Origin of the sequence: Pseudomonas pudica, assembly GCF_015680405.1 — a bacterium.
In the GTDB taxonomy this organism is placed as follows: Bacteria; Pseudomonadota; Gammaproteobacteria; order Pseudomonadales; family Pseudomonadaceae; genus Aquipseudomonas; species Aquipseudomonas pudica.
In genome coordinates, this window is the sequence record NZ_JADLJS010000020.1 from 1 (window position 1) to 55,088 (window position 55,088).

Below are 55,088 nucleotides of genomic sequence, written 5' to 3' on the forward strand. Positions count from 1 at the left end.
GGCACGGGCTTCGCCCGTGTTCGCGGGCAAGCCCGCTCCCACAGGGATCACGCCAGCTTTTAGAAATTGAGCAAGACAGTTGCTCCCACAGGGATCGCAGGGGATTCCAGACCTGTGCAGTACCTGTGGGAGCCGGCTTGCCGGCGATGAGGCCGGACCTGCAAACACAATATCCAGAGCACCAACCGCTCTGGCTCGCTTCCTGCAGTACCCATCACCATCGGCCCGGAACCCGTCCGGCCACCAAGAAAAACAACAGGTGAATCTATGCCAAGCGATCATTCCGCCGGCTCGCCGGCAGGCTCTTCCGTAGACTTCGAAAAAGTCGGCTCGGACTATTTCCAGCAACGTGAACTGAAAAAAGGTGCCGCCGGCTGGGTCCTGCTGGTCGGCCTGGGCGTGGCCTACGTCATCTCCGGCGACTATGCCGGCTGGAACTTCGGCCTGGCCCAGGGCGGCTGGGGCGGCATGTTCCTCGCCACCCTGCTGATGGCCACCATGTACCTGTGCATGTGCTTCTCGTTGGCCGAGTTGTCGTCGATGATCCCCACCGCAGGCGGCGGCTACGGCTTTGCCCGCAGCGCCTTCGGCCCCTGGGGCGGTTTCCTCACCGGGACGGCGATCCTCATCGAGTACGCCATCGCCCCCGCCGCCATCGCGGTATTCATCGGCGCCTACTGCCAGTCACTGTTCGGCATCGGCGGCTGGATGATCTACCTGGCGTTCTACATCGTGTTCATCGGCATCCACATCTTTGGCGTGGGTGAGGCGTTGAAGCTGATGTTCATCATCACCGCCATCGCCGCCATCGCCCTGGCCGTGTTCCTGGTGAGCATGGTGCCCCATTTTGATGCAGCCAACCTGTTCGACATCGCCAAAACGGACGCCGTGGGCGCCAGCAGTTTCCTGCCGTTCGGCTATGTCGGCGTGTGGGCGGCCATTCCCTATGCCATCTGGTTCTTCCTCGCCGTGGAGGGCGTGCCGCTGGCTGCCGAAGAAACCAAGAACCCCAAGCGTGACCTGCCACGCGGCCTCATCGGCGCCATGCTGGTGCTGCTGGCCTTCGCCCTGCTGATCCTGGTGGTCGGCCCCGGCGGCGCAGGCTCCGAAGCACTGAAAGCGTCCGGCAACCCACTGGTGGAAGCCTTGTCCAAAGCCTACGGCGGTAGCACCTGGATGGGCGGCTTCGTCAACCTGGTCGGCCTGGCCGGGCTGATCGCCAGCTTCTTCTCGATCATCTACGCCTACTCCCGGCAGATCTTCGCCCTGTCCCGCGCCGGCTACCTGCCGCGCAAGCTGTCGGAAACCAACAAGAGCAAAGCCCCGGTATTGGCCTTGGTCATTCCCGGGATCATCGGCTTTGCCCTGTCGCTGACCGGCCAGGGTGACCTGCTGATCCTGGTGGCGGTGTTCGGCGCTACCCTGTCGTACGTGCTGATGATGGCCGCGCACATCACCCTGCGCATCCGCCGGCCGAAGATGGAGCGCCCATACCGCACCCCCGGTGGCATCTTCACCTCGGGCCTGGCACTGGTACTGGCCTGCATCGCCGTGGTCGCCGGTTTCCTGGTCGACCCACGGGTGGTGATTGGCGCCGCAGTGATCTATGCGGTATTAATTGCCTACTTTGCTTTCTACAGCCGCCACCACCTGGTAGCGGGTACACCGGAAGAGGAATTCGCCGCGATCCAGAAGGCCGAAGAGGCCTTGCACTGATCGCCGCCACCCGCCGCGGGGCAACCCGCGGCTCTGGAGAGTCTGTATGGCAAGTTTCGTACACACGGTCGGCCACCTGGTCTACCGCTTCGACAGCCTCAAGGAAGTGATGGCCAAGGCCAGCCCCGCCCGCTCGGGGGACTACCTGGCGGGCGTGGCAGCCGGCAACGACGGCGAACGGGTCGCCGCGCAGATGGCCCTGGCCAATATCCCGCTGACGCATTTCCTCAACGAAGCGCTGATCCCTTACGAAGATGATGAAGTCACGCGCCTGATCATCGACACCCATGATGCACAGGCCTTCGCCCCGGTCAGCCACCTGACCGTGGGTGGCCTGCGCGACTGGCTGCTGAGCGAAGAGGCAACCGAGGACAGCCTGCGCAGCCTGGCACCCGGGCTGACGCCGGAAATGGCCGCCGCGGTGTCGAAGATCATGCGCGTGCAGGACCTGGTGCTGGTGGCACAGAAGATCCGCGTGGTCACCCGCTTCCGCGGCACCATGGGCCTGCGCGGGCGCCTGTCGACCCGCCTGCAGCCCAACCACCCGACCGACGAGCCGGCCGGCATCGCCGCCAGCATCCTCGACGGCCTGCTGTACGGCAACGGCGACGCCATGATCGGCATCAACCCGGCCACCGACAGCATCGCCTCGATCTGCGCCCTGCTGGAAATGCTCGACGCCATCATCCAGCGCTACGACATCCCCACCCAGGCCTGCGTGCTCACCCATGTCACCACCTCGATCGAGGCGATCAACCGTGGCGTACCACTGGACCTGGTGTTCCAGTCCATCGCCGGCACCGAGGCGGCCAACGCCGGGTTCGGCATCAACCTGAACGTACTGCAGGAAGGCTACGAAGCAGGCCTTTCGCTAAAACGCGGCACCCTCGGGCAGAACCTGATGTACTTCGAAACCGGCCAGGGGAGCGCGCTGTCGGCCAATGCCCACCACGGTGTCGACCAGCAGACCTGTGAAACCCGCGCCTATGCCGTGGCCCGCCACTTCAAGCCGTTCCTGGTCAACACCGTGGTCGGTTTCATCGGCCCGGAATACCTGTACAACGGCAAGCAGATCATCCGCGCCGGCCTCGAAGACCACTTCTGCGGCAAGCTGCTGGGCGTGCCGATGGGTTGCGATATCTGCTACACCAACCACGCCGAAGCCGACCAGGACGACATGGACACCCTGCTGACCCTGCTGGGCGTGGCCGGGATCAACTTCATCATGGGCATCCCCGGCTCTGACGACATCATGCTCAACTACCAGACCACCTCGTTCCACGACGCGCTGTACGCGCGCCAGACCCTGGGCCTTAAGCCCGGGCCGGAATTCGAGGCATGGCTGGCCCGCACCGGCATCTTCACCCAGGCCGATGGCCGGGTGCGCTTTGGTGACAACCTGCCGCCGGCCTTCCGCCAGGCCTTGGCACAGCTTGCATAGGGATGACCATGGACCACCGCACGCCTACCCCCGACAACCCTTGGCTGGCCCTGCGCAACCTGACCCCGGCACGCATCGCCCTGGGCCGCACCGGCACCAGCCTGCCGACCGGGGCGCAGCTGGACTTCCAGTTCGCCCACGCCCAGGCTCGCGATGCCGTGCACCTGGCCTTCGACCATGCCGGCCTGGCTACCCAGCTGAGTGACCGCGGGCGCGAAAGCCTGGTGCTGCACAGCGCCGCCAGCGACCGCAACCAGTACCTGCAACGCCCGGACCTGGGGCGACGGCTGAACGAAGATTCGGTTGCCGCGCTGCGCCAGCACGCCCAGGCCAACCCCGGCGGGGTCGACCTGGCCATCGTCGTCGCTGACGGCCTCTCGGCACTGGCCGTGCACCGCCACACCTTGCCGTTCCTTGCGCGCTTCGAGGAACAGGCCGCCGCCGACGGCTGGACCAGCGCCCCGGTGGTGCTGGTGCAGCAGGGCCGCGTGGCAGTGGCCGACGAGGTAGGTGAACTGCTGGGCGCACGAATGACGGTGATGCTGATCGGCGAACGCCCGGGGCTCAGTTCACCCGACAGCCTTGGCCTGTACTTCACCTATGCACCGAAGGTCGGCCTGACCGATGCCTACCGCAACTGCATTTCCAACATCCGCCTGGAGGGCCTGAGTTATGGCATGGCGGCGCACCGCTTGCTGTACCTGATGCGCGAAGCGTGCCGGCGCCAGCTTTCCGGGGTGAATCTGAAGGACGAAGCCGAGGTCCATAGCCTGGAGAGCGAACACAGCACCAGCCAGAAAGGTAACTTCCTGCTCGGAAAAGGGTAAAAAACACGTCATGGAAGGCGGATTGCACTTGCACCGCGCATTGGGCAGCATGCCCTTGAAGACTGATGGCAATCCGCTGTTTCCCCTAACGGACTCTGAGGGCCGCACATGCGCATCATCAAGGCAACCCTGGAACACCTCGATCTGCTTACGCCGATGTTCGTCAAATACCGTGAGTTCTATGGGCAGCTACCCTACCCCGACAGCTCGCGCAGCTTCCTGGAAAAACGCCTGAAGCGGGATGAATCGGTGATCTACCTGGCGCTACCCGATGATGATGACGGCAAACTGCTGGGTTTCTGCCAGCTGTACCCAAGCTATTCATCGCTGTCGTTGAAGCGGGTATGGATTCTCAACGATATCTATGTGGCCGAGGATTCACGGCGCATGCTGGTGGCCGACCACCTGATGCGCGAGGCCAAGAAAATGGCCAAGGAAACCAACGCCGTGCGCATGCGGGTGTCGACCAGTGCGGACAATGAGGTAGCGCACAAGACTTACGAATCCATCGGGTTTCGTGAGGATAACGAGTTCAAGAGCTACATCCTGCCGATCAGCCAGGATTGACCTGCACCGGCCTCTTCGCGGGCTCGCCCGCTCCCACAGGTACAGCACAGCCTTAGCAAGCAGTGATATCCCTGTGGGAGCGGGCATGCCCGCGAAAGGGCCAGTACAGGAATACCCCCTGCCGTAACCCCCCGCTACAAACTCCCCGGGCATGATCCTGACTTAGCCGTATAATGGCCCACCTGTCATGTGTGAAAATTTACCCATTCCCAGGTAACCGAGCCTACGCCCAAGAACACAGGTGCTGTACATGGATTTCAACCCGCTGGACCTTATCCTGCATCTCGATGCCTACCTCGATCTGCTGGTCACCAACTACGGTCCCTGGATCTACGCCATCCTCTTCACCGTGATCTTCTGTGAAACCGGGCTGGTGGTCATGCCCTTCCTGCCCGGCGATTCGCTGCTGTTCATTGCCGGTGCCGTGGCCGCCGGTGGCGGCATGGACCCGTTGCTGCTGGCCGGCCTGCTGATGGCAGCCGCGATCCTCGGCGACAGCACCAACTACGTGATCGGCCGCACGGCCGGCGAACGGTTGTTCAACAACCCAAACTCGAAGATCTTCCGCCGCGACTACCTGCAGCGTACCCACGACTTCTATGAACGCCACGGCGGCAAGACCGTGACCATGGCGCGCTTCCTGCCCATTCTGCGTACCTTTGCGCCCTTCGTCGCCGGCATCGCCCACATGCACTACCCGCGCTTCCTCGGCTTCAGCATCGCCGGTTCGCTGCTGTGGGTCGGCGGCCTGGTGACCCTGGGTTACTTCTTCGGCAACGTGCCATTCATCAAGCAGCACCTGTCGCTGATGGTGGTGGGCATCATCATCCTGTCGCTGGTGCCGATGATCCTCGGCCTGCTGCGTGGCCGCCTGGGCCGCGCGGCCAAGGCGCACTGAAACCTGCCGATGTGGTCGTTCAGCGCCTGGCGGCGCAAGCGCACCTTGGCGCGCTACCCCATCACCGCCCAGCAATGGCAAGCCGTGCGCGAGCGCCTGCCGATGCTGGACGGCATCACGGACGAAGAAGATCGCTGGCTGCGTGAAGCCTGCATCTTGTTCCTGCTCGACAAGCATCTCACCTGCCTGCCCGGCGTCGAGCCGGACGACGAGCAACGCTTGTTACTGGCCGCTCAGGCACAGCTGCCGCTGCTGCACCTGGGCGAGCTGAACTGGTACCAGGGTTTCCACGAAATCATCCTCTACCCCGACGACTTCAAGAGCCCTCAGCGCCACCGCGATGCCAGTGGCGTGGAGCACGTATGGGACGGCGAGCACAGCGGCGAGGCGTGGCAGCAGGGCCCGATCATCCTCGCCTGGAACGGCGTGCTGGCCAGCGGTGGCTGGGAGGCCTACAACCTGGTCATCCATGAACTGGCGCACAAGCTCGACATGCTCAATGGCGATGCCAACGGCCTGCCGCCGCTGCACAGCGGCATGCCCGTAGATGAATGGGCATCCGCCATGCAACAGGCCTATGACGACCTCAACCGCCAACTGGACGCCAACCCCGACGCCGAAACCGCCATCGACCCGTATGCCGCAGAGAACCCCGCAGAGTTCTTTGCCGTCACCAGCGAGTACTTCTTTAGTGCCCCCGACCTGCTGCAACAGGCTTATCCACAGGTCTACCGCCAGTTGTCGCTGTTCTACCGCCAGGACCCGCTGGCGCGCCTGCGCCAGCTGCAGGCCGAACACCCGGAATACCGCGAAAGCCACGCCTGACGGGGCCGCACATCAGGCCAGGCGTGGCATGCCCATGCAGAATGTGCCTATAATCGCCGCCACTTTTTTGGTCAAACACGGGGGCACTGCCCAATGAGCTACAGCAAGATTCCGGCGGGCAAAGACCTGCCGAACGACATCTACGTCGCCATCGAGATCCCGGCCAACCACGCGCCGATCAAATACGAGATCGACAAGGACAGCGATACCCTGTTCGTCGACCGTTTCATGGCTACCCCGATGTTCTACCCAGCCAACTACGGCTTCATTCCGAACACGCTGGCCGATGACGGTGATCCGTTGGACGTGCTGGTCGTTACCCCTTACCCGGTAGCCCCAGGTTCGGTTATCCGCGCCCGTCCGGTCGGCGTGCTGAACATGACCGACGACGGCGGCGGCGACGCCAAGGTCATCGCTGTTCCTCACGACAAGCTGTCGCAGCTGTACGTCGACGTGAAGGAATACACCGACCTGCCAGCCCTGCTGATCCAGCAGATCGAGCACTTCTTTGCCAACTACAAAGATCTCGAGAAGGGCAAGTGGGTCAAGATCGAAGGCTGGGAAGGCGCTGACGCCGCCCGTGCTGCGATCACCAAATCGGTTGCTGCCTACAAGGGCTGATGCCGGTTGCATGAAGAACCCCGCCCAGGCGGGGTTTTTTTTGCCTGATGGATGGCTGGTCGCCCTGGCACTGGATGACTTGCCTGCGCAGAAGCAACTGCCTTGCTCAAATTCTAATTGCTGGCGCGATCCCTGTGGGAGCGGGCGTGCCCGCGAACACCGGCGCAGCCGGTGCCAGCCACCGCGTTGGCCTCTTCGCGGGCACGCCCGCTCCCACAGGAACCGTGCACTTGCTTGGGACAGTAAAAAATCCTACGCAGTCCTACTCCAACGCCCTACAAACAGGCGCCTTTCACACAAGCCTCATCAACATCCGGTTCATATCCTTGCTGGCACCCCGCCGCTACACTCGCCGCCATGAACACATCTGGCGACCGACTCAAAGCCCTCCTCCACGAATGTGGCCTGACCCCTTCCGATTTCGCCGCCCAGCGCAGCGTCACCCCCCAGCACGTCAACAACTGGCTCAAGCGCGGCGTGCCCCTGGCCCGGCTGGACGAAATGGCCGACCTGTTCTGCGTGCATCGTCGCTGGTTGCGCACGGGCGAAGGCCCCAAACACCACAACCCGATCCTGCGCAGCTGCCCGCCAGGGCCGGCGCCCGCCAACCCGCACACGCCGCTGTCGGCGCAAGGCGGCCGGGCGCTGAAGGTGCCTTTTTACGAACTGAACAACGGCCTGCTGTCGCCCGTGGCGGGCAAGCACCTGTGCCTGCCCGCAAAAGCCGTGAAAGGATTGGGAGTGCATGCCGACAACGCCATCTGCCTGGCCATGCCCGCCAGCAACATGACCCCGCTGATTCCGCTGCAGGCTACCCTGGCCATCGACCTGGGCATGACTCGGGTGGTCGAAGGCGAAACCTATGCCCTGCTGCACAACGGCGTGCTCAGGGTTAACAACCTCAGCCTCGGCCAGCACGGCACGCTGTACCTGCACAGCCATGATCGACGCAACTATGCGGTCGAACGCTACACTACCGTTCAGCGCCAGACTCAAAGGCTGGAGATTTTGGGCTGGGTGTTCCACTGGTCGCATTTCCGCCAGCAACGGCCCGACTGAAACAACCTGTGCCATTTTTTGCTGGGCATCCTGCGCGCGCCCTTGTATGCTACGCCGCACATTCAGCCCCGACCGGCGCGAGCCGCGGTCCAGAGGGCTCGGCGATATCCCACACGGGCATCTGCCATTTCTTTCAGGCCCTTGATGGCCACACAGTTAAGGCGATTGCGGCTTACCATAAATTAGTCGGAAGCGTCCCCGAGAAGCCGGCCACAAGCCGGCTTTTTAATGCCCGCCATTCTCATCCTCTGAAACTTTCTGCAGCCTTCCCATGGCCGGGGAATCGGCGCTACGAGAGCGAAAAAAATCTCATTCGCCATTTATCTGACACATCGATAACGCTCATCCGAAAATCGTCGGATAAATGGCGTTTTGCATGGAGCTTTCACCCTCCTGTTCTAGGCTCAAGCCATATGGGAGGAGGTGTAGTCCATGCGCAAATTATTGATTGGCTCGTCGATCCTGGCTTGTCTCGTGGTGTTGGGTGGCTGGTTGAGTCGTCCGCAGCCGGTGCAGGTCAGGCTGCTGGAAGTTGAGCGGGGGCCGGTTGAGACGGTGGTGGCCAACACGCGCGCGGGTACGCTGAAGTCCTGTCGACGCTCGCACCTGTCTTTCAATGTCGGCGGCCAGGTTGCCGAGCTGCTGGTCAGTGAGGGCCAGCGGGTCCAGCCGGGTCAGGTGCTCATGCGCCTTCGGCAGGACGAGCAACAGGCCAGGCTGCAGGAGGCCGAGGCGCGGCTGGAAGCCCAGCGCAATAACCGCGAACAGCGCTGCCAGCAAGCGCTGCTGGACCGACGCGACCTTGATCGCCTGGGCCAATTGGCCGACCGCAAGTTGATTGCCGCCGATCGCCTCGATCAGGCCGCGACCAAGGCCAACCTGGCGAAGCTGATGTGCAGCGCCAGTTCCGTGCTGATCCGCGAGGCCGACGCCAGCCTGCAGCTGCAGCGTTCACTGCTCGAACAGACAACCCTGCGCGCACCATTTGCCGGCATCGTTGCAGAAATCAACGGCGAACTCGGCGAGTTCGTCACCCCCTCGCCGCCAGGTATTCCCACGCCGCCGGCAGTCGACCTGATCGACGACAGCTGCCTGTATGTCGAGGCACCGATCGATGAGGTGGACGCTGCACGGGTTCACCCCGGCACCGCCGTGCGGATCAGCCTGGACGCCTTCCGTGGGCAGCACTTCACCGGCCGCGTCAGCCGCATCGCGCCCTACGTGCGCGAACTGGAGAAGCAGGCGCGCACCGTCGATGTCGAGGTGCGCTTCGACCAGCCGCCGGCAGACCTGGCCCTGCTCACCGGCTATAGCGCCGATGTCGAGATACTCCTGGAGCAGCATGCGGGTGCCTTGCGCATCCCCACCGAGACACTGCTGGAGGGGCAGCGTGTGCTGCGATATGACCCGAGCGCCCGGGTGTTGCGCGAGGTGCAGGTACAAACCGGGTTGAGCAACTGGCGCTGGACGGAGGTGCTTGCAGGGCTGGACGAAGACGCACGCATAGTCGCCAGCCACGAGCAGGAAGGCCTCAAGGATACTGTGGCTGTGATCCCGGTGGATGCCGCGGAGACCGAGAAATGATCCGCTTGCGCGGCGGCAGCCGCAGCTTCCAACTGGGCGAGCAGCAGGTGATGGGGCTGGATGGCCTGGACCTGGACATCGCCGCCGGTGACTACATGGCGGTGATGGGCCCGTCGGGCTCGGGCAAGTCGACCTTGCTGAACATCCTCGGCCTGCTCGATGCGCCGAGCGCAGGCGAATACTGGCTGCAGGGCGAGGCCACGGCGGCGCTGAGCGAGGCGCGCCGCGCCCAGTTGCGCAGCCGACTGATAGGTTTCGTGTTCCAGTCCTACCACTTGATCGCAAGGCTGACAGTGCTGGAGAACATCGAGCTGCCGATGGTCCTCGCCGGCATCGGTGCCGCACAACGGCGCAAGCGCAGCAGCCAATTGGTGGCACGCCTGGGGCTGGGCGAGCGCATCGCCCACCGCCCGGCCGAACTGTCCGGTGGCCAACGCCAGCGCGTGGCGATCGCCCGGGCGATGGTCATGCAACCGGCGCTGCTGTTGGCCGACGAGCCCACCGGCAATCTCGATAGCCAGGCTGGCGCCGAGGTCTTCAGCCTGCTGGAGGAACTCAACGGCGAGGGCCTGACCCTGATAGTGGTGACCCATGATGCCAACCTGGGCGCCCGCGCACAGCGCCAGCTGCACATGCGTGACGGGCGGATCCACAGTACTGCGCCGCAGCGGGCGCTGGCCTGATGCGCGCTGCCGATGCCCTGGGCTTCTGGCTAGGAGCCTTGCGCGGGCATCGCTCGCGCAGCTTGATGCTGCTGCTGGCCATCGCTATCGGGGTGGTTGCGGTCAATCTTCTCACAGGTCTTGGTGCGGGAGCGCGGGCCTTCGTCCTGAATGAGTTCTCGCTGCTCGGGCGCGACATCCTCATCGTTTTCCCGGGGCGCAAGGAGACCACCGGGCGAATGCCGCCACTCACCGGCCTGACGCCACACGAGTTGACCTTGCAGGATGTCCAGGCCATCACCCGGTTGCCGGGCATCCGCCGGGTCGCGCCGCAGCAGGCCGGGCAGATGGAGGTGATAGTCGGCAACCGCAATCGTGAAGTGCTGACGCTGGGCACCACCCGGGACTTCTTCGCCATTCGCCAACTGACGGTCGTACAAGGCCAGCCCCTGCCAACGCTGGACCCTGAGCAGGCCGAGGCCGTCTGCGTGATCGGCGGCAAACTCCGGCGCGAGCTGTTCGGGGCTCGCCCGGCCTTGGGTGAATGGTTGCGCGCTGGCGACCGGCGCTTCCGGGTGGTCGGCATTCTCGGTGAGCGGGGCGAATCGCTGGGGATGGATTTCGCCGAGATGTTGATCATCCCGGTAGCCAGTGCCCAGGCCTTGTTCAATAGCGAGGGGTTGTCGCGGGTGTTTGTCGAGGTCCATGGTCCGAGCTTTCTCGAACGTGGCAAGCAGCTGATACTCGCCGCGCTAAAGGAGCGCCACGAGGGTGAGGAAGACGTCACCCTGGTCAGCCAGGACAGCCTGCTCAGCGCCTTCGACCAGATACTCGCGGTGCTGACCCTGGCGGTGGCCGGGATTGCCGCGATCAGCCTATTGGTGGCAGGCATCCTGATCATGAACGTGACCTGGATTGCGGTCAGCCAGCGCAGCGCCGAGATCGGCCTGCTCAAAGCCATAGGCGTGACGGCGGCGCAGCTGCGCCTGCTGTTCCTCGGCGAAGCGGCGCTGCTGGCCCTGACGGGGGCGCTGGCGGGGCTGCTACTGGCCGAAACCTTGCTCTGGCTGGGGCGCCTGGCATTCGATCTGCCGCTGCATGCATCCTGGTGGGCACGGGCTGGCGCAGTACTGCTGGCACTCGGCACGACGCTGCTGTTCGCCTGGCTGCCGGCCGCTCGGGCCTCGGCGCTGGAGCCGGTGGCGGCGCTACGCCCGCCGGGAGCGCACTGATGCGCTGGCAAGATGGTTTCCGGCTGACCAGCTCGGCGCTGACCTGCCGCCCGCTGCGCAGCCTGCTGACCCTGCTCGGGGTAGCGATCGGCATAGCCGCCGTGGCGCTGCTCACTGCCATAGGCGAAGGCGTGCGCGGCTACGTGCTGGAGAACTTCTCGCAATTTGGTACGCGGATCATCACCGTGCGCCCCGGCAAGACCCAGACCAGCGGCCTCGGCGGCCTGCTCGGCAGCGTGCGGCCACTGACCATCAGTGACACCGACGCCCTGCGGCGCTTGCCGCATGTCGAGGCGGCGGTGCCGATCATTCAGGGCAGCGGGAATATCCAGTTCGGCCAACTGAGCCGGCGCAGCGACATTCTCGGTGGCGGCCATCAGATGGCGCGGGCCTGGCGCATGCAACTGAGCCTGGGCGAGTTCCTGCCGCCGGCGCGTCACGGCCGTTCGCCGCCCTATGTGGTGCTCGGCCATCAGCTGCGTACTGAACTGTTCGGGGCTCGCAACCCGCTGGGTGAGCTGATCCGTGTCGGCGGCGTGCGTTTCCGGGTGATCGGCGTGATGGCGGAGAAAGGCCAGTTGCTCGGCTTCAACCTCGACGATATCGCCTACATCCCGGTGGATTGGGCGGAAAGCCTGTTCAACCGCACCGGTGTGGTCAAAGCCCATGTGGTGTTTGGCGCAGGTACCACTTCACGGGCATTGAGCCGGCAGATTCGCGAGGTGCTCGGCGAACGACACGGTGCGGAGGACTTCAGCCTGACCACCCAGGACGACATGCTGCGCAGCTTCAATCGCGTTCTTGGCACACTGAGCCTGGCCATTGGTGCCTTGGGGGGCATTTCGCTGCTGGTAGGCGCCGTCGGCATTCTCACCATCATGACGACCACTGTGGGCGAGCGCACGGCAGAAATCGGCCTGTTGCGGGCGATTGGCGCCAGTCCGCGGCAGGTACTTGGGTTGTTTCTCGCTGAAGCGACGCTGCTGTCCCTGGCCGGTGGCGTGCTTGGCCTACTGTTGATGGGCCTGCTGCTGGGGCTATTGCACCTGGCCATGCCGAGCCTGCCTTTGGCGCTGCAACCGCTGTTTCTGCTGCTGGCGCTGCTGCTGGCGGCGGTGCTCGGCATTCTCGCCGGCCTGGCCCCGGCCGTGCGGGCGGCCCGCTTGCATCCGGTGGCGGCGCTGCGCATCGAGTAGCGGCCAGGCCAAAGAATCCCCTGATGGGGCTGCAAGGCGGCCACAGATTCTGCATGCCATGCGCTTCATCAGTCATACCCACCACAAGCTGACAGAAAAGTAATCTGAAGCTCAGCCAGCTGACAGCGCAGGTCCGCTAGCGTTAAGGAAGATTGTGGGGCTTCTCGACCCACGGCTGGGGCGTTCAACCGCCTGAATACCAGCAACTTTTCGACTGACTGGACGCAACGGCATGCAAAGCAAAACCACCAGACGCTCCTTCGTCAAAGGCCTGGCCGCTACCGGACTGCTTGGCGGGCTGGGCATGTGGCGCGCGCCGGTCTGGGCCGTGACCAGCCCCGGCCACCCGACTGTGCTGAGCGGCACCGACTTCGACCTCTACATTGGTGAGCTGCCGGTCAACATTACCGGCACTGCGCGTACAGCGATGGCCATCAACGGCTCCATCCCTGGGCCGATCCTGCGCTGGCGCGAAGGCGATACCGTCACGCTACGTGTGCGCAACCGCTTGCAGCAGGACACCTCCATCCACTGGCACGGCATCATCCTGCCGGCGAACATGGACGGCGTGCCGGGCCTGAGCTTCCATGGCATCGCCCCCGACGGCATGTATGAGTACAAGTTCAAGGTCCAGCAAAACGGCACCTACTGGTACCACAGCCACTCCGGTTTCCAGGAGCAGGTCGGGGTTTATGGCGCCTTGGTCATCGATGCGAAGGAGCCTGAGCCATTCACCTATGACCGAGACTACGTGGTCATGCTCAGCGACTGGACGGACGAAGACCCTGCACGGGTGCTGTCCAAGCTCAAGAAGCAGTCCGACTATTACAACTACCACAAGCGCACGGTGGGTGATTTCGTAAACGATGTGAGCGAGATGGGCTGGTCCGCCGCGGTAGCCGACCGCAAGATGTGGGCCGAGATGAAAATGAGCCCCACCGATCTCGCTGATGTCAGCGGCTACACCTACACCTACCTGATGAACGGCCAGGCCCCGGACGGTAACTGGACGGGCGTGTTCAAGCCGGGCGAGAAAATCCGCCTGCGCTTCATCAACGGCTCGGCCATGACGTATTTCGATGTACGAATTCCCGGCCTGAAGATGACCGTTGTCGCGGCGGATGGGCAACATGTCAAACCCGTTGCGGTCGACGAGTTCCGCATCGCCGTTGCCGAAACCTACGATGTCATCGTCGAGCCCGAAAGCGAGCAGGCTTACACCATCTTCGCCCAAGCCATGGACCGTACCGGGTATTCCAGGGGCACCCTCGCTGTTCGCGAAGGCTTGCACGCCCATGTCCCAGCTGTCGATCCACGGCCGATCATTTCCATGAGCGATATGGGCATGGACCATGGCGGCATGAACCACGACAGCATGGCCGGCATGGATCACGGCGACATGGCTGGCATGGACCACGGCAGCATGGCCGGCATGGACCATGGCGACATGGCTGACACCAGCGCGCCCATGCAGAGCCACCCAGAGTCCGAGACCAACAACCCCCTGGTCGACATGCAAACGATGACCCCGACGCCAAAACTGGGCGATCCGGGCATCGGCCTGCGTGACAACGGCCGCCGTGTGCTGACCTATGCCGACCTGCGCAGCACTTTCCCGGACCCGGACGGCCGCGCGCCTGGTCGCACAATCGAGCTGCACCTCACCGGCCACATGGAAAAGTTCGCCTGGTCCTTCGACGGCATCAAGTTCTCCGATGCCGAGCCACTACGCCTCAAGTATGGCGAGCGCCTGCGCATCACCCTGGTCAACGACACCATGATGACCCATCCCATCCACCTGCATGGCATGTGGAGCGACCTGGAGGATGAGAACGGCAACTTCATGGTGCGCAAACATACGATCGACATGCCGCCTGGCTCAAAACGAAGCTATCGCGTCACGGCAGATGCCCTGGGGCGTTGGGCCTATCACTGTCACCTGCTGTTCCACATGGAAATGGGCATGTTCCGCGAAGTCCGTGTGGACGAATGAACTGGAGAATCGAGATGAGCAAACCAACCAAACGAAGCGCGTTTTTCCTTTCTGCCGTGATGGCCGGCCTGTTTGCCGTGTATGCCCCGCCGTCGTGGTCCGGCGACAACCAGCAACCTGCAGATGGCGCAAAAGCTAAGGGTGCTCAAGGCATGGACCATGGTTCGATGAAGGGCATGGATCATGGCGCCATGAAGGGCATGGACCACGGCTCGATGAAGGGTATGGACCATGACGCCATGAAAGGAATGGACCATGGTTCGATGCAAGGCATGGACCACGGCAAGATGATGGAATCGCATAGTGGCGATAAAGCTGAGGCAGGGAAAGATGCTCAATAGCCTGGCACGACCATCGCTGCTGGCATTGACCGTTTCGCTCGGTGTGCTGGGTGCTGCGCCCAGCTTCGCCGCTGAAGAAATGGACCATTCGACGATGGACCACGGCAAGATGGATCATGGCAGCATGCAGGGCATGGACCATGGCGCCATGGATCATGGAGCTATGAACCATGGAACTATGAACCATGGAGCGATGGACCATTCGAAAATGAACCACGGCTCGGCGGATACGCCAACAACCAGCCGTACCCCGATCCCGGTGCTGACAGATGCCGACCGCCAGGCAGCCTTCCCCCCATTGGGTGGGCATCAGGTGCACGACAGTGCGATCAACAGCTTTTTCCTGCTGGACCAGCTCGAGTATCAGGATGCCGATGAAGGTAGCACGCTGGCCTGGGATGCTTCTGGCTGGGTAGGCGGCGATATCAACCGGCTGTGGATCCGCTCCGAAGGTGAACGCACCAACGGTGTCACCGAGGATGCCGAATTGCAGCTGCTGTACGGCCGCTCGATCAGCCCATGGTGGGATGTGGTTGCCGGGGTGCGCCAGGATTTCAAGCCTGAATCCCCCCAGACCTGGGCGGCGTTCGGTATCCAGGGCATGGCGCTTTACGACTTCGAAGCCGAAGCCACCGCGTTCATTGGCGAGAACGGCCAGACTGCCGCGCGCCTGGAAGGCGACTACGACATTCAGCTGACAAACCGCCTGATCCTGCAGCCGACCGCTGAAGCCAATTTCTATGGCAAGAACGACCCTGGGCGCGGTGTGGGTTCGGGCCTGGCAAATACCGAAGTCGGGCTGCGCCTGCGCTATGAAATCGTCCGCCAGTTCGCCCCCTACATCGGCATTACCTGGAACCGTTCCTACGGCAAAACCGCCGATTTCATCCGCGACGAGGGTGGTGATGTGGATGAAGCGCGTTTCGTGGCCGGTATCCGCATGTGGTTTTGAGAACCAGACATGAAAAGAACAATAACAACGCTTGTTGCAGCAGGCGCGGTGGCCAGCGTGGCCGTGCTGGGTGCTGCGTACTCCGGTCTGGTCAACGTCGGAGCCGATGATCCCCATTTCCCCGCCGTGAATGCCTTTCTGGCCATGGCACGGGAGCGCTCGATCGCAGTGCGGGCCAGGGACATCGAGGTGCCAGACCTCAAAGATGAAGCGCTGATCCGTACCGGCGCCGGTAACTACAATGCCATGTGCATCGGTTGCCACCTCGCCCCTGGCGTCGAGAAGACCGAGCTCAGCCAGGCGCTGTATCCATCGCCCCCCAACCTGGCCAAAAGCGGGATTGGTGGCGACCCCGCTGCGGCGTTCTGGATCATCAAGCACGGCATCAAGGCCTCCGGCATGCCGGCCTGGGGCAAGAGCATGGGCGATGAATACATCTGGGGCATCGTCGCCTTCCTGGACCAGCTACCCCAGTTGAACGCCCAGCAGTACAAAACGATGGTCGCGGCCAGTGGCGGCCACCAGCATGGTGGCGGCGAGAGTGAAATGCACAACCATGAAGGCCAGCACCGCGGCAACGTGCCTGGCCACCATGGTGAGCAGGCCTCGGGCGCAGCCCAGCATGATGAGGGGCATTCAAAGGCGCATACTCATCGCGATGGCAAGGCGCACATCCACAAGAACTGAAGGCAAGCACTCACTGCTTCATGCCCAACTCAGCATCATCCATCAGCGCCTTGGCCATCGCACTCAGGTAGTGCGCAGCCCAGATCATCATCGGCTTCTCATCCATCAGGCCGGTGATGGTCAGTTCGCGGACATAGCCCATCAACTCTGAGGACTGTTCGCGGGCGTCTCTGCACGGGATGCCGGGCTCGATGCGGAACAGTGGGTGGGTGCCGTTTTCGCCCTGGTAGAAGGTGGTTTTGCCGACGGTGAATTGGGTGTCTTCTGTGGTCATTGTTGAATCCCCTGAAAATTCTCGACTGCCTGGACAGGCCCTTTCGCGGGTGAACCCGCTCCCACAGGTGCTGTGCAAGTCTTGAAGGCTGTGGTGACCGTGTGGGAGCGGGTTTACCCGCGAAAGGGCCGGCCCAGGCGACACATCAATCAAGCCTCAGTGCAAAGTCCTGGGCCCAGTGGGCATCTGCACCTGAATCAATGCCGATTCCAGCAAAGCCCGCAGCGTCTCCAGTTCATGCATCGACGTCATCATCAAAACCGACGCCGGCGACTTGGGCTGCAGCTGCATGGCCTGATGCACAACGGTCGCAGCGCACAGCGCGTAGTCCGTGGCCTGGGCCAGGGTGTCTTCAAGGGAATGAATATCGTGGGGTGGATCGGGGACAATCTTAAGCATGGTGACACTCTCTATAGGTTGGCTAGAGCTGCCACTCATGACTTGCAGTGTGATGGGTGGCAGCCACGTACGGGTCTGCAAGACCGGCAGAGAGCAAAATCCGGCAGGTTCGAAAACCTCCCGTACGCAGCCACCATTAAGCGCGCGCAATGGCATGCCATTGGCATCGGTGATCGGCATTTTGCTCTGGACAGGCTTGCAGGCCCGGTCGCTTATTTGGCAACGACTGGGCCACACTAGGCCGCCAGGAGCACCACCGCAATGGCTCAAGGGCGCTAGGAAGCTATTTCAGAAATGGCCTACGCGCAACGGGAAAAATCTGATTATCAGAAGTCATACCGCGCCCCAACCATCATGCTCCGCGACGGCCCGTAGAAGTTGAACGTCGAGGTTGACCCCACCCGCGACAGGTAGTCTCGGTCGAACAGGTTGTTGATATTGAAGGTGGCCGTCAGCTTCGAAGTAACCGGATACGACAGCATTGCATCCACAGTCGCATAGCCTGGCGCGTCGATGCGCACACCGCCGTTCTCGGAATAGAAGTTGCTCATCGCCGAAATACCGCCACCAATGGCCAGGCCGTTCAGCGGCCCTTGGCTGATGGTGTACTTGCTCCACAGCGATGCCTGGTTGCGCGGCATGACGAAGAAGGTGGTTTCGGCATCGCCCTTGAGGGTTTCGGTTTCCATCCATGTGTAGCCGGCCAGCACTTCCCAGTTCGGCGTCAGCTTGCCGCTCACTTCCACTTCGGCGCCTTTCACACGGGTCTTGCCGGATGCAACAGAGTCAGTGGTAGCCACGCCGTCGGCGTCATACACGGTGGTCGCGCGGTTCTTGTCGGTCAGGCGGAACACCGAGAAGCGAGTATTCAGGTCGCCGCCGAAGTAGCTGCTCTTGAGGCCGAACTCGTACTGCTCGCCCTCACGCGGCTTGAGCACCCGGCCATTGCTGTCGGTGTCGGACTGCGGCTTGAACACCTGCGAATAGCTAGCGTACAGCGCGTGGTTCTCGTTCAGGTCGTAGACCAGGCCGCCATACGGGGTGAAGTGGCCATCCACGCGTTTGCTGTCGTTGGTGGTGGCGCCGCTGCTGAGGGTGGTGGTGTAGAAGTCACCGCGATACCAGCTGAAGCGGCCGCCGGCGATCAGCGCCAGCCGCTCGACCGGGCGGAAGGTGACCTTGGAGTACAGGCCGTATTCCTCTTCCTGCATACCGGTCTCGGTGCTGTAGTTGGGCGATGGCTTGGCGAACTGCTTCGGCGAGTATGTGTTGACGTTGATGGCGCCCAGGTTGGTAGTGCCGTTGAGGTACTCGGTGTCGTAGTTCTTGTAGTCGCTGCCGACCACGAATTCGCTGACCTGGCCGAAGGTTTCGAACGGCTGGCTGTAGCTGGCGTCCAGCGAGTAGGTGTCCTGGGTGAAATCGCGGGCGCTGGCGCGCTCGGAGTTGGCGCCAGTGGTGGCGTTGGTCGCGGTGAAGGCGTACAGGTAATTGGTGTCCCGGTGCGAGCCACGGGCAGCCACACGGCCATAGCCGCCGTTATCGAAGCGGTGGGTCAGCTCGGCGACCAGGTCGGTGGTCTTGCCGTCGAAGTAATTCCAGTCAGCACCCAGGAACTTCGAATGGCTGAAGTCGGGTACTTCGCCGGACAGCGTTGCCGGATAGCCGTTGTGCGGTGTGATGTTCTTCACTTCATGAATCAGGCCGAACGACAGGGTGGTGGCGTCGTCCAGGTCGACGTCCAGCGCACCGTAGTAGCTGTTGCTGGTGTTGGCGTTATAGTCGACTTCGCCATTGGTGTCGTCACGCGAGGCGATGAAGCGCCCGCGCACGCGGCCGGCATCATCCAGCGGCCCGCTCAGGTCGATTTCTTCGTGGTTGGTGTCCCAGGTGCCATAGCTGCCTTCGACGTGCCCCTGGAACTCGGCGGTCGGGCGCTTGCGCACCATGTTGACGATGCCGCCCAGTTCGCTGGTACTGCTGAACAACCCGGCCGGGCCACGCATGATCTCGATACGGTCGAATGCCGCCAGCGACGGTACTGTACCGAAGATGCTGGCCATGGGTGCCGGCAGGCCGTCGATATTGAACTCGCTGTACTCGTAGCCACGGGCATAGATAGACGATCGGCCACTATCGTTGGTCAGGGTTCGCAGCCCGGCGGTGTACTTGGCCAGGTCATCGAGGTGCACGAACTGGCGGTCCTTGACGTAGTCCTGGGTGTAGACGGTGATCGATTGCGGGATGTCCTTGAGCGCTGCGGGGGTCTTGGTACCCACGGTGGCGGCGTCCACGCTGTAGCCGCCGGTTTCTTCCGACGGCAGCATGTCGTACAGGCGGTTGCCTTCGATGGTCAACGCCGGCAGGTCAAGCGCGCTGTCATCGGCAGACGCCTGGGTCGCTACCGATTCGGCCAGTGCCGACAACGAAAACGGCGCAAGCAACCCCAGCACCAGCCAGCCCCGAACCCGTCGCGAGTCCCCCAAACTTTTGAAACTGCTCATGACACACCTTTCCCCAAATGGTAGTAATTCGCAAACGAAACAAGTTGCTTTTTGCGAACGATACCGAAGGGAAATCGGGGGTGCAGCAGGATTAACCTTCTTAACACATCCAGGCGTTGCCCTCGCCCTGCCGGCAATGGGATGATTTGTAACTGATACGAATTCTCATTCAAGGCTCGCCGTGCCCACCTCACTCCTCCTAGCCGAAGACGACGCACGCCTGCGTCAGGACCTGGAACGCCATTTCCTCAACCGGCGTTTCCGGGTGCACGCATGCGCCACCGGCGGCCAGGCCCTGGTTGCCATACAGCAATCACGGTTTGAGCTGGTGCTGCTGGACATCATGCTGCCGGGCGTCGATGGCCTCAGCCTGCTCGACGAGTTGCGCCGGCAGCAGGCGGTGCCGGTCATGCTGATGTCGGCGCTGGGGGCCGAGCAGGATCGCATCAGTGGCTTTACCCGGGGCGCGGACGATTACCTGCCCAAGCCCTTCAGCCTGGCCGAGCTGGACGCCCGAGTCGATGCATTGCTGCGGCGTGTGGCGTTCGATCGCGGTATGGTGCTGCGTGCCGACGTCGGCGAGGTGATGCTCGATCACGACCGCCAGGACGTTATCCACAACGGCAAGGCTGCCGGCCTGACCGCGTCCGAATTCCGCTTGCTGGCCACCCTGCGGGCCCACCCCGGCGAGGCCTTGAGCAAACCGTTTCTCTACCAGACCGTGCTGCACCGGGCCTACACCCGCCTGGACCGCGGCCTGGATGTGCATGTATGCAACCTGCGCCGCAAGCTGTCCGACATCGCGGCCCAGCACCTGCAGATCCAGGCCATACGCGGCCAAGGGTACATCCTGGTCGACACGGAACAAGCCTGATGCGCCGTCATCCCTTGCTATGGAAACTGGCCGTACTGCAGGTCGGCTTCTGCCTGTTGCTGACCTGGCTGATCTGGACCTGGGGCCTGTCGGTGGAGCGCAGTACCTACTTCCTGTCCCAAGCCGACCAGGACTACCTGGCGCGCTTTGCACAGCAAGCCGAACAGGCCTGGGAGCAAGGCGGCGCGGCGGGTGCCGAAGCCTGGCGCAGGCAACTGGAAAAGGCCGAGGGCACTTGGGTGGCGCTGGTCGGGCCGCATCTGCAGAGCCTTGGCAGCACCCCACTGAGCGCTGAGGAAGCCAGCCACCTGACCTTCATGCGCAAGCTCGACTGGCCTATGAGCCGACGCCTGCAGGATGAACTGCCCTACGTCAGCATCGAGTTCCCGCAGCATCCCGAGCACGGTCGCCTGGTAATCCAACTGCCCGAGCACCTGTTGCCTACCGGCCTGACCCCATGGACCCATGTGATCACCCATGGCGTTGCCCCCACACTGCTCGCCCTGCTGCTGGTTCTGGCACTGTACCGCCACCTTGTGGTGCCACTGAACCGCCTGCGCGACCGCGCCGACGCCCTGCGTGCCGACGACCTCGACAGCCCGGCCCTTCCCCTGCAGGAGCGGCGCGATGAGCTTGGTGAACTGGCGCAGGCCTTCGAGCACATGGCCGGGCGCCTGCGCCAGAGCCTGGAACAGCAGCGCCTGCTGCTACGCACGCTGTCTCACGAACTGCGCACCCCGCTGGCGCGGTTGCGCATCGCCCATGACAGCAGCTTGCCGCCGGCCCAGTTGCGCGAGCGCCTGGACCGCGAGGTCACCGACATGCAAAAGCTTCTGGAGGACACGCTGGACCTGGCCTGGATGGACACCGAACAGCCCAGCTTGCCGACCGAACCGGTGTTGATGGTTTCGGTGTGGGAGGCCTTGTGCCAGGACATCTGTTTCGAAAGCGGCTGGGACCGCGCCCGCCTGCCCTGCTCGCTAGGCACCGACTGCGTGGTGCAAGCCCACCTGGATAGCCTGGCCCAAGCCCTGGAAAACCTGATGCGCAATGCCATCCGCCACTCGCCGGCCGAGGGCCGGGTCAGCCTGGATGGCTGGCTGGAGGGCGACTGCTGGCACCTGCGCCTGAGTGACCAAGGCCCCGGGGTGCCGCACGCCGAGCTCGAACGCATCTTCAAACCCTACCAGCGGCTGGCCGACAGCGGCGCGGGCTTCGGCCTGGGCCTGGCCATCGCCCGCCGCGCCATCGAACTGCAAGGCGGCCGCTTGTGGGCCAGCAACGGTCACCCGGGCCTATGCCTGCACATGACTTTGCCGATGGCCCAGGACTGTTTAGAAAGTTAATGCGCTTTACGCTCAATCAAGACTGATTATCATCTGGGTATTCCTGCCTTGCGCTCCTTGCAAAGCCCTGATGAGAAACCTGATGAGCAAGATGACCCTGACGCTGGCTTTGGTGCTGGCCCTTGCGGCCCCTGCTGCCCTGGCGCAGCCCGAGCATCAACAGAGGATGGATACCTCGCTGCTGCAGCGCCAGGACCTGGCGTACCGCTTCAGCCAGCTCGACCTGGACTCGGCCGATGGCCAGCGTCATTACCGCTTGTGGGTCGGCAAACCAGACCGCCCGGCGCCAGCAGCAGGTTACCCGGTGCTGTGGATGCTCGATGGCAACGCCGCGCTGGGGGCGCTGGACAGCCCGCTGTTGAGCAAGCTTGCCGCCGGCCAGGCGCCATTGCTGGTAGCCGTGGGGTACCAGACCGATCAGCGGATCGATCGGGTCGGGCGTACCTATGACTACACTCCGGCGTTGCCTGGGCAGGCTGAGCAGTTGGACGCGTTGACCGGGCAACCGAGCGGTGGCGTGGACGAGTTCCTCGATCTGCTGAGCGAGCGCATGCGGCCGCTGGTGGCGGGTGTGGCACCGATCGACCTGCAGCGGCAGACATTGTGGGGGCATTCCTATGGTGGGCTGGCCGTGCTGCATGCGCTGTTCACAAGGCCTGGGGCTTTCAGTGCCTATGTGGCGGCCAGCCCTTCGCTGTGGTGGCATGACGGTGCGATCGTGCGTGAGGCGCAGGGGCTTGGCCAGCGCTTGGGTAGCAGCCAGCCTCGGTTGTTGCTGATGCGTGGGAGTGAGGAGCCGGCTAACCCGCGCATGCCGGTGCAAGGGGATGAAGAACGGCCGGCGCGGGAGCTGGTGGCAGACCTGGCCAAGGTGCCGGGGTTGCAGGTACGGTTCGAGCGGATTGACGGGCTGGGGCATGGGCCGATGTTACCGGCCTCGCTGAAGCGGGTGATTGAAGGGATGTCCCGATAACCTGCACTGGCCTCTTCGCGGGTAAACCCGCTCCCACAGAGCCACCACAGGCTTCACCTTCAGTAGCAACCTGTGCCCCACAGGTTCACTCGATCCCTGGGGAGCGGGTTTACCCGCGAAGAGGCCGATACAGGCAGTCTCCCCGTCAGCCCTTCACACACACCACCTGCCGCAAGGTATGCACCACCTCCACCAGCTCCTGCTGCGCGCGCATCACCGCATCGATGTCCTTGTAGGCCATCGGGATCTCGTCGATCACCTCCTTGTCTTTGCGGCATTCCACATGAGCCGTGGCCCGCCGCTGGTCTTCCACGGTGAATCGGCTCTTGGCCTTGGTCCGGCTCATCACCCGGCCGGCACCATGGCTGCAGGAACAGAACGATTCCTCGTTGCCCAGCCCTCGCACGATGAAGCTCTTGGCGCCCATCGAGCCGGGAATGATGCCCAACTGCCCTTTCTGCGCCGACACCGCCCCTTTGCGCGTCACCAGCACTTCTCGCCCAAAATGCTGCTCGCGCTGCACATAGTTGTGGTGGCAGTTCACCGCTTCCAGGCTGGCTTCAAACGGTTTGCCCAGCGCCTTGCGAGCCGCACCGACCACTGCCAGCATCATCAGCTCGCGGTTCTGCCTGGCGTAGTCCTGCGCCCACTCCACCGCTTCGACGTAGTCGGCGAAATGGCGGCTGCCCTCCTCGAAATACGCAAGGTCCTTGTCCGGCAGGTTGGCCAGGTGCTGGCGCATGTCTGCCTGGGCCAGTTCGATGAACAGGTTGCCAATGGCATTGCCCACGCCCCGGGAGCCGCTGTGCAGCATGAACCAGACGCGGTCGGCCTCGTCCAGGCACACCTCGATGAAATGGTTGCCGCCGCCCAGCGTCCCCAGGTGATGACGGTTATTGGTCTTCTCCAGCCGCGGGTACTTGTCGGTGATGGCCTTGAAGCGCCCGGCCAGCTGCCCCCAGGCCTTGTCCGCCTTGGCTGGCACATCGGCCCAGGCGCCCTGGTCACGTTTGCCGAAGGTCTTGCCATGCGGCACGGCATGCTCGATGGCATTGCGCAGGCCATGCAGGTTGTCCGGCAGGTCGCGGGCGTGCAGCGACGTGCGCGCGGCGATCATGCCGCAGCCGATATCCACACCCACCGCAGAGGGAATGATTGCGCCAACCGTGGGAATGACGCTGCCGATGGTAGAGCCCTTGCCCAAGTGCACGTCCGGCATAACTGCCAGATGCTTGAAGATGAACGGCATCTTGGCCGTGTTGAGCAGTTGCTTGCGGGCATCGTCTTCGACCGGGACGCCGTCGGTCCACAACTTGACCGGCTTGCCGCCGGCGACCTGGAGAATGTCCATGGGGCTGTTCCTCGAATGCATACCGGCATGATACCGCCAAAGGTCGTAGGGCCGTGGGTTGCCAGCGAGGTGGCAATGTGCTGTATGCTTGGCGGGTCTTCAGGGCGGGGTGAAAGTCCCCACCGGCGGTAAATCGAAAGATGAGCCCGCGAGCGCCCCGGCCATGCCGGGGGTCAGCAGATCTGGTGAGACTCCAGAGCCGACGGTCATAGTCCGGATGAAAGAAGGCGTCAGGCAGGGGCCATCCAGGCGCCCCTGCGCGCGCATTTTGTTCGCCCCGAGACGTTCATCGATCATTCACGAGGAGCGTTTCATGTTCACCAGGCACCACCCGCAATTCCCCAATGTCAGCGCCGCCATCGCCGCCTTCCAGGCCGGTCGCCCGGTGCTGCTGCTCGACGACGACGACCGCGAGGACGAAGCGGACATCATCGCCGCCGCCGAGAACATCTCGCTGCAGACCATGGCCATGATGATTCGCGATTGCAGCGGCATCGTCTGCCTGTGCCTGGACGAGGCCACCGTCGACGAACTGCAACTGGCACCCATGGTGCAGAACAACCAGGCCCGCCACGGCACCGGCTTCACCGTCACCATCGAGGCGGCGGAAGGCATTACCACAGGGGTGTCCGCCCAGGACCGCATCACCACAATTGGCGCGGCACTGCGCTCCACCGCCGACCAGCGCCATATCGTCAGCCCGGGGCATGTGTTCCCGCTGCGTGCCCGCAATGGCGGGGTGCTGACCCGCCGTGGCCACACCGAAGGCTCGGTAGACCTGGCACGCCTGGCCGGGTTGCGACCGGCGGCAGTGCTGTGCGAACTGATGAACCCCGATGGCACGATGGCCCGTGGCGAGCAGGTGGCGGTGTATGCGCGGCAGTACAATCTGCCGGTGCTGACCATCGAGGAACTGGCGCGGTACCGTGAGGCCATGCTGGAGCTGGAGGCAGAGCCAGCCTGACAGGCCACCTTGGGGCCATTCGCGGGCTTGCCCGCTCCCACAGGTACATCACAGTCTTCAAGACCTGTGGTGCGCCTGTGGGAGCGGGCAAGCCCGCGAAAAGGCCCTTGAAACCAACAGCGTTGCCCCTGAAGTTTGCTCCCCCCGCCCCGCTCTGCTAGTGTCGCGCCGTTCTGAATGCCACCGAGACAGTCGCCATGGCCCGCAAAAAAGCCTCCCTCGATTTCGAGCAATCCCTCGCAGACCTGCAAGCACTGGTCGAGCGCCTGGAGAACGGCGAGTTGTCGCTGGAAGAGTCGCTGGCCGCCTTCGAGCAAGGCATCGCCCTGACCCGCGATTGCCAGGGCGCCCTGGCCCAGGCCGAACAGAAGGTGCAGATCCTGCTGGAACGCGATGGCGAGCTGGCTGCCCAGCCCTTCGACGCGGAGCCCGAGGCATGATCGGCACCTACCAGGCCAGCTGCCAGGCGCGGGTCGACGCCGCCCTCGAACCGTTGTTCGTCGCCCCGACCAAGGAACTCGAACGCCTTTACGCCGCCATGCGCTACAGCGTGATGAACGGTGGCAAACGTGTTCGTCCGCTGCTGGCCTACGCGGCCTGCGAAGCCTTGGGCGCCCCGGCCGAACAGGCCAACGGCGCAGCCTGTGCGGTGGAACTGATCCACGCCTACTCGCTGGTGCATGACGACCTGCCGGCCATGGATGACGACGACCTGCGCCGCGGCCAGCCGACCACCCACAAAGCCTTCGATGAAGCCTGCGCGATCCTCGCCGGCGACGGTTTGCAGAGCCTGGCCTTCAGTGCCCTGCTCGACCCGCGCCTGAGCCCGCAGGCTGACAGCATTCGCCTGGCCATGGTCCAGGCCCTGGCCAAGGCGGCCGGCCCGGCAGGCATGGTCGGTGGCCAGGCCATCGACCTGGGCTCGGTTGGCCTGAAGCTGGACCAGCAGGCGCTGGAATTCATGCACCGGCACAAGACCGGTGCGCTGATCGAAGCCAGCGTGCGCCTCGGCGCCCTGGCCAGCGCCCGCGCCGAACAGGCGCAACTGGATGCCCTGCAGAGCTATGCACAGGCCATCGGCCTGGCATTCCAGGTGCAGGACGACATCCTGGATGTGGAAAGCGACACCGCCACACTGGGCAAACGCCAAGGGGCTGATATCGCCCGCGACAAACCGACCTACCCGGCGCTGCTGGGCCTGGAAGCGGCCAAGGCCTATGCGATCGAATTGCGTGACCAGGCGCTGGTCGCACTGGAAGGCTTTGCCGAAAAGGCCGAGCCGCTGCGGGCGCTGGCGCGTTACATCGTCGAACGCCGCAACTGATTTGATTGGGGCCGCTGTGCGGCCCTTCGCGGGCGCGCCCGCTCCCACGGGGTCCTCACCGCTCTCGAGCCCTGTACCTGAGGGAGCGGGCGTGCCCGCGAAGGGCTGCAAAGCTGCCCCATGCGACACCCGTCTGAATGGGCAGTATTTCCTACAATGGGGTAAACTGCCGCCTCTTCACACACCTATAACGACTCGCCTGATGCCCACGACGTTTCAAGAGATCCCCCGCGAACGCCCGGTCACGCCGTTGCTCGACCGCGCTGACACGCCTGCCGGCCTGCGCCGGCTGGCCGAAGCCGACCTGGAGACCCTGGCCGACGAATTGCGCCAGGAACTGCTCTACACCGTGGGTCAGACCGGTGGGCATTTTGGTGCCGGCCTGGGTGTCATCGAGCTGACCATCGCCCTGCACTACGTCTTCGACACGCCCGACGACCGGCTGGTGTGGGACGTGGGCCACCAGGCCTACCCGCACAAGATCCTCACCGGGCGCCGTGACCGCATGCTCAGCCTGCGCCAGAAAGACGGCATTGCCGCCTTCCCGCGCCGCAGCGAGAGCGAGTACGACACCTTCGGCGTCGGCCACTCCAGCACCTCGATCAGCGCCGCACTGGGCATGGCCATTGCCGCTCGCCTGCAGAACAGCGACCGCAAGTCGATCGCGGTGATCGGTGACGGTGCGCTGACCGCCGGCATGGCCTTCGAGGCGTTGAACCACGCCCAGGAAGTCAACGCCGACATGCTGGTGATCCTCAACGACAACGACATGTCGATTTCGCGCAACGTCGGCGGCCTGTCCAACTACCTGGCCAAGATCCTCTCCAGCCGCACCTACGCGAGCATGCGCGAAGGCAGCAAGAAAGTGCTGTCGCGCCTGCCGGGAGCCTGGGAAATTGCCCGCCGCACCGAGGAGTACGCCAAAGGCATGCTGGTGCCGGGCACGCTGTTCGAAGAACTGGGCTGGAACTACATCGGCCCGATCGACGGCCACGACCTGCCGACCATGATCGCCACCCTGCGCAACATGCGTGACCTCAAGGGCCCGCAGTTCCTGCACGTGGTGACCAAGAAGGGCAAGGGCTTCGCCCCGGCCGAGATCGACCCGATCGGCTACCACGCCATCACCAAGCTGGAGCCGGCCGACAAACCCGCCGCACCGAAGAAAGCCAGCGGCCCGAAATACTCCGCGGTGTTCGGCCAGTGGCTGTGCGACATGGCTGCCGCCGACAACCGCCTGGTGGGCATTACCCCGGCGATGAAGGAAGGCTCCGACCTGGTCGACTTCAGCGAGCGCTACCCGGAGCGTTACTTCGACGTGGCGATCGCCGAACAGCATGCCGTGACCCTTGCGGCCGGCATGGCCTGCGAGGGCAGCAAGCCGGTGGTGGCGATCTACTCCACCTTCCTGCAACGCGCCTACGACCAGCTGATCCACGACGTGGCGGTACAGAACCTCGACGTACTGTTCGCCATTGACCGCGCTGGCCTGGTCGGCGAAGACGGCCCGACCCACGCGGGCAGCTACGACCTGTCGTACCTGCGCTGCATCCCGGGCATGCTGGTGATGACCCCAAGCGACGAGAACGAGCTGCGCAAGATGCTCAGCACCGGCCACCTGTACAACGGCCCGGCGGCTGTGCGCTACCCGCGTGGCACCGGCCCGAACGCGCCGATCAGTGGTGACCTGGAGCCGCTGGAAATCGGCAAGGGCGTGGTCCGTCGCCAAGGCGAGAAAGCCGCCTTGCTGGTGTTTGGGGTGCAACTGGCCGAAGCCATGCAGGTGGCTGAGCAAATCAACGCTACCGTGGTCGACATGCGCTTCGTCAAACCGCTGGACGAGGCGCTGGTGCTGAAGCTGGCTGCAAGCCATGAGCTGCTGGTGACCATCGAAGAGAACGCCATCATGGGCGGTGCTGGTGCGGCTGTGGGTGAGTTCCTGGCTAGCCAGGCGATCGTGAAACCGCTGCTGCACCTGGGGTTGCCGGACATCTATGTCGAGCACGCCAAGCCTGCGCAGATGCTGGCTGAGTGTGGGCTGGATGCGGCCGGGATCGAGGCTTCGGTGAAGGCTCGGATGACCAGGCTCGGGTTGTAGTCCCTGGGGCCGCTTTGCGGCCCTTTCGCGACACAAGGCCGCTCCCACAAAGGTCGTGCAAGCACCAAGCCTTGCGCAGTCCCTGTGGGAGCGGCCTTGCGTCGCGATCGAGGGCGCAGCCCTCGCAAAAGCTCACCTGGACGCTGGCGCGTTAGCCTCGAGCAGCGCACACAAGCGCGCCGTAGCTTCGATCATCTGACCACTAGGCCGCTCCAGGCCTTTGTCTGGCACCACCAGTAAACGGTCATCGGCAACCGCACGCAGTTGCGGCCAGGCCTTCCAACTCTCCAGCTGCGCCTCATCACCCGCCAGAATGACCTGCGGGTTGCGCAGCAGCACAGATTCCACATTTACCTGCGGCGCCGGCAGGGTGAGATCGGCGAAAATATTATGCGCGCCGCAAACGGCCAGGGCATCGCTGACCACCTGCCGGCCACCGAGTGTATACAGAGGTCGATCCCAGACCTGGTAGAACACCCGCAAGGGCTCGTCCCGTCGATACTGCTGGCGCAGCTGCCGCAGCCGGTCACGCAAGGCCTGGGCATATCGATGGCCCTGTTCGGCACGGCCGATACGGTCGGCGATGGCTTCGATCTGTTCGATCATCTGGTCGATATCATGGGGTTCTGCGCTGAAGGTGGCGATACCCAGGCGCTTGAGCTGGTCACGTTGGGCCGGCGGTACGCTGCCCGGCCACAGCAGCAACAGGTCGGGGCGCAGGCTGAGCAGGCGTTCGAGGTCCAGCTGCCCCTGGCGCCCCACCGAGGGCAGCTCGCGCAGCGCCGCCGGCCGTTCGCCACCGTCGAGCACACCTACCAGCAGGTCATCGGCCTGCAGTTCGAGCATGATTTCGCTCATCGACGGCGCCAGGCTGACCACTCGCAGGGGTTCGGCGGCCAGTGCAGAACAGGCGAACAGCGCCAGCAGGCCGGGCAGCAGGCGCATCAGCCGAGCTGGCGTGGAATGCGATAAAGGTACAGCACCACTGCGGTGGACAACGCCAGCAAGATCTGTGGCACCGCCTCGAGGCCGACCAGCACCGACAAGGCGGCAACCCAGGCCGGGAAACAGGCAAACAGCATGGCCAGGCGCCGCACCCGCGCCAGCTCGATCCAGGCCGCGGGCTCTTCGCCTGTGCCGAGCACCTTGGACGTGGCGATGAGCGCGCGTTTGTAGGCACCGAAGCGCGGCAGGCTGAGGAACATGGTCGCCGCGCCGGCAATGAACAGTGGCATGGCCAACACCGAGGCCAGCGCATCACCGCCACCGAAGGCCCAGGCCATCACTGGCAGCGGCACCAGGCCCACCGCCAGGTACTGCCACCAGGCCAGCGCCAGGCGCCGCTTGACCTCGGCGCGGGTCACGCCTGAGGCACCTCGCCCTGGTGCTCGTTACCCAGCATGTGGCCCAGCTTGCCGGCCTTCGTCGCCAGGTAGTAGCGGTTGTGCGGGTTGTGCCCGGTGTGCAGCGGTACGCGCTCGGCGACGAGGATGTTCATGTCGGTCAGGGCTTTGACCTTGCGCGGGTTGTTGGTCATCAGCCGCAGCGACTTCACGCCCAGGTGCTCCAGCATCGGCAGGCAGATGGCGTAGTCGCGCTGGTCGGCGGCAAAGCCAAGGCGCTCGTTGGCCTCGACGGTATCGGCGCCACCATCCTGCAGCTCGTAGGCGCGAATCTTGTTGAGCAGCCCGATGCCACGGCCTTCCTGGCGCAGGTACAGCAGCACGCCACGGCCTTCACGGGCGATGGCCTGCAGCGCGGCTTCCAGCTGCGAGCCGCAGTCGCAGCGCTGGCTGAACAGGGCATCGCCGGTCAGGCACTCGGAATGCAGGCGCCCCAGCACCGGCTGGCCGTCCGCGATGTCACCCAGGCTGAGCACCACGTGCTCACGGCCCGTGGCTTCGTCGAGGAAGCCATGCATGGTGAAGGTCGCGAAGGGAGTCGGGAGTTTAGAGGCGGCAACAAAGACGACGGGCACGTTGTGCTCCTGGCATAAGTAGGAAATTTCTCGTGGGCCGATTGTATCAGCAGGCTGGGCAATGTGGGCTGGCTGAATACGGTGGGTTAAGATCGAAAAGTTCGATGCTTAGGTTAACCAGGCCCGACCCCATCGCCGGCAAGCCGGCCCCCACAGTTATTGCACAGGCCTCTGAACCTGCGCTGAACCTGTGGGAGCCGGCTTGCCGGCGATTGGGGGCGCAAGGCGCCCCGTTTTCAATGTGGTTTGCTATTCGGACTGAACGGATACGGCTGCTGCCAGCGCTGGAAAATCGGCTTCAGCTCGCCACTGCGCACCAGCTCGGCCATGCGCTTGTCGAACAGGTCGCGCAGGGCCTTGGCCTGGTCATTGCGGGCAAAGGCCAGGTACAGCGGTAGTTCGGCCACATGGGTACGGCGGAAACGCTCGGGCTGGGAGGTCTGGCCGAGCACGTAGTCGACCTCGGTCTGCGCATCGATGTAGAAGTCCACACGATCATGCTCGAGCATCGGCAGTATGCCTTCGCGGCGCTGGACCTCGCGAAAGTCATGCACATCGGGCAGGTAGCTGCCGAAGTCGTAGCCACGCACCCAGGCCAGGCGGTACTGGCCTATGGTCTGCTGGGTAGGCACAGGCTTGCTGACCAGCCCCAGCGCGTAGATGTGGTCCATGTCGAAGTGCCAGCGCGGGTACAGGTTGTCGTCGTTCTCGTCCTTGTACGAGCCTACCCAGGCGTCAGCCTCGCCACGCTTCACCAGCCCGATCGCACGGCTGTAAGGCGCGCTCTGGGTCACCACCTTGACCCCGGCCGGCTCGAACACCTTGCGCAGCACATCCCAGGCCACCCCGGTACCGTCGGCGTTGGTGTAGTCAAGCCACTCTTCGCTGACCAGGTGGATCTGTTTCGGCACACCCTCGGCAGCAGCCGCCCACGGGGCAAGGCTCAGCAGCATTGCCAGCAGCACCGTCCTCATGGCCATTCACACGCTCCCTGTATCAGGCAACCGCCCAAACCAGAACCTGCATCCCCAGCCAGGCAAACACCCCAGCCAGGATATCGTCGAGCATGATCCCGACGCCCCCATGCACATGGCGGTCGACCCAGCGGATCGGCCACGGCTTGAGGATGTCGAAGAAGCGGAACATCAGGAACCCCGCCAGCAGCCACTGCCAGCCTTCCGGCACCAGCCAGAGGGTTATCCACATGCCGACGATCTCGTCCCAGACAATGCCTTCATGGTCGTGCACGCGCAAGTCATTGGCGACCTTGCCGCAAAGCCAGAAGCCGAACAGCATGCTCACGCCCAGCAACAGCCAATAGCCCCAGTCGGGAAGCATCTGCCACAGCGGGATGAACGGAATGGCCACCAGCGAGCCCCAGGTGCCCGGTGCCTTGGGCAAGGTGCCGGAACCGAAACCAAAGGCGATGAAGTGCCACGGGTTGCGCCAGACCGAAGGCGGAACGAACTCCGCAGGCACCTGGTTGGGGTGATCGGTCACGGTGTCTCCCTAAAATGTTGATAACCGCGTTGCCGCGGGGTGATGTCCTGGCCCTGCCGGTCGCGCAGGCTGACACCCTGCCCTTCGAGCACCCGCCCGATGACATGGAACGCCGCCAGGCCTTGTGCCTGCAGGGATGAAAGCTCGGATGGCGGCAAGGTGAACGCCAGCACGTAGTCGTCGCCACCGGTCAGCGCCGCCTGCACGGCAGCCTCGGCACCGAGTAACCCCTGCAGAGCGGCTGACACCGGTACCTGCTCCAGGTTCACCTCGAGCGCCACACGGGAGGCCTTGGCGATATGCCCGCAGTCGGCCAGCAGGCCGTCGGAAACATCCAGCGCCGAAGTGGCACGCCCGCGCAGCAGCTGGCCCAGGGCGAACTGCGGCGACGGCGACCAGTAATGGTCGAGCAACGGTTGCACCAGCGCAGCATCAGCCTGGCGCTGGCCCAGCACCAGCGGCAAGGCACCCGCCGCATTGCCCAGCTCACCGCCCACACACAACAAGTCGCCCGGGCGAGCGCCGCCACGGCGTAACGCCTGCCCCGCCGGAACCCGGCCGAATACGGTCATGGTGATGCTCAAAGGGCCACGGGTGGTATCGCCACCAATCAGGCTCAGCTGACAGTGACCGGCCATGCGGTCGAGGCCGCTGGCATAGGCTTGCAGCCAGTCAGTGCTGACCTCGGGCAAGGTCAGGGCAAGGGTGAAACCGATGGGGGTGGCGCCCATGGCCGCCAGGTCGCTGGCCGCCACGGCCAACGAGCGCTGGCCAAGCAACCAGGGGTCGCACACCGCCGGGAAATGCACCCCGGCGACCAGGGTGTCGGTAGACACCGCCAGTTGCTCACCAGCGGGTAAGCTCAGCAGGGCGCAGTCGTCGCCGATGCCCAGGGCCACGCCTTCACCGCCTTGCGCACAGGGCGCGGCGGCGAAGTAGTGGCTGATCAGCTCGAACTCACCCATGGTTCGCAAGCGCCAGGATCAGCGCTTGTTCGCCTTGACTTCTGCTTCGCGCAGGGCCGGGGCGAGCTTGTCCAGCACGCCGTTGACGAACTTGTGGCCGTCGGTGGCGCCGAAGACCTTGGCCAGTTCCACGCCTTCGTTGATCACTACGCGGTACGGCACGTCAACGCGCTTGATCAGTTCCCAGGTGGACAGGCGCAGCACGGCCAGCTCGACCGGGTCGAGCTCTTCCAGTGCGATGGTCATGCACGGCACCAACGCTTTGTCGATTTCGCCCTTGATTGCCGGGACCCCATGCAGGATCTCGCGGAAATAGGCACCGTCGACATCGGTGAAATCGTTATCGACCCGGAACTGCGCTTCGATCTCGTTCAGCGAATGCTGCGCCATGTGCCACTGGTACAGTGCCTGGGTCGCGAGCTTGCGGGCTTCGCGGCGCTTGGCGCTCTTCGATGGCTTGCCGGCATCCGCAGGTTTTGGATCGCGCGGGTTGAAACGATCGCTTTCGTCGCTAATCACTTGGCCTCCAACTGCGCCAGCAGGCTGACCATTTCCAGAGCGGACAGGGCAGCTTCAGCACCTTTGTTGCCGGCCTTGGTGCCGGAACGCTCGATGGCCTGTTCGATGGAGTCGACGGTCAGTACGCCGAAGGCCACCGGAACACCGAACTCCATGGACACCTGGGCCAGGCCCTTGGTGCATTCGCCCGCCACGTATTCGAAGTGCGGGGTACCACCACGGATCACGGCGCCCAGGGCGATGATCGCGTCGTAGGCGCCTTGCTGGGCGACCTTCTGTGCCACCAGCGGGATTTCGAACGCACCCGGGGCACGGATGATGGTGATGTCGCTTTCGCTGACACCGTGGCGTACCAGGGCATCAACGGCACCGCTTACCAGGCTTTCGACGACGAAGCTGTTGAAGCGGCCAACCACCAAAGCATAGCGACCTTTGGGGGCGATGAAGGTACCTTCGATGGTCTTCAGGGTCATTCCGATATTCTCATCTTCAAGAGCGAGGCCGCATGCTGGCGGCCTCGACAGGGGTATGGACTCGAGCTGGAGGGCGTCACTGCCGCCTCAAGTCACTCGGAGGGCACGTATTCTACAACTTCCAGATCGAATCCGGATATCGCGTTGAACTTCATCGGCGAACTCATCAGACGCATCTTGCGCACACCAAGGTCTCGCAGTATCTGCGAACCGGCACCCACGGTGCTGTAGGTGGTCGGTGCCTTGGCAGGTGCATCGCCGGCGCTCTCGCGGATGTGCGCAAGCAGCACGTCGCCGTCCAGCGGGTGGCCCAGCAGCAATACCACGCCGCTGCCGGCCTCGGCCACGGCGGCCATGGCGGCGCGCAGGCTCCAGCGGCCCGGTTGCTTGACCAGCAGCAGGTCGCGCAGTGGGTCCATGTTGTGCACGCGCACCAGGGTCGGCTCTTCGGCGCAGATCTTGCCCAGGGTCAGGGCCATGTGCACGTCGCCTTCCACCGCGTCGCGGTAGGTGACCAGGTTGAACTCGCCCAGCTCGCTCTCCACCGGTTGCTCGGAGACGCGCTGCACGGTGCGCTCGTGGATCATGCGGTAGTGGATCAGGTCGGCGATGGTGCCGATCTTCAGGCCGTGCTCGGCGGCGAACACTTCCAGCTCGGCGCGGCGCGACATGGTGCCGTCGTCGTTCATCACTTCGCAGATCACGCCGCTCGGCTCGAAACCGGCCATGCGCGCCAGGTCGCACGCGGCCTCGGTGTGGCCGGCACGGGCCAGGGTACCGCCTGGCTGGGCCATCAGCGGGAAGATGTGGCCAGGGCTGACAATGTCTTCGGCCTTGGCGTCCTTGGCAGCGGCCGCCTGCACGGTGCGTGCGCGGTCAGCGGCAGAGATGCCGGTGGTGACACCTTCGGCGGCTTCGATCGACACGGTGAACTTGGTGCCGAAGCCCGAGCCGTTGCGCGGCGCCATCAGCGGCAGCTTCAGCGTTTCGCAACGCTCCCGGGTCATCGGCATGCAGATCAGGCCACGGGCGTGCTTGGCCATGAAGTTGATGTGCTCGGGCAGGCAGCACTCGGCTGCCATGATGATGTCGCCTTCGTTTTCGCGGTCTTCGTCATCCATGAGGATGACCATTTTGCCCTGGCGGATGTCTTCGACCAGTTCTTCGATGCTGTTGAGCGCCACGCGGCACCCCCTTCTCAATCAGGATTTCAAGAAGCCGTTGGCGGCCAGGAAGCTTTCGGTAATGCCACTGCCCTTGCTCGGTTCGGCGGCCTTGTCACCCAGCAGCAGACGCTCCAGGTAACGGGCCAGCAGGTCGACCTCAAGGTTTACCCGACGCCCTGCACGGTAGTCGGCCATGATGGTTTCGGACAGGGTGTGCGGGACAATGGTCAGCTCGAACTCGGCGCCATTGACCTCGTTGACCGTCAGGCTGGTGCCATCGACGGTGATCGAACCCTTGTGGGCGATGTACTTGGCCAGTTCCTTCGGTGCACGCACGCGGAACTGGATGGCGCGGGCGTTATCGCTGCGCGAGATGATTTCGCCGACCCCGTCGACGTGGCCGCTGACCAGGTGCCCGCCCAGCTGGGTGGTGGGGGTCAGGGCTTTTTCCAGATTGACCTTGCTACCGCTCTTGAGGTCGATGAAGGCGGTGCGCTTGAGGGTTTCGACACTGACGTCGGCCCAGAAGCCGTCGCCCGGCAGTTCGACGGCGGTCAGGCACACGCCGTTGACGGCGATGCTGTCGCCGAGCTTGACGTCACCCAGGTCGAGCTTGCCGGTTTCGACGTAGACGCGCACGTCGCCACCCTTGGGGGTCAGGCTGCGGATGGTGCCGATGGATTCGATGATGCCGGTGAACATGGGGTCTTCCTCAAAAACGGTTTGCGCGGGGCAAGCCGGGCATTATACGCCGGGTACCGGCAGGGGGATGGCCGTGACCCGCCAGTCATCGCCCACTGCGCGCATTTCGGTAATTTTCAGCCGCGGCGCTTCGCTCATCCTCTCCAGTGGCCAGTCCAGCAGCGGGCGGGCCTGGGAACCGAGAAAAGTGCCGGCGACGAACAGCTGGTACTCGTCGATCAGGCCTTGCCGGGCGAAGGCGCCGACCAGGCCGGCACCGGCTTCCAGCAGGATTTCGTTGACGCTGCGGGCTGCCAGGGCCTGCAGCAACGACGGCAGGTCTACCTGGCCATTGTCACCCGGCAGGCTGAGCAGTTCGTGGCCGGCAGCGGCATAGCGCGGGTCATCTGCGACAGCGGTCACCACCAGTGCCGGGCCAGCCTGGAAGAACGGCGCATCCAGCGGCAGGCGCAGGCGGCCATCGACCAGCACGCGCAGCGGCGTGCGGCTGAGTGCCAGGGCGGTGGTTTCGGCATCCAGGCCCAGCTCTGCGCCGCGCACGGTCATCCGCGCGTTATCAGCCAACACGCTGGCGGCGCTGGTCAGCACCACGCTGGAACGGGCGCGCAGACGCTGCACCGCCGAGCGGGCGGCCGGCCCGGTGATCCACTGGCTTTCGCCACTGGCCATGGCGGTGCGGCCATCCAGGCTCATGGCCAGCTTGGCGCGAACGAATGGCAGGCCATGCTCCATGCGTTTGAGGAAACCGGGATTGAGTGCACGGGCCTCGGCCTCGAGTACGCCGCTGGCCACTTCGATACCAGCCTCAGCCAGGCGCCGCAGGCCCTGCCCCGCCACTTGCGGGTTGGGGTCCTGCATGGCGGCCACCACCCGTGCCACGCCGGCCTTGACCAGTGCTTCGGCGCACGGCGGCGTGCGGCCATGGTGGCTGCACGGCTCGAGGGTGACATAGGCACAGGCGCCACGGGCACGCTCACCGGCCTGGCGCAGGGCATGCACTTCGGCATGCGGCTCGCCGGCGCGCACATGCCAGCCTTCGCCGACCACCTCGCCATCGCGCACGATCACGCAGCCTACGCGCGGGTTCGGGTGGGTGGTATACAGGCCCTTGCGCGCCAGCTCCAGCGCGCGGGCCATGTAGTGGGCGTCGAGGGTGGCAGCTTGGCTGGGCATGGTCACTCTTTAGCCGGCTCTCGAGCCAGGCGGTCGATTTCTTCGCGGAACTCGTCGAGGTCCTGGAAGCGGCGGTAAACCGAGGCAAAGCGGATATAGGCCACTTCGTCGAGCTTGCGCAGTTCGGCCATGACCATTTCACCCACCACCAGTGATTTGACTTCACGCTCGCCGGTGGCCCGCAGGCGGCTCTTGATATGCGCCAACGCAGCTTCCAGGCGCTCGACGCTGACCGGGCGCTTTTCCAGTGCCCGCTGCATGCCGGCGCGAAGTTTTTCTTCGTCGAAGGGTTGGCGCGTGCCATCCTGCTTGATCAGCCGGGGCAGCACCAGCTCGGCGGTTTCGAAGGTGGTGAAGCGCTCGCCGCAGGCGACGCATTCGCGGCGACGGCGCACCTGCTCGCCCTCGGCGACGAGGCGAGAGTCGATGACCTTGGTGTCGTTGGCACCGCAAAAGGGACAGTGCATGGTGGCAGGCAACAAAAAAAGGGAGGGCCATGGTAGCGCATCCCACTGGCAAGACAAGCCAAAGGGGTTAACATCCATGGCAAATCTGCCCGTGAAGGACTACCCCATGCATTACCGAGCGCTCGTCGTGCTGTGCTGCGCCGCCCTGCTCGCCGCCTGCGGCAGCGACAGGCCGAAGCCCGACACCCCTCCGGCGCCCAAGCCAGCCCGCGCGGCCAAGCCGGCCGCAGTACTTGGCCCGCTGCCGGCCTACCAGCGCGAGCTGAGCGGCACCTTGCTGGAAATCCCCGCTGGAGCCGATGTGGAGCTGGCCTTGCTGGTCATCGACGAACGCGACCGCCCACAACGCCTGCTGGCCAGCAGCAACCTGACCGGCACCGGCCAGGCCCTGCCCTACCAATTGCGCTTCAACCCAGAGGCTTTCCCCGCCGGAGCTCGGGTCGAGCTGCGCGGTCGCGCCAGCCGCTCTGGCCAGCTGATCATGCACCTGCCGCCGGTGCGCATTACCCAGGCCCAGACCCAGGCCACCGGCCCGCTGCGTTTCGAGAAGGCGCCATAAGTGGCGCCAGTCTCCCTGCAACAAGCACTCAGCGGCCTGATCGGCGAAGCGCGTCTTGTCATCAGCGAGCTGCCCGGCTGCGACCTCAAGCTGTGGCTGATCGACGACCAGAACATGGACCGCGCCTTCAGCAGCGAAGAGACCCGGCGCATTCTTGAAGAGCCTCCCTACTGGAGCTTCTGTTGGGCCAGCGGACTGGCCATGGCCCGTTACCTGGCCGAGCACCCGGAATGGGTAGCCGGCAAGCGCGTGCTGGACTTTGGCGCCGGCTCCGGTATCGCCGGCATTGCCGCCGCCCGCGCCGGTGCGCTGGAAGTGGTGGCCTGCGACCTCGACCCGCTGGCACTTGATGCCTGCCGCGCGAATGCCGCGCTGAATGGGGTTGAACTGGGTTACAGCAGCGATTTCTTCGCCGAGGACGATCGCTTCGACCTTATCCTGGTTGCCGACGTGCTGTACGACCGCGCCAACCTGCCGCTGCTGGATGCCTTCCTCGGCCGCGGGCGCCAGGCGCTGGTGGCCGACTCGCGAGTACGCGACTTCAGCCACCCGCTGTACCAGCAGTTGGGCGTGCTGGAAGCGCTAACCCTGCCGGACCTGGCCGAGCCGCACGAATTCCGCCGGGTCAGCCTGTACCATGCCAGCCGCGACACCTTATAGTGGTGTCATTCACGAGTTTGCGAGAGTCGCGATGACCCAAGACACGCCTTACATTTTCGACGCTACCGATGCCACCTTCCAGCAGTTGGTTATCGAGAACTCATTCCACAAACCGGTGCTGGTGGACTTCTGGGCCGAGTGGTGCGCGCCGTGCAAGGCACTGATGCCGCTGCTGGCGAAGATCGCCGAGGGTTACCAGGGCGAGCTGCTGCTGGCCAAGATCAACTGTGACGTGGAGCAACAGGTGGTTGCCCAGTTCGGCATCCGCAGCCTGCCGACCGTGGTGCTGTTCAAGGACGGCCAGCCGGTGGACGGTTTTGCCGGTGCACAGCCGGAATCGGCGATCCGTGCCATGCTCGAGCCACACGTGCAACTGCCCGCTGCACCCAGCGCATCGCCGCTGGAGCAGGCCAAGGGGCTGTTTGCCGAAAGCCGTTTTGCCGAGGCCGAAGCACTGTTGCAAGCACTGCTGGGTGAGGATAACAGCAATGCCGAGGCGCTGATCCTGTATGCCCGTTGCCTGGCCGAGCGCGGGGAGCTGGGTGAAGCCCAGGTGGTGCTTGATGCGGTCAAGACTGACGAGCACAAGGCTGCGCTGGCCGGCGCCAGGGCCCAGCTGACCTTCCTGCGCCAGGCCGCCAGCCTGCCGGAAGTGGCCGACCTGAAAAGCCGCCTGGCGCAGAACCCGCAGGATGACGAGGCGGCCTATCAGCTGAGCATCCAGCAGCTGGCGCGCCAGCAGTATGAAGCGGCGCTGGAAGGGTTGCTGAAGCTGTTCCAGCGTAACCGTGGCTATGAGAACGGGCTGCCGCAGAAAGCGTTGCTGCAAGTGTTCGAGCTGCTGGGCGGTGATCACCCGCTGGTCGGCGTGTATCGTCGCAAGTTGTCGGCGGCGATGTTCTGAGAATGCCGGGGCCGCTTTGCGGCCCATTCACAGCACAAGGCTGCTCCCACAGAGATCACGTGGCCGCCACGTGTTGCGCGGTCCCTGTAGGAGCAGCCTTGTGCTGCGAACGAGCTGCAAAACAGCCCCAAAATCCTGAGGGCCTTCACCCAACCCAGTGATACACCGGCGCGTCCACGCCACTTTCCACTTTCACCTCGCTGCAATGCCGCAAGCGCACCAGCAGCCGCTTGCCCGCCGCCGTACTCCCCGCCAGCCCTTCCAGCCGATCCAGCAACTCCGGCCCACTCATCTGCCCTGCCAGACGCAACACCTCACGTGCCGCAATCCATTGCCCGTCATCCTGACGAGTTGTCGCAACGGTTTCCGTTGCTGCATTCTGCGCCACCGCAGGCAATTCAATCTGCCGCCCCAATTGCGCCCACTCTTCCGGCGCCAGCTCGATGGTCAGATCCACAGGCCAGTCACCAATCTGTCCACGAATTCTCATGCTGCATTCTCTGAACCCAAGTCAATGCCACCATCCTACCCCAACATGAAACCTGCGCCACGCAGGCTGGCAGCATGCGGAAAAGTTGTTATAACATAACCCAATCTTCCCGCCCGCTCCGGAGTCGTCCATGCGTCGCCTGTTGCTCGCCCTGCCCTTCGCCCTACTGCCCCTGGCCGTGGCCCATGCCCACGATGATGACCATGATCACGACCACGCCCATGGCACCCTCGGCGCCCACGAGCATGGCGTGGCCAGGCTCAACGCCGTGCTCGATGGCAACACGCTTGAGCTGGAGCTGGACAGCCCGGCAATGAACCTGGTCGGCTTCGAACACGCCGCCAACAGCGACGCCGACAAGGCCAAGGTCGCGGCGGTGCGCCAGCAACTGGAGCAACCGTTGAAGCTGTTCGGCCTGCCTGCTGCCGCTGGCTGCAAGGAAGACCAGCAGGAACTGGAAAGCCCGCTGTTCGGTGATGCCCCGAAAGCCGACGATGGTGACGAGCACGAGCACAAGCACCAGCACCAGCACCAGCACAGCGACATCGGCGCCCATTACCAGCTGACCTGCGCCAACCCCGACAAATTGACACAGGTGGACCTCGCTCCGCTGTTCAAGGCCTTCCCGGCCACCCAGAAGATCAACGTTCAACTGATTGGCCCCAATGGCCAGAAAGGCGTGGAAACCACGCCGGCCAAGGCCGCGGTCGCGTTCTGAATGCGCCAGCCGTTGATCGAACTGCATGATTTGGTGTTTGCCTGGCCTGGCCAGCCGGCGCTGCTGGATATTCCGGCATTCCGCCTGGAGGCTGGCGAAGCCCTGTTTCTCAAGGGCCCCAGCGGCAGTGGCAAGACCACATTGCTGGGCCTGCTGGGCGGGGTGAACGTGCCGGGCCAGGGCCGCATCCAGTTGCTGGGCCAGGACCTCGGCCGCCTGGGCCAAGGCGCCCGAGACCGCTTCCGGGTCGACCACACCGGTTACATCTTCCAGCAATTCAACCTGCTACCGTTCCTCTCGGTGCGCGAAAACGTCGAGCTGCCTTGCCGCTTCTCGCGCAGCCGCAAGGCCTGCGCCGAGCAGCGCCATGGCAGTGTCGACCAGGCAGCCATCACGCTGCTGGCCCACCTGGGCCTGGACGACCCCGCCCTGCTCGCCCGCCGCGCCGACAGCCTGTCGATCGGCCAGCAACAACGGGTTGCCGCCGCCCGCGCACTGATCGGCCAACCCGAACTGGTGATCGCCGACGAACCGACCTCGGCGCTGGATGCCGACACCCGCGAAGCGTTCATCCACCTGCTGTTCGGTGAATGCCGCGCCGCCGGTGCCAGCCTGCTGTTCGTCAGCCACGACCAGAGCCTGGCACCGCTGTTCGACCGCCATCTGTCGCTGGCCGAACTCAACCGTGCCGCCAAGCCCCGGGAGGCCTGATGTACCTGCTCCGCCTTGCCCTGGCCAGCCTGGCCAACCGCCGCTTCACCGCATTCCTCACCGCCTTTGCCATTGCCCTGTCGGTGTGCCTGCTGCTGGCCGTTGAACGGGTCCGTACCGAGGCCCGAGCCAGCTTCGCCAGCACCATCAGCGGTACCGACCTGATCGTCGGCGCCCGCTCCGGCTCGGTAAACCTGCTGCTGTACTCGGTGTTCCGCATCGGCAACGCCACCAACAACATCCGTTGGGACAGCTATGAGCATTACGCGAAGGACCCGCGGGTGAAATGGGCCATTCCCATCTCGCTGGGCGACTCGCACCGCGGTTATCGGGTGATGGGTACTACAGGCGACTACTTCAACCATTACCAGTACGGCCGCCGCCAGCACCTGGAATTGAACCAGGGCCGCGCGTTTGCCGATGATCCGTTCGAGGTGGTGCTGGGTGCCGAAGTGGCCGAGGCGTTGCACTACAAGCTAGGCGACAAGCTGGTGCTGGCACATGGAGTCGCCGCGATCAGCCTGGTCAAGCATGACGACAAGCCATTTACCGTGGTCGGTGTGCTCAAGCGCACCGGCACACCGGTCGACCGCACACTGCATATCAGCCTGAGCGGCATGGAAGCCATCCACATCGACTGGCACAACGGTGTACCGGCCCGTGGCGCCGGGCGCATCAGCGCCGAGCAGGCACGGACCATGGATCTGCAGCCTGCCGCCATCACTGCGTTCATGCTCGGCCTGAACAGCAAGATCGCGACATTCAGCCTTCAGCGGGAGATCAATGAATACCGCAGCGAGCCATTGCTGGCGATCCTGCCCGGGGTAGCCCTGCAGGAACTGTGGAGCCTGATGGGCACTGCGGAGCAGGCGTTGTTCGTGGTGTCGCTGTTCGTGGTGCTGACCGGCCTGATCGGCATGCTTACGGCGATTCTCACCAGCCTCAATGAACGCCGCAGGGAGATGGCGATATTGCGCTCGGTTGGCGCCAGGCCGTGGCATATCGCAGGGCTGCTGGTGCTGGAGGCACTGTCGCTGGCGGCGGTCGGGATCGCAGCCGGGCTTGGCTTGCTGTATGCGGGAATCGCCCTGGCACAGGGGTATGTGCAAGCCAACTATGGTTTGTACTTGCCGCTGGCCATGCCGAGTGTTCATGAATGGACGTTGCTGGCTATCATCCAGGGAGCTGCGCTGCTGATGGGCAGCGTGCCGGCGTGGCGGGCCTATCGCCAGTCGTTGGCCGATGGCCTGTCCATTCACCTCTGAGTGCGTGCAATGATCCAGTACCTCACGGCCTTCTTCGCGGGTGAACCCGCTCCCACAAGTTCTACCACAAGCTTCAAAGCCTGCGCAGGACCTGTGGGTGCGGGTTCTGTGGGAGCGGGTTCACCCGCGAAGAGGTCAGTACAGGCAATACGGCTACTCCTGGTCATGCTGCTTTCGCTGGCATCGCCCACCTGGGCCTCGGAACCACGCGAACTGGACTGGCCCGCTCTCATCCCCGAAGGCGCCCCGGTCATCCCGCCCCAACTTGCGCCGCTGCACGACATGTCGCAGCTCAGCAACGCCCTGTCCGCCGAGTCCGCACCTCCGGCGCGCCAGCAGGCACCCGACGCCCCGGTGGTAAAAAGCCTCGACGGCCAGCAGATCAAGCTGCCCGGCTACATCGTGCCGCTGGAAGTGAGCGAAGAAGGGCGCACCACGGAGTTTCTGCTGGTCCCCTATTACGGCGCGTGCATCCACGTGCCACCACCACCCTCGAACCAGATCGTGCACATTTTCAGTGAAATGGGCGTGCGCGTAGAAGACCTCTACCAACCTTACTGGATAGAGGGAAAGCTGCAGGTTAGAGCCTCCAGCAGCGAACTGGCCGATGCCGGTTACCAGATGGAAGCCGAGAAAATCTACGCTTATGAGCTGAGATGAGAACTGTTTCGAATTCGTGACGACGCTTCTTTGAGCTGGGTCAAACTTTCTGTTTAACGGCATCCGTACCATTGGACTACTCGATTACTCACGTCCTCTGGGAGCTTCCATGAACAAGTCCTTGCTCAGCGCCGCCCTCGCGGCCCTGGCGCTCGCTGCCCCTGTCGCCCACGCCCACCAGGCAGGCGATATCATCGTCCGCGCAGGTGCCATTACCACCGCTCCCAACGAAAGCAGCGGCGACCTGAAATTCGACGGCAACAAAGTCTCGGGCACCAAGGCGACTCTGGACAGCGACACCCAACTGGGCCTGACCTTCGCCTATATGCTCACCGACCATATCGGCCTGGAGCTGCTGGCAGCCACCCCGTTCAAGCACACCGTCGGCGTCAAAGGTCTGGGCGGCGGCCTGGACGGCAAGCTGGCCGACATCAAGCAATTGCCACCGACCCTGTCGTTGCAGTACTACCCGATGGAACCGACTTCCAAGTTCCAGCCGTATGCCGGCGTCGGCATCAACTACACCCTGTTCTTCGATGAAGACCTCAGTAGTGCACGCAAACAGCAGGGCTTCAGCAACCTGAAGCTGCAAGACTCGGTCGGCATCGCCGGCCAGCTGGGCATGGACTACATGATCACCGACAACTTGCTGGTCAACGCATCGGTCTGGTACGTCGACATCGACACCAAGGCCAGCGTCAACGGCCCGAGCGCACTGGGCTACAGCAAGACCAAGGTCGATGTCGATGTCGACCCGTGGGTGTACATGGTCGGCCTTGGCTACAAGTTCTGACCTGAACACTGCAGGGCGGCTTCGGCCGCCCTTGCGCGCTGCAGCCATAGCCAATCCCCCAGCGCCACCGCGCTGATGCCCATCCCAAGCCCACACACCGCTGCCCAACCCCAATGGGCATACATCCAGCTCGCCAGCACTGCCCCCACTCCACTGCCAAGCGAATAGCTGCACATGTAGGCGCCGATCAACCGGCTGGCCATTGCGCCACGCCCGGCCAGCAGCAGGCTCTGGTTGGTGACATGCACTGCCTGCACGGCAAAGTCCAACATCAGCACACCCACCCCGAAGGCCATCAGTGAATGCCCGACGAAGGCCGTGGGCAGCCAGGACAGCACCAGCAGAACCAGCGCTACCCCGGTGGTGCGCTCCGCTAGCCCCTGGTCGGCCAGGCGACCGGCGCGCGCTGCCGCCAACGTGCCGGCAACACCCGCCAGGCCGAACAGACCGATCTCGGTATGGCTCAGCGCCAGTGGCTCGGCACTCAGGGGCATGACCATGGCACTCCAGAGCACGCTGAACGCAGCGAAGATCAACACGCCGAACAACCCGCGCTGACGCAGCAGCCGGTCGTGCCGGTACAGCCTGAACTGAGCAACGATCAGCGCCCGATAACCAGACCGCAGCGACCCCGGTTGCCCCGTGGGCAGGTTGCGCCACAGCACCAGGGCCAGCAGCATCAGCAGCCCCGCGGCAACCAGGTACACACTACGCCAGCCAGCCAGGTCGGCAAGCCCGCCCGAGACCAGCCGCGCCAGCAGAATGCCCAGCACCACGCCGCTGGTGACGGTGCCCACGGCCTGCCCTTGCTGGCCGGGGGCGGCAAGGCTCGCGGCATGCGCCACCATCACCTGCACCATGACCGCCATCAACCCGGTGATGACAAGGGCCAACAGCATTAGCGCCCAGTTGGGCGCCATGCCTACACCAATCAGCGCCAGGGCCGAGAACAGCAGCTGCCCGAGTAACAGCCGCTTACGGTCGATCAGGTCCCCCAGCGGCACGATCAGCAACAACCCCAGGACATAGCCCGCCTGGGTCGCGCCAACTACCCAACCAATCCGCTGCTGCGCCACGCCCAGGTCAGCGGCCATCGACTCCAGCAGGGGCTGGGCGAAATACACTGTCGCCACGGCCATGGCGCTGGTGATGGCCAGCAGCAGGGTTATCCAGCGTGTCAGTGCAGGGTTCATCGGGCCGGCCTCGTCAATCTGGTTTCGAATTGAAACCACACGCTGGCTATTTAGCAAATGTAGTTTTAATCTGCAACCAGATGAACGCGAAAGGCCCCATCCATGCTCGATGAAAACAATACGCAATGCCCCGTCGCCCGTGCCCTGGAGGTGCTGGGAGACCGTTGGGCGCTGATGATCCTGCGCGACGCCTTCGATGGCCTGCGGCGCTTCAGTGAGTTTCAGAAAAACCTGGGGCTGGCGAAGAACATCCTCGCCTCACGTTTGAAGTGGCTGGTGGAAAGCGGGCTGCTGACGCTGCAGCCGGCTTCGGATGGCAGTGCCTACAAGGAGTATGTGCTGACCGAAAAAGGACGATCGGTGTTCCCGGTGGTGGTTGGCTTGAGGCAGTGGGGGGAGCGGTTTCTGTTCGAGGCGGGCGAGCTGCGTTCGGAGTTGGTGGATGGCGATACGGGGCAGGCGCTGGAAACACTGCAGGTGCGGGCCCGGGATGGGCGGGTGCTGGCGGCAGGGGATTGCTTGCGAAAAGTGGTGCGGCATCGATGATGAAAGTTGCTGCGCAGCCTATCGCCAGCAAGCCAACTGCCACAGGATCGCGTACTCGCCCTTTTGGGAGCTGGCTTGCCGGCGATAGGGGCGCAAAGCGCCCCCAAGAATTTCAGCCCTTGCCCAAAAGCCGCGCCAGCCCCTCGACCATCGGCGTCGCCTGCGGAAACTCGAACCGCGCCAACAAGCGCTGGTTATCCGCCCGCGAATGGCGAATGTCACCCGAACGTGCCGCCACATAACTGACCGCCGGCAAGCTACCCACCACCTTCTCAAGCGCTGCCAGCAACTGGTTGAGCGACGTTGCCTGGTTGAGGCCGATATTCACCGCCCCCTCCTCGACCTGCGGCTGCTCCAGCGCCTGCACCATCACTTGCACCAGATCGCCCACGTACAGGAAGTCCCGGGTCTGCTCACCGTCACCGAACACCGTAATCGGCAAACCCTTCACAGCGCGCTCGGAGAAGATGCTGATCACCCCGGAATACGGCGATGATGGGTCCTGGCGCGGCCCGAAGATATTGAAGAAGCGGAACACCACCGGCTCCAGGCCATGCTGGCGACGGTAGAAGTCCAGGTACTGCTCACTGGCCAGCTTGTCCACTGCATACGGGGTCAGCGGCGCCTTGGGGGTGTCTTCGGCAATCGACTCGCCTTCACCATTGTTGCCGTACACCGCCGCACTGGAGGCGAACAGCACCCGGCGCAACCCATGCACGCGCATGGCTTCGCACACGTTGAGGGTGCCGATGAAATTGCTCTGGTGGGTCCGCACCGGGTCCTCCACCGAGGCCTGCACCGAGGCAACCGCTGCCAGGTGCACCACGGCACTGCAGCCAGCCGCAACCTGCGTGACCAGCCCGGCATCGGCAACATCGCCTTCAACCAGTTCCAGGCGTGGGTGGTCGACCTGCAGGTTGCCCCGCTGGCCAGTGGAAAAATCGTCGAGAATGCGTACGGCGTAGCCTTTGTCCAATAACGCATCGCACAGGTGGGAGCCAATGAAGCCGGCACCGCCGGTGATCAGGATGGGGGCGTCAGCCATGGCGGTAGAACCGGTCCAGTAGAGGCGGCAGGCCGGCACGCCAGGCGCGCGGCTTGATGCCGAAGGTATGAAGGATTTTCTTGCAGGCCAGTACTGCGTGCTGCGGCTCTTCGCTGGCATCCGGCCGAGCGGCATGGGCCTGCGGCGTCGGTGCCTGCACGGCCAACTGGCGGTACTGGCCTGCTTCGGTAAGGATCGCCTGGCCCAGCGCCAGCGGCGTGGTCGCCTCGTTGCCGGCGTAATGGTAAGTGCCCCACAGCGGCGCACTGCAATCAAGTTGCTTGAGCACCGAGAGGATCACTCGGGCGGCGTCGTCGACCGGCGTCGGGTTGCCACGCCGGTCATCCGCCAGCAGCAGTTCCTGGGGTTGCTCGGCACGGGTCAGGAAGCGACCCAGCGCCCCGTCGATGCTTTCGTCGAGCAGCCAACCAAAGCGCAACAGCACGTGCTGCGGGCAAGCCGCGCGCACGCTCTGCTCGATGCGCCACAGGGCCTGGCCACGAAGGCCCAGCGGCATCGGCTCGTCCTTTTCGCTGTAGGCCGTGGCCCGCGAGCCATCGAACACGCGGTAGCTGGAAGGCTGCACCAAGGTGATCTGGTGGTGCTGGCACAGCTCTGCCAGGCGCTCCACAGCCCGTTCCTGCTGGGCAAGGCGCTGCTCACTGACCGACTCGGCCTGGAACCAGTCGAAGTAATAGGCCAGGTTGACCAAGGCATCGGGACGATGATCGTCGAGCAACTGAGTGAGGCTGGCCGGCGTCCAGCCGTTCTCGGGCGGGCGCGGCGCCAGGAATGCGATGTCCTCCTCGGCCCCAAGACGAATCAGCGCTTGCCCGAGGGCATTGCCACCACCCAACAGCATTAGGCGCATACGCATAGAGTCAGCAGATCCGGAGAGGTTGATTGAAGGAAAGGGGTCATTTTGCGGTTTCCGGGCGGGGAAGTCCAACACCGGCCCCTTTCGATGCCACAGGCGGTAGTGATTCCAAAGTTCCACATTTCAACACCACCACAGGCAGAAATCTCCTACGACATACCAGGAACGAGCTGACTTTCATGCAGCAGCACAACCGCATTGAATAGTTGACTCCCCCACTTGCCAGCCGGGGAGCTTCACAAAAACAAGTACAGGGAACGTTCAATGCCTCATTCGGAAGTTGCATACCTGGATTTCAGCCCGGAGCAAAGCAAGGCCATAACCTTTGCAAGCCAGACCATTGCTGACTTGGGTGGCCCGGAGGCCAAAGGTGTAGCACTTCAGGCTCGTATATTCGCCGATCAACTCGAGCGAGCCTTGAGTGAGGAACAGCGCGCGCTGTTACAACGCTTCAGTGAAGGCCAGCTATCTGCCTTGATGTACAGGCAGATGCCTTGTGCCAACGAGCCAATACCAGAGTACCTGCCAGATATTTCCGCCCTGGCGCAAAACCCTCGATGCCAATACCTTGCCTCCCGCAATCAACTGCTGCTGGAGCTCGTGCGCTACCGCAATTTCGCCTTCGATATAGACAACGATGGTAAACAGGTTCGCCTGGTCGGCAACTTCAAGGGCGGTGGCCGCGTTCCGCGGCTTGACGAAGACCCCTGCCTGGAAGTTGAAACCAGCTCGCATGCGGGCTTGCGCTTGGGGCCGCACACTGAAGCGCCCTACAACTGCTCGACAATTTCCACCAATGCCAACTCCCCTGCTCCCTCTGCACTTATTCTGACTGCGCGCTGGAACCCCGCCAATGAACCTACGAATGTCTTCCCGCTCCGGGAAATCATCGAACGCTTGGGTAGCCTGGACACACTTGCGCTGTCTTCAACGTCTTTCGACTTCACCCGCAGTGACTGCTTCGCTCACGGGAAGGGCAATGCAGGCAAAGCAGTTTCAATTCTGCAATTCGAGCCCAATGGTGGTTTCTCTGTTCGTTACAACAGCTATCGCTTCAGCCTGAATGAACGCGCCTGCAGCGCAGCGGCGCGCGCCTTCGACTCCTTTCAGAAAGCACTGGATAACGCACGACCACTGGCGTTTGTCCTGCAGCCTGACAGCGCTCTGTTGATCAACAACAGTCGGGCCTTGCACGGCCGCGACATGGTCCAGGACAACCGGCGGCTGCTCATCCGTCAATTCGGATACTCCCCCTTCGCGGTACCGTTGGTGCTCGCTGAAGACCCACTGCTGGTGCGTGGCTGATCCCAGGAAAACACCCAATGATCGAATTCGACGTAACGCTTGTTCTGACGCTCGCACTGGTGGCACTGATAGCCGGCTTTTTCGATGCTATCGCCGGTGGTGGGGGCCTGATCACGCTCCCGGTGTTGTTCATTGCCGGTATCGAACCCTTGGCGGCAATTGCCACCAACAAGTTCCAGGCGGCTTCGGCTACGGTTTCGGCTACGTGCGCCTTCGCCCGCAAAGGCATGATCGACTGGCGACGGGGCAGCCCAATGGCTGTCATGTCGTTTATCGGAGGGGCGTTGGGTGCATTGTCGATAACTTACGTGCCCAAAAGCGTTCTGCAGGCGTGCGTCCCACCACTGCTGATTCTGATAGCCGCCTACTTTGCCTTCAGCCCAAAGCCGAATGAACAAGCGCGCAAGGCAAAGATATCGACCAGCCTGTTCTGCGTGACGGTTGCACCGATCATCGGCTTTTATGACGGTATCTTCGGCCCTGGTGTCGGCTCGTTCTTCATGCTGGCCTGCGTGATCCTCCTGGGCCAGCACTTGATACAAGCTGTGTGTACCAGCAAGCTTTTGAACGCAGCCTGTAACCTGGGCGCATTGTCAGTCTTTTCAATCAGCGGGGCGATCATCTGGCCACTGGCCCTGGCAATGGCGTTCGCGGCTTTTGCGGGGGCTCAATTGGGCGCACGCTGCGCAGTGCACTTTGGCCCACGGCTGATCAAGCCATTGCTGGTCAGTGTTTGCTGCATCATGGCGATCAAGTTGCTGCTCGACCCAGGCAACCCGATTGGCGAGTGGTTACATCAACTTTTTCTCTGAAAAATACATCACTCGATCTCGAACAGGCTGTTACGCAACGGGCCCACGCTCAGCCGCTCACGCACATCGTCATCTATGCGTGGATCATCCGGCCGGTACAGTTTTACCTGCCGGTAGGCATTGATGCGATTGATCTCCTCGCCCAGGTATTCCCACACCACCCGGGTGCAGGCCGGGTTGCGCCGGTCGCCGCTGGAGACGCCGGCCTTCAAGCCGTTCAGGCGGGTGATGCGGCTTTTGAAGCTGGGGATGAGGATGGTCTGGCTCATTTCGTTGAAGGTGAGCGACTCGTAGTCGATCAGGAACACCCGGTCCTGCAACTGGAACGCCGCGCCCAGGTAGCGGCAACGCACCTCGGCATGCTGGTCGGTGGCGCTGGAGCGTTCCTGGCGTTCCTGGCGCTCGAACAGGAAGCGGCCCCGCTCTTCCCACAGGTGCACCAGCGACACCAGGATCGTGCCCGGCACCGACATGCAGTTGGAATACTCGAAGTAGTAACCGCAATAGCGCGACAGGTTGCCGGCGTGTTCATGCAGTGGGCGGAACAATTCACTGATAGGGTCGCCGGGCTGCTCGGCCAGCGGCGATACACGGGCGCCAATCAGGCGGGCGAACTGATCGGCCGGCAGGCTCAGTTCGTAGTCCTCGACCCCGAAGAAATCGCCGATGCGCTTGAGGTTGTAAGCCGTCGGACGGCTCTGCCCGCTCAGGTACTTGTTGAACTGCGCGCGATTGATCGACAGCTGGCGGCAAACTTCGGAGATAGAGCGGTAGTGGCTGCAGGCCAATTTCAGATTGGTAGCGAAATGATCGCTCATGGCAGGGGACTCAGGTGACGCGAATGATGCCAGTGTAGCATCAAGTCGCATCAAATCAGAGCAACCCGCGAAATTGTAACCACTCTTGTCATAGCCAACCATGCGCCCCAACGAATAGCGGTGCGCCTGCCGTCCGCTGGTCTTTCCACACGAACAATAAGAATCGAGGTCATTTTCCAATGCTCGAAGTACTCAACGATTTCCTCTCGGGGAAACTTCTCATTGTGCTGATCGTAGGGCTGGGTAGCTACTTCACCATCCGTTCCCGGTTCGTCCAGTTCCGTCATTTTGGCCACATGTTCGGTGTGTTCAAGGAATCGCTGCGTGGCCAGGCAGGCCAGCTGAGTTCCTTCCAGGCCCTGATGCTGAGCCTGGCCGGCCGCGTGGGCGCCGGTAACATCGCCGGTGTCGGCATTGCCGTGACGCTGGGTGGACCAGGCGCTGTGTTCTGGATGTGGGTCACCGCACTGGTGGGCATGTCCAGCAGCTTCTTCGAATGCACCCTGGCCCAGGTCTACAAGCGCGCCGATGGCGATGGGCTGTACCGTGGTGGCCCGGCCTACTACATCCAGCACGGCCTGAAGCTGAAAAGCATGGCCATCGTGTTCTCGATCCTGCTGCTGGTCACCTACGGCTTCGCCTTCATCGGCCTGCAGTCGTACACCGTGACCCACTCGCTGCAGAACGCCTTTGCCTTCGACCCCAAGCACACCGGCATCGTACTCGCCGTGCTGCTGGCCATCACATTCATCGGCGGCATCAAGCGCATCGCCGCGGTGTCCGACCTGCTGGTACCGGTCAAGACCCTGGCCTACATCGGCGTGACCCTGTACGTGATCGGCACCCAGATCGAACACGTGCCGGCCATGCTGGAAACCATCTTCAAGAGCGCCTTCGGCCTCGACCCGGCATTCGGCGGCCTGCTCGGCAGCGCCATCGTCATGGGCGTGAAGCGTGGTGTGTTCGCCAACGAAGCGGGCCTGGGCAGTGCGCCGAACGTCGCCGCCGTGGCCGCCGTGAAACACCCTGGTGCCCAGGGCGTTGTCCAGGCCTTCAGCGTGTTCCTCGACACCTTCGTGATCTGCACCTGCACCGCGTTGCTGATCCTGCTGTCGGGCTTCTACACCCCGGGCTTCGAAGGTGACGGCATCGTCCTGACCCAGAACTCGCTGGCCGCCGTGGTCGGTGACTGGGGCCGCGTGTTCGTCAGCGTGGCGCTGTCGCTGTTCGTCTTCACCTGCATCCTCTACAACTACTACCTGGGCGAGAACAGCCTGCAGTTCCTCAGCCGCAACCGCGTGGTACTGATGGTGTTCCGTGGCCTGGTACTGGCGCTGGTGGTATGGGGTTCGATGCAGGACCTGTCGACCGTGTTCGCCTTCGCCGACATCACCATGACCTGCCTGGCCTTCGTCAACCTGGTGGCCTTGGCCCTGCTGTTCAAGGTCGGCCTGCGCGTGATGCGCGACTACGACGAGCAGCGCAAGGCGGGCGTCGACCAGCCAGTGTTCGACTCGGCCAAGTTCACCGACCTGGACCTGGACCGCAATGCCTGGCCTGCCAATCCGCAGGCGGAAACAGCCACTGACAAAGCGGTTGGCCAAGCCCAGACGCAGCGCTGATATCCTGCCCTGCCCAGCCGCCCCGTTCGCGGGCGGCTTTTCTTTCTCCGCTCATCGCTCCGGATGTTTTCCATGCGTGTAGTAAAGAATCTTCTCGTTCTCTATACCGGTGGCACCATCGGCATGCTCGAAACACCGGAAGGCCTGGCGCCGGCCGGTGGTTTCGAAGCGCGGATGCGTGAACACTTCTCCCGGTTGGCCGATGCGCCCCAGGTGCAATGGACCCTGCTGGAACTGAACCCCCTGCTCGACAGCGCCAACATGCAACAGCACAACTGGCTGGCGATGCGCGATGCCATCGTCGCAGCGGTAGAAGTGGCTGGCCATGACGGCGTGCTGGTGCTGCATGGCACAGACAGCCTGGCCTACAGCGCTGCGGCATTGTCGTTCCTGCTGCTGGGCCTGCCGGTGCCAGTGCTGCTGACCGGCTCGATGCTGCCGGCGGGTGCCGCGGACAGCGACGCCTGGGGCAACCTGTGTGGCGCACTGCGCCAGTTCGAACAAGGGCTGGAAGATGGCGTGCAACTGTATTTCCATGGGCAGCTGCTGCATGGCTGCCGGGCGTCGAAGCTGCGCAGCGAGGCGTTCGATGCCTTTGCCGCGCTACCGCGTCATCGTGACAGTGAGCGCGCCACGGCGATCCCAGCCGAACTTGGCTACAAGCACCCGCGCCAACCGGTCAACCTGGCGGTAGTGCCGGTGTTCCCGGGCCTGCAGGCCGGGCACTTGCAGGCACTGCTGGGCAGCGGCGTGCAGGGGTTGCTGCTGGAGTGCTACGGCAGCGGTACCGGGCCATCGGATGACCAGGCGTTGCTGGATGTGCTGAGCGCGGCACGCCAGCGGGGCGTGATGCTGGCGGCTATCAGCCAGTGCCCTGAGGGGTCGGTGATGTTCGACACCTATGCGGCGGGTAACCGCTTGCGCGGGGCCGGGCTAATCAGTGGCGGGGGCATGACCCGGGAGGCGGCGCTGGCCAAGATGGTTGCGCTGCTGGGGGCTGGGCTGGATGTCGACACGGCAGAACGGTGGTTTGCCCTGGATCTGTGTGGGGAACGGGCCTGAGTGTTGCCTGGTCTGGCCCTATCGCCGGCAAGCCAGCTCCCACAGGGATAACACAAGGCCTGAGGCCTGTGGAGTACCTGTGGGAGCTGGCTTGCCGGCGATAGGGCCCTGACAGGCAAAAGAAAATGGCGGAAGGCAGCGGGAGTCGAACCTGCCCGGGAACGGCTGCCGTCCCCAACCGGGTTTGAAGCCCGGCCGCGCCACCGGGCGCGATTGCCTTCCTTGAACTCAGTGCCTGGCCTGCTGCTGGGCCAGGGCGCTGTCGGCGCGAATGTGACGCTGATCGGCCACCCTCCGGGTCAGGCCGATGCGGTCGAAGTACTCCAGAATCTGCACACTGCGCTTGCGACCGATGCCCAACATATCGCGAAACGCGGCAACCTGCACTATCGACGTTTCACTGGCCTGCCCCAGCAGCAGCTCTGCCATGCGCTGTAGCGTTGCCTCGGGGTAGAACAGGTCGCGCACCACCTGGTGCACCAGGCCCAGCCGGGCCAGCTTGCGCAGCAACAGGCGCACATCGGCTTCGGCACAGTTTTCCTCGCTTGCAAGCGTCCTGACCCAGGGCGGATCGTATTGCCCCGCCAGCAACTTCGGTTGCAGACTCGCCCATAACACACTGTCGGCTTCGCTCAGCTGGACCTTGTGATCAGGCAGATGCAACCAAGGCCCGCTACTGGCAACGGCGCCGTCCTCGAGCAACTCATCCAGCAGGCTGACAAAAGCGGGCCGCTCCAGCGGCAAGGCAGCAAAACGACGCAGGCGGTCGCGGTCCGGGCCGAGCTGGTCGGGCTCCTGTTCATGGAACAGTGCCAACTGCTCCAGCACCTGGCGCTTGAGCGCCTGCCACCGGGCACTGGCAAACAGCAGTTGACCCTGCCGCGTGGCAATCACCTGCACGTCTTCCGGCAACTGCCAGGTTTCGCGCAAGCGATTGAACTGCCGCTCCAGACGCTGCGGGTCGATCCCCCCTGGTGCGCTGGCAAGCAGTGCCGGCAGGGCCTGCTCCAGGTCCTCGGCATCGCGCAGCACCTGTAATTGGCGCAGGCGCTCATCGCTGCGACGCTGACGGCTTGGGGCGAACGGGTCGAGCACCTTGCCGCCCCCCAGGGTGCGCTGGGCACGCTGGTCGCGCAGTACCAGACGATCGCCGTGTACCGCCTGCAGCGGCGCGTTCAGCAGCAACTGGGCGAACATGCGCTGGCCCGCCGCCAGGGTTTCACCTTCGAGCAAAGCCACCCGGGCGGTTACGTCCTGGGTGCCGAGGTGCACGTGCACAGCGCTGAAATGTTCGAAGGTACGGGTCTCGCCCGGCAACAGGTTCAGCTCGATATCCACCCGCACGCTGGGAGCGTGCAGCCACTCGGGCACCAGCCAGTCACCCCGGCGCACCTGCT

58 protein-coding genes, 1 tRNA gene and 1 riboswitch (1 of these 60 running past the window's edge) are annotated in these 55,088 nt (G+C 63.8%); of the genes, 36 read left to right on the forward strand and 23 right to left on the reverse strand.

Features of this window, described 5'->3' with window-relative positions:
• Positions 1–267: 267 nt before the first annotated feature.
• The 16 genes from eat to IRZ77_RS15410 all read left to right on the forward strand — a co-directional run bounded on the left by eat (position 268) and on the right by IRZ77_RS15410 (position 16,601).
• Positions 268–1,716, forward strand: a complete 1,449-nt coding sequence (eat, locus tag IRZ77_RS15335) for an ethanolamine permease (protein ID WP_025337550.1) — start codon at positions 268–270, stop codon at positions 1,714–1,716.
• Between the two features lie 46 nt (positions 1,717–1,762).
• Positions 1,763–3,157 (forward strand): ethanolamine ammonia-lyase subunit EutB, encoded by a 1,395-nt coding sequence (locus IRZ77_RS15340; protein ID WP_046615982.1) that lies wholly within the window; start codon positions 1,763–1,765, stop codon positions 3,155–3,157.
• Positions 3,158–3,165: 8 nt separating this feature from the next.
• Complete coding sequence (gene eutC / locus IRZ77_RS15345; RefSeq protein ID WP_085601462.1) at positions 3,166–3,984, forward strand: ethanolamine ammonia-lyase subunit EutC; 819 nt, start codon at positions 3,166–3,168, stop codon at positions 3,982–3,984.
• A 108-nt stretch (positions 3,985–4,092) separates the two neighbouring features.
• Positions 4,093–4,551: a GNAT family N-acetyltransferase gene (locus IRZ77_RS15350; RefSeq protein WP_003257044.1), complete on the forward strand. Its 459-nt coding sequence runs from the start codon at positions 4,093–4,095 to the stop codon at positions 4,549–4,551.
• Between the two features lie 250 nt (positions 4,552–4,801).
• Positions 4,802–5,449, forward strand: a complete 648-nt coding sequence (locus IRZ77_RS15355) for a DedA family protein (RefSeq protein WP_046615981.1) — start codon at positions 4,802–4,804, stop codon at positions 5,447–5,449.
• 9 nt (positions 5,450–5,458) lie between these two features.
• Positions 5,459–6,274, forward strand: a complete 816-nt coding sequence (locus IRZ77_RS15360; protein WP_153670953.1) for a M90 family metallopeptidase — start codon at positions 5,459–5,461, stop codon at positions 6,272–6,274.
• A 93-nt stretch (positions 6,275–6,367) separates the two neighbouring features.
• Positions 6,368–6,895, forward strand: coding sequence for an inorganic diphosphatase (gene ppa / locus IRZ77_RS15365; protein ID WP_003255365.1), 528 nt, complete (start codon positions 6,368–6,370; stop codon positions 6,893–6,895).
• A gap of 357 nt (positions 6,896–7,252) precedes the next feature.
• The gene (locus IRZ77_RS15370) at positions 7,253–7,954 is read left to right on the forward strand and encodes an XRE family transcriptional regulator (RefSeq protein ID WP_196173862.1); all 702 of its coding nucleotides are present in this window, start codon (positions 7,253–7,255) and stop codon (positions 7,952–7,954) included.
• Between the two features lie 432 nt (positions 7,955–8,386).
• A complete protein-coding gene (locus IRZ77_RS15375; protein ID WP_135002742.1) occupies positions 8,387–9,538 on the forward strand; it encodes an efflux RND transporter periplasmic adaptor subunit in 1,152 nt (383 codons plus the stop codon).
• Entirely contained in the window at positions 9,535–10,221 is a 687-nt protein-coding gene (locus IRZ77_RS15380; RefSeq protein ID WP_046615977.1) for an ABC transporter ATP-binding protein, read from the forward strand. The genes IRZ77_RS15375 and IRZ77_RS15380 overlap by 4 nt, the downstream gene beginning before the upstream one ends.
• A complete protein-coding gene (locus tag IRZ77_RS15385; protein WP_196173864.1) occupies positions 10,221–11,432 on the forward strand; it encodes an ABC transporter permease in 1,212 nt (403 codons plus the stop codon). Before IRZ77_RS15380 ends, IRZ77_RS15385 begins: the two co-directional genes overlap by 1 nt.
• Positions 11,432–12,628 (forward strand): ABC transporter permease, encoded by a 1,197-nt coding sequence (locus tag IRZ77_RS15390; protein WP_046615974.1) that lies wholly within the window; start codon positions 11,432–11,434, stop codon positions 12,626–12,628. The genes IRZ77_RS15385 and IRZ77_RS15390 overlap by 1 nt, the downstream gene beginning before the upstream one ends.
• A gap of 232 nt (positions 12,629–12,860) precedes the next feature.
• Entirely contained in the window at positions 12,861–14,621 is a 1,761-nt protein-coding gene (locus IRZ77_RS15395; RefSeq protein ID WP_196173866.1) for a copper resistance system multicopper oxidase, read from the forward strand.
• Positions 14,618–14,962: a hypothetical protein gene (locus IRZ77_RS15400; RefSeq protein ID WP_196173868.1), complete on the forward strand. Its 345-nt coding sequence runs from the start codon at positions 14,618–14,620 to the stop codon at positions 14,960–14,962. Before IRZ77_RS15395 ends, IRZ77_RS15400 begins: the two co-directional genes overlap by 4 nt.
• Entirely contained in the window at positions 14,952–15,914 is a 963-nt protein-coding gene (locus tag IRZ77_RS15405; protein WP_196173870.1) for a copper resistance protein B, read from the forward strand. The genes IRZ77_RS15400 and IRZ77_RS15405 overlap by 11 nt, the downstream gene beginning before the upstream one ends.
• Positions 15,915–15,923: 9 nt before the next feature.
• Positions 15,924–16,601, forward strand: coding sequence for a c-type cytochrome (locus IRZ77_RS15410; protein ID WP_196173872.1), 678 nt, complete (start codon positions 15,924–15,926; stop codon positions 16,599–16,601).
• Between the two features lie 10 nt (positions 16,602–16,611).
• On the opposite strand, the gene IRZ77_RS15415 is transcribed toward IRZ77_RS15410, so the two are convergent.
• The 3 genes from IRZ77_RS15415 to IRZ77_RS15425 all read right to left on the reverse strand — a co-directional run bounded on the left by IRZ77_RS15415 (position 16,612) and on the right by IRZ77_RS15425 (position 19,778).
• Positions 16,612–16,875, reverse strand: a complete 264-nt coding sequence (locus tag IRZ77_RS15415; RefSeq protein ID WP_019473937.1) for a DUF3077 domain-containing protein — start codon at positions 16,873–16,875, stop codon at positions 16,612–16,614.
• A 156-nt stretch (positions 16,876–17,031) separates the two neighbouring features.
• Entirely contained in the window at positions 17,032–17,274 is a 243-nt protein-coding gene (locus IRZ77_RS15420; protein WP_046615968.1) for a hypothetical protein, read from the reverse strand.
• A gap of 326 nt (positions 17,275–17,600) precedes the next feature.
• Positions 17,601–19,778, reverse strand: coding sequence for a TonB-dependent siderophore receptor (locus tag IRZ77_RS15425; protein ID WP_196173874.1), 2,178 nt, complete (start codon positions 19,776–19,778; stop codon positions 17,601–17,603).
• Positions 19,779–19,959: 181 nt separating this feature from the next.
• Here IRZ77_RS15425 and IRZ77_RS15430 point away from each other — a divergent pair, with 181 nt between their 5' ends.
• The 3 genes from IRZ77_RS15430 (at position 19,960) to IRZ77_RS15440 (ending at position 22,971) form a co-directional block, all read left to right on the forward strand.
• A complete protein-coding gene (locus tag IRZ77_RS15430; RefSeq protein ID WP_135002739.1) occupies positions 19,960–20,652 on the forward strand; it encodes a response regulator transcription factor in 693 nt (230 codons plus the stop codon).
• Entirely contained in the window at positions 20,652–21,998 is a 1,347-nt protein-coding gene (locus IRZ77_RS15435; protein WP_046615965.1) for a HAMP domain-containing sensor histidine kinase, read from the forward strand. Before IRZ77_RS15430 ends, IRZ77_RS15435 begins: the two co-directional genes overlap by 1 nt.
• Positions 21,999–22,080: 82 nt before the next feature.
• Positions 22,081–22,971 (forward strand): alpha/beta hydrolase, encoded by an 891-nt coding sequence (locus IRZ77_RS15440; protein ID WP_153670948.1) that lies wholly within the window; start codon positions 22,081–22,083, stop codon positions 22,969–22,971.
• A 145-nt stretch (positions 22,972–23,116) separates the two neighbouring features.
• Here IRZ77_RS15440 and IRZ77_RS15445 read toward each other — a convergent pair whose 3' ends face one another.
• Positions 23,117–24,322 (reverse strand): RtcB family protein, encoded by a 1,206-nt coding sequence (locus IRZ77_RS15445; protein ID WP_196173876.1) that lies wholly within the window; start codon positions 24,320–24,322, stop codon positions 23,117–23,119.
• 91 nt (positions 24,323–24,413) lie between these two features.
• A riboswitch (FMN riboswitch) is annotated at positions 24,414–24,555 on the forward strand.
• 80 nt (positions 24,556–24,635) lie between these two features.
• Here IRZ77_RS15445 and ribB point away from each other — a divergent pair.
• The 4 genes from ribB to dxs all read left to right on the forward strand — a co-directional run bounded on the left by ribB (position 24,636) and on the right by dxs (position 28,708).
• Positions 24,636–25,286 (forward strand): 3,4-dihydroxy-2-butanone-4-phosphate synthase, encoded by a 651-nt coding sequence (ribB, locus tag IRZ77_RS15450; RefSeq protein WP_046615962.1) that lies wholly within the window; start codon positions 24,636–24,638, stop codon positions 25,284–25,286.
• A gap of 197 nt (positions 25,287–25,483) precedes the next feature.
• Complete coding sequence (locus tag IRZ77_RS15455; protein ID WP_003255380.1) at positions 25,484–25,726, forward strand: exodeoxyribonuclease VII small subunit; 243 nt, start codon at positions 25,484–25,486, stop codon at positions 25,724–25,726.
• Positions 25,723–26,610, forward strand: coding sequence for a (2E,6E)-farnesyl diphosphate synthase (ispA, locus tag IRZ77_RS15460; RefSeq protein ID WP_196173877.1), 888 nt, complete (start codon positions 25,723–25,725; stop codon positions 26,608–26,610). The genes IRZ77_RS15455 and ispA overlap by 4 nt, the downstream gene beginning before the upstream one ends.
• 202 nt (positions 26,611–26,812) lie before the next feature.
• Positions 26,813–28,708 carry a 1-deoxy-D-xylulose-5-phosphate synthase gene (gene dxs, locus IRZ77_RS15465; protein WP_108481569.1) on the forward strand — a complete coding sequence of 632 codons (1,896 nt, stop codon included), beginning with the start codon at positions 26,813–26,815 and terminating at the stop codon, positions 28,706–28,708.
• 132 nt (positions 28,709–28,840) lie between these two features.
• Here the strand turns inward: dxs and IRZ77_RS15470 are convergent, their stop codons facing one another.
• From IRZ77_RS15470 to nrdR, 12 genes are all read right to left on the reverse strand, one after another.
• On the reverse strand, positions 28,841–29,653 hold the full coding sequence (locus tag IRZ77_RS15470) for a cobalamin-binding protein (RefSeq protein WP_108481570.1): 813 nt from the start codon (positions 29,651–29,653) through the stop codon (positions 28,841–28,843).
• Complete coding sequence (locus IRZ77_RS15475; RefSeq protein ID WP_135002737.1) at positions 29,653–30,072, reverse strand: MFS transporter; 420 nt, start codon at positions 30,070–30,072, stop codon at positions 29,653–29,655. Before IRZ77_RS15475 ends, IRZ77_RS15470 begins: the two co-directional genes overlap by 1 nt.
• Positions 30,069–30,686: a GTP cyclohydrolase II gene (gene ribA, locus IRZ77_RS15480; protein ID WP_046615957.1), complete on the reverse strand. Its 618-nt coding sequence runs from the start codon at positions 30,684–30,686 to the stop codon at positions 30,069–30,071. The genes IRZ77_RS15475 and ribA overlap by 4 nt, the downstream gene beginning before the upstream one ends.
• Positions 30,687–30,922: 236 nt before the next feature.
• On the reverse strand, positions 30,923–31,666 hold the full coding sequence (locus IRZ77_RS15485) for a substrate-binding periplasmic protein (protein WP_046615956.1): 744 nt from the start codon (positions 31,664–31,666) through the stop codon (positions 30,923–30,925).
• 16 nt (positions 31,667–31,682) lie between these two features.
• Positions 31,683–32,186, reverse strand: coding sequence for a phosphatidylglycerophosphatase A family protein (locus IRZ77_RS15490; RefSeq protein WP_004376077.1), 504 nt, complete (start codon positions 32,184–32,186; stop codon positions 31,683–31,685).
• Positions 32,183–33,151: a thiamine-phosphate kinase gene (thiL, locus tag IRZ77_RS15495; protein WP_046615955.1), complete on the reverse strand. Its 969-nt coding sequence runs from the start codon at positions 33,149–33,151 to the stop codon at positions 32,183–32,185. The genes IRZ77_RS15490 and thiL overlap by 4 nt, the downstream gene beginning before the upstream one ends.
• Positions 33,152–33,169: 18 nt before the next feature.
• Positions 33,170–33,670 carry a transcription antitermination factor NusB gene (gene nusB, locus IRZ77_RS15500; protein WP_003255393.1) on the reverse strand — a complete coding sequence of 167 codons (501 nt, stop codon included), beginning with the start codon at positions 33,668–33,670 and terminating at the stop codon, positions 33,170–33,172.
• Positions 33,667–34,143: a 6,7-dimethyl-8-ribityllumazine synthase gene (gene ribH, locus IRZ77_RS15505; RefSeq protein WP_003255395.1), complete on the reverse strand. Its 477-nt coding sequence runs from the start codon at positions 34,141–34,143 to the stop codon at positions 33,667–33,669. The genes nusB and ribH overlap by 4 nt, the downstream gene beginning before the upstream one ends.
• A 92-nt stretch (positions 34,144–34,235) precedes the next feature.
• Entirely contained in the window at positions 34,236–35,327 is a 1,092-nt protein-coding gene (gene ribBA, locus IRZ77_RS15510; protein ID WP_016484697.1) for a bifunctional 3,4-dihydroxy-2-butanone-4-phosphate synthase/GTP cyclohydrolase II, read from the reverse strand.
• 18 nt (positions 35,328–35,345) lie between these two features.
• Positions 35,346–36,011, reverse strand: a complete 666-nt coding sequence (locus tag IRZ77_RS15515) for a riboflavin synthase (protein WP_196173880.1) — start codon at positions 36,009–36,011, stop codon at positions 35,346–35,348.
• 42 nt (positions 36,012–36,053) lie between these two features.
• The gene (gene ribD, locus IRZ77_RS15520) at positions 36,054–37,184 is read right to left on the reverse strand and encodes a bifunctional diaminohydroxyphosphoribosylaminopyrimidine deaminase/5-amino-6-(5-phosphoribosylamino)uracil reductase RibD (RefSeq protein ID WP_085601412.1); all 1,131 of its coding nucleotides are present in this window, start codon (positions 37,182–37,184) and stop codon (positions 36,054–36,056) included.
• A gap of 2 nt (positions 37,185–37,186) precedes the next feature.
• Positions 37,187–37,651 (reverse strand): transcriptional regulator NrdR, encoded by a 465-nt coding sequence (gene nrdR / locus IRZ77_RS15525; RefSeq protein WP_003255402.1) that lies wholly within the window; start codon positions 37,649–37,651, stop codon positions 37,187–37,189.
• 106 nt (positions 37,652–37,757) lie between these two features.
• Between nrdR and IRZ77_RS15530 the strand changes: the two genes are divergently transcribed.
• From IRZ77_RS15530 to trxA, 3 genes are read left to right on the forward strand one after another with little or no spacing between them, the layout of a single operon-like run.
• Positions 37,758–38,210: a YbaY family lipoprotein gene (locus tag IRZ77_RS15530; RefSeq protein WP_196173907.1), complete on the forward strand. Its 453-nt coding sequence runs from the start codon at positions 37,758–37,760 to the stop codon at positions 38,208–38,210.
• The gene (locus IRZ77_RS15535; RefSeq protein ID WP_085601410.1) at positions 38,211–38,870 is read left to right on the forward strand and encodes a class I SAM-dependent methyltransferase; all 660 of its coding nucleotides are present in this window, start codon (positions 38,211–38,213) and stop codon (positions 38,868–38,870) included.
• 31 nt (positions 38,871–38,901) lie between these two features.
• The gene (trxA, locus tag IRZ77_RS15540; RefSeq protein WP_046615949.1) at positions 38,902–39,774 is read left to right on the forward strand and encodes a thioredoxin; all 873 of its coding nucleotides are present in this window, start codon (positions 38,902–38,904) and stop codon (positions 39,772–39,774) included.
• A 145-nt stretch (positions 39,775–39,919) separates the two neighbouring features.
• Here the strand turns inward: trxA and IRZ77_RS15545 are convergent, their stop codons facing one another.
• Complete coding sequence (locus IRZ77_RS15545; RefSeq protein ID WP_046615948.1) at positions 39,920–40,264, reverse strand: hypothetical protein; 345 nt, start codon at positions 40,262–40,264, stop codon at positions 39,920–39,922.
• 130 nt (positions 40,265–40,394) lie between these two features.
• Here IRZ77_RS15545 and IRZ77_RS15550 point away from each other — a divergent pair, with 130 nt between their 5' ends.
• The 5 genes from IRZ77_RS15550 to IRZ77_RS15570 all read left to right on the forward strand — a co-directional run bounded on the left by IRZ77_RS15550 (position 40,395) and on the right by IRZ77_RS15570 (position 44,411).
• The gene (locus tag IRZ77_RS15550; protein WP_196173881.1) at positions 40,395–40,982 is read left to right on the forward strand and encodes a DUF2796 domain-containing protein; all 588 of its coding nucleotides are present in this window, start codon (positions 40,395–40,397) and stop codon (positions 40,980–40,982) included.
• Positions 40,983–41,693 carry an ABC transporter ATP-binding protein gene (locus tag IRZ77_RS15555; RefSeq protein WP_196173883.1) on the forward strand — a complete coding sequence of 237 codons (711 nt, stop codon included), beginning with the start codon at positions 40,983–40,985 and terminating at the stop codon, positions 41,691–41,693.
• Positions 41,693–42,958, forward strand: coding sequence for an ABC transporter permease (locus tag IRZ77_RS15560; RefSeq protein WP_196173885.1), 1,266 nt, complete (start codon positions 41,693–41,695; stop codon positions 42,956–42,958). Before IRZ77_RS15555 ends, IRZ77_RS15560 begins: the two co-directional genes overlap by 1 nt.
• 165 nt (positions 42,959–43,123) lie before the next feature.
• Entirely contained in the window at positions 43,124–43,618 is a 495-nt protein-coding gene (locus IRZ77_RS15565; RefSeq protein WP_075044449.1) for a DUF3299 domain-containing protein, read from the forward strand.
• A 109-nt stretch (positions 43,619–43,727) separates the two neighbouring features.
• A complete protein-coding gene (locus IRZ77_RS15570) occupies positions 43,728–44,411 on the forward strand; it encodes an OmpW/AlkL family protein (protein ID WP_046615944.1) in 684 nt (227 codons plus the stop codon).
• On the opposite strand, the gene IRZ77_RS15575 is transcribed toward IRZ77_RS15570, so the two are convergent.
• Positions 44,399–45,604, reverse strand: coding sequence for an MFS transporter (locus IRZ77_RS15575; protein ID WP_196173887.1), 1,206 nt, complete (start codon positions 45,602–45,604; stop codon positions 44,399–44,401). The genes IRZ77_RS15570 and IRZ77_RS15575 overlap by 13 nt on opposite strands.
• A 102-nt stretch (positions 45,605–45,706) precedes the next feature.
• Between IRZ77_RS15575 and IRZ77_RS15580 the strand changes: the two genes are divergently transcribed.
• Positions 45,707–46,150 (forward strand): winged helix-turn-helix transcriptional regulator, encoded by a 444-nt coding sequence (locus IRZ77_RS15580; RefSeq protein ID WP_046615942.1) that lies wholly within the window; start codon positions 45,707–45,709, stop codon positions 46,148–46,150.
• 112 nt (positions 46,151–46,262) lie between these two features.
• On the opposite strand, the gene IRZ77_RS15585 is transcribed toward IRZ77_RS15580, so the two are convergent.
• Together IRZ77_RS15585 and IRZ77_RS15590 are read right to left on the reverse strand one after the other, a co-directional pair.
• Positions 46,263–47,195: an NAD-dependent epimerase/dehydratase family protein gene (locus IRZ77_RS15585; protein ID WP_046615941.1), complete on the reverse strand. Its 933-nt coding sequence runs from the start codon at positions 47,193–47,195 to the stop codon at positions 46,263–46,265.
• On the reverse strand, positions 47,188–48,072 hold the full coding sequence (locus IRZ77_RS15590) for a sugar nucleotide-binding protein (RefSeq protein ID WP_046615940.1): 885 nt from the start codon (positions 48,070–48,072) through the stop codon (positions 47,188–47,190). The genes IRZ77_RS15585 and IRZ77_RS15590 overlap by 8 nt, the downstream gene beginning before the upstream one ends.
• 264 nt (positions 48,073–48,336) lie before the next feature.
• Here IRZ77_RS15590 and IRZ77_RS15595 point away from each other — a divergent pair, with 264 nt between their 5' ends.
• Both IRZ77_RS15595 and IRZ77_RS15600 read left to right on the forward strand, forming a co-directional pair.
• Complete coding sequence (locus IRZ77_RS15595) at positions 48,337–49,377, forward strand: Fe(II)-2OG oxygenase family protein (RefSeq protein ID WP_196173889.1); 1,041 nt, start codon at positions 48,337–48,339, stop codon at positions 49,375–49,377.
• A 17-nt stretch (positions 49,378–49,394) separates the two neighbouring features.
• Complete coding sequence (locus IRZ77_RS15600) at positions 49,395–50,189, forward strand: TSUP family transporter (RefSeq protein WP_196173891.1); 795 nt, start codon at positions 49,395–49,397, stop codon at positions 50,187–50,189.
• An 8-nt stretch (positions 50,190–50,197) separates the two neighbouring features.
• On the opposite strand, the gene IRZ77_RS15605 is transcribed toward IRZ77_RS15600, so the two are convergent.
• Positions 50,198–51,007 (reverse strand): helix-turn-helix domain-containing protein, encoded by an 810-nt coding sequence (locus IRZ77_RS15605; protein ID WP_085601402.1) that lies wholly within the window; start codon positions 51,005–51,007, stop codon positions 50,198–50,200.
• Between the two features lie 179 nt (positions 51,008–51,186).
• On the opposite strand from IRZ77_RS15605, the gene IRZ77_RS15610 reads away from it, so the two are divergent.
• Positions 51,187–52,629 carry an alanine/glycine:cation symporter family protein gene (locus IRZ77_RS15610; protein ID WP_046615936.1) on the forward strand — a complete coding sequence of 481 codons (1,443 nt, stop codon included), beginning with the start codon at positions 51,187–51,189 and terminating at the stop codon, positions 52,627–52,629.
• Between the two features lie 72 nt (positions 52,630–52,701).
• A complete protein-coding gene (locus tag IRZ77_RS15615) occupies positions 52,702–53,691 on the forward strand; it encodes an asparaginase (protein WP_408003940.1) in 990 nt (329 codons plus the stop codon).
• A 126-nt stretch (positions 53,692–53,817) separates the two neighbouring features.
• Here the strand turns inward: IRZ77_RS15615 and IRZ77_RS15620 are convergent.
• Together IRZ77_RS15620 and selB are read right to left on the reverse strand one after the other, a co-directional pair.
• Positions 53,818–53,913, reverse strand: a tRNA-Sec gene (locus IRZ77_RS15620).
• 6 nt (positions 53,914–53,919) lie between these two features.
• Positions 53,920–55,088 carry the 3' portion of a selenocysteine-specific translation elongation factor gene (selB, locus tag IRZ77_RS15625; RefSeq protein ID WP_196173895.1) on the reverse strand. Its footprint extends 754 nt past the window's final position, so only the last 1,169 of its 1,923 coding nucleotides appear in the window; its start codon lies off the right edge, out of view; the stop codon is at positions 53,920–53,922.

Excerpts from the sequence above, each read along its gene's own strand:
- eat (WP_025337550.1), top strand. The coding sequence starts at position 268 with ATGCCAAGCGATCATTCCGCCGGCTCGCCGGCAGGCTCTTCCGTAGAC.
- IRZ77_RS15340 (WP_046615982.1), top strand. The coding sequence starts at position 1,763 with ATGGCAAGTTTCGTACACACGGTCGGCCACCTGGTCTACCGCTTCGAC.
- eutC (WP_085601462.1), top strand. The coding sequence starts at position 3,166 with ATGGACCACCGCACGCCTACCCCCGACAACCCTTGGCTGGCCCTGCGC.
- IRZ77_RS15350 (WP_003257044.1), top strand. The coding sequence starts at position 4,093 with ATGCGCATCATCAAGGCAACCCTGGAACACCTCGATCTGCTTACGCCG.
- IRZ77_RS15355 (WP_046615981.1), top strand. The coding sequence starts at position 4,802 with ATGGATTTCAACCCGCTGGACCTTATCCTGCATCTCGATGCCTACCTC.
- IRZ77_RS15360 (WP_153670953.1), top strand. The coding sequence starts at position 5,459 with ATGTGGTCGTTCAGCGCCTGGCGGCGCAAGCGCACCTTGGCGCGCTAC.
- ppa (WP_003255365.1), top strand. The coding sequence starts at position 6,368 with ATGAGCTACAGCAAGATTCCGGCGGGCAAAGACCTGCCGAACGACATC.
- IRZ77_RS15370 (WP_196173862.1), top strand. The coding sequence starts at position 7,253 with ATGAACACATCTGGCGACCGACTCAAAGCCCTCCTCCACGAATGTGGC.
- IRZ77_RS15375 (WP_135002742.1), top strand. The coding sequence starts at position 8,387 with ATGCGCAAATTATTGATTGGCTCGTCGATCCTGGCTTGTCTCGTGGTG.
- IRZ77_RS15380 (WP_046615977.1), top strand. The coding sequence starts at position 9,535 with ATGATCCGCTTGCGCGGCGGCAGCCGCAGCTTCCAACTGGGCGAGCAG.
- IRZ77_RS15385 (WP_196173864.1), top strand. The coding sequence starts at position 10,221 with ATGCGCGCTGCCGATGCCCTGGGCTTCTGGCTAGGAGCCTTGCGCGGG.
- IRZ77_RS15390 (WP_046615974.1), top strand. The coding sequence starts at position 11,432 with ATGCGCTGGCAAGATGGTTTCCGGCTGACCAGCTCGGCGCTGACCTGC.
- IRZ77_RS15395 (WP_196173866.1), top strand. The coding sequence starts at position 12,861 with ATGCAAAGCAAAACCACCAGACGCTCCTTCGTCAAAGGCCTGGCCGCT.
- IRZ77_RS15400 (WP_196173868.1), top strand. The coding sequence starts at position 14,618 with ATGAACTGGAGAATCGAGATGAGCAAACCAACCAAACGAAGCGCGTTT.
- IRZ77_RS15405 (WP_196173870.1), top strand. The coding sequence starts at position 14,952 with ATGCTCAATAGCCTGGCACGACCATCGCTGCTGGCATTGACCGTTTCG.
- IRZ77_RS15410 (WP_196173872.1), top strand. The coding sequence starts at position 15,924 with ATGAAAAGAACAATAACAACGCTTGTTGCAGCAGGCGCGGTGGCCAGC.
- IRZ77_RS15415 (WP_019473937.1), bottom strand. The coding sequence starts at position 16,875 with ATGACCACAGAAGACACCCAATTCACCGTCGGCAAAACCACCTTCTAC.
- IRZ77_RS15420 (WP_046615968.1), bottom strand. The coding sequence starts at position 17,274 with ATGCTTAAGATTGTCCCCGATCCACCCCACGATATTCATTCCCTTGAA.
- IRZ77_RS15425 (WP_196173874.1), bottom strand. The coding sequence starts at position 19,778 with ATGAGCAGTTTCAAAAGTTTGGGGGACTCGCGACGGGTTCGGGGCTGG.
- IRZ77_RS15435 (WP_046615965.1), top strand. The coding sequence starts at position 20,652 with ATGCGCCGTCATCCCTTGCTATGGAAACTGGCCGTACTGCAGGTCGGC.
- IRZ77_RS15440 (WP_153670948.1), top strand. The coding sequence starts at position 22,081 with ATGAGCAAGATGACCCTGACGCTGGCTTTGGTGCTGGCCCTTGCGGCC.
- IRZ77_RS15445 (WP_196173876.1), bottom strand. The coding sequence starts at position 24,322 with ATGGACATTCTCCAGGTCGCCGGCGGCAAGCCGGTCAAGTTGTGGACC.
- ribB (WP_046615962.1), top strand. The coding sequence starts at position 24,636 with ATGTTCACCAGGCACCACCCGCAATTCCCCAATGTCAGCGCCGCCATC.
- IRZ77_RS15455 (WP_003255380.1), top strand. The coding sequence starts at position 25,484 with ATGGCCCGCAAAAAAGCCTCCCTCGATTTCGAGCAATCCCTCGCAGAC.
- ispA (WP_196173877.1), top strand. The coding sequence starts at position 25,723 with ATGATCGGCACCTACCAGGCCAGCTGCCAGGCGCGGGTCGACGCCGCC.
- dxs (WP_108481569.1), top strand. The coding sequence starts at position 26,813 with ATGCCCACGACGTTTCAAGAGATCCCCCGCGAACGCCCGGTCACGCCG.
- IRZ77_RS15470 (WP_108481570.1), bottom strand. The coding sequence starts at position 29,653 with ATGCGCCTGCTGCCCGGCCTGCTGGCGCTGTTCGCCTGTTCTGCACTG.
- IRZ77_RS15485 (WP_046615956.1), bottom strand. The coding sequence starts at position 31,666 with ATGGCCATGAGGACGGTGCTGCTGGCAATGCTGCTGAGCCTTGCCCCG.
- thiL (WP_046615955.1), bottom strand. The coding sequence starts at position 33,151 with ATGGGTGAGTTCGAGCTGATCAGCCACTACTTCGCCGCCGCGCCCTGT.
- ribH (WP_003255395.1), bottom strand. The coding sequence starts at position 34,143 with ATGACCCTGAAGACCATCGAAGGTACCTTCATCGCCCCCAAAGGTCGC.
- IRZ77_RS15515 (WP_196173880.1), bottom strand. The coding sequence starts at position 36,011 with ATGTTCACCGGCATCATCGAATCCATCGGCACCATCCGCAGCCTGACC.
- ribD (WP_085601412.1), bottom strand. The coding sequence starts at position 37,184 with ATGCCCAGCCAAGCTGCCACCCTCGACGCCCACTACATGGCCCGCGCG.
- nrdR (WP_003255402.1), bottom strand. The coding sequence starts at position 37,651 with ATGCACTGTCCCTTTTGCGGTGCCAACGACACCAAGGTCATCGACTCT.
- IRZ77_RS15530 (WP_196173907.1), top strand. The coding sequence starts at position 37,758 with ATGCATTACCGAGCGCTCGTCGTGCTGTGCTGCGCCGCCCTGCTCGCC.
- trxA (WP_046615949.1), top strand. The coding sequence starts at position 38,902 with ATGACCCAAGACACGCCTTACATTTTCGACGCTACCGATGCCACCTTC.
- IRZ77_RS15545 (WP_046615948.1), bottom strand. The coding sequence starts at position 40,264 with ATGAGAATTCGTGGACAGATTGGTGACTGGCCTGTGGATCTGACCATC.
- IRZ77_RS15550 (WP_196173881.1), top strand. The coding sequence starts at position 40,395 with ATGCGTCGCCTGTTGCTCGCCCTGCCCTTCGCCCTACTGCCCCTGGCC.
- IRZ77_RS15555 (WP_196173883.1), top strand. The coding sequence starts at position 40,983 with ATGCGCCAGCCGTTGATCGAACTGCATGATTTGGTGTTTGCCTGGCCT.
- IRZ77_RS15560 (WP_196173885.1), top strand. The coding sequence starts at position 41,693 with ATGTACCTGCTCCGCCTTGCCCTGGCCAGCCTGGCCAACCGCCGCTTC.
- IRZ77_RS15565 (WP_075044449.1), top strand. The coding sequence starts at position 43,124 with ATGCTGCTTTCGCTGGCATCGCCCACCTGGGCCTCGGAACCACGCGAA.
- IRZ77_RS15570 (WP_046615944.1), top strand. The coding sequence starts at position 43,728 with ATGAACAAGTCCTTGCTCAGCGCCGCCCTCGCGGCCCTGGCGCTCGCT.
- IRZ77_RS15575 (WP_196173887.1), bottom strand. The coding sequence starts at position 45,604 with ATGAACCCTGCACTGACACGCTGGATAACCCTGCTGCTGGCCATCACC.
- IRZ77_RS15580 (WP_046615942.1), top strand. The coding sequence starts at position 45,707 with ATGCTCGATGAAAACAATACGCAATGCCCCGTCGCCCGTGCCCTGGAG.
- IRZ77_RS15585 (WP_046615941.1), bottom strand. The coding sequence starts at position 47,195 with ATGGCTGACGCCCCCATCCTGATCACCGGCGGTGCCGGCTTCATTGGC.
- IRZ77_RS15590 (WP_046615940.1), bottom strand. The coding sequence starts at position 48,072 with ATGCGTATGCGCCTAATGCTGTTGGGTGGTGGCAATGCCCTCGGGCAA.
- IRZ77_RS15595 (WP_196173889.1), top strand. The coding sequence starts at position 48,337 with ATGCCTCATTCGGAAGTTGCATACCTGGATTTCAGCCCGGAGCAAAGC.
- IRZ77_RS15600 (WP_196173891.1), top strand. The coding sequence starts at position 49,395 with ATGATCGAATTCGACGTAACGCTTGTTCTGACGCTCGCACTGGTGGCA.
- IRZ77_RS15605 (WP_085601402.1), bottom strand. The coding sequence starts at position 51,007 with ATGAGCGATCATTTCGCTACCAATCTGAAATTGGCCTGCAGCCACTAC.
- IRZ77_RS15610 (WP_046615936.1), top strand. The coding sequence starts at position 51,187 with ATGCTCGAAGTACTCAACGATTTCCTCTCGGGGAAACTTCTCATTGTG.
- IRZ77_RS15615 (WP_408003940.1), top strand. The coding sequence starts at position 52,702 with ATGCGTGTAGTAAAGAATCTTCTCGTTCTCTATACCGGTGGCACCATC.